Source organism: Segatella paludivivens DSM 17968 = JCM 13650, from assembly GCF_000373185.1.
Taxonomy (GTDB): Bacteria; Bacteroidota; Bacteroidia; order Bacteroidales; family Bacteroidaceae; genus Prevotella; species Prevotella paludivivens.
Map to the genome: position 1 here is coordinate 57,672 of NZ_KB890628.1, position 54,564 is coordinate 112,235.

At 37.5% G+C, this 54,564-nt stretch carries 42 protein-coding genes (1 of these 42 cut by a window edge); 15 read left to right on the forward strand and 27 right to left on the reverse strand.

Features of this window, described 5'->3' with window-relative positions:
- Window positions 1–505: the 5' portion of a diaminopimelate dehydrogenase gene (locus B045_RS0102085; protein ID WP_018462612.1), read on the reverse strand. 395 nt of this gene lie to the left of the window's left edge; the window shows 505 of its 900 coding nt (coding positions 1–505); the start codon lies at window positions 503–505; its stop codon lies off the left edge, out of view.
- Window positions 506–780: 275 nt separating this feature from the next.
- Here B045_RS0102085 and ruvA point away from each other — a divergent pair, with 275 nt between their 5' ends.
- Together ruvA and sov are read left to right on the forward strand one after the other, a co-directional pair.
- Complete coding sequence (gene ruvA, locus B045_RS0102090) at window positions 781–1,398, forward strand: Holliday junction branch migration protein RuvA (RefSeq protein WP_018462613.1); 618 nt, start codon at window positions 781–783, stop codon at window positions 1,396–1,398.
- 69 nt (window positions 1,399–1,467) lie between these two features.
- On the forward strand, window positions 1,468–8,946 hold the full coding sequence (gene sov, locus B045_RS0102095; protein ID WP_450097605.1) for a T9SS outer membrane translocon Sov/SprA: 7,479 nt from the start codon (window positions 1,468–1,470) through the stop codon (window positions 8,944–8,946).
- Window positions 8,947–8,990: 44 nt separating this feature from the next.
- Here the strand turns inward: sov and nadB are convergent, their stop codons facing one another.
- The gene (nadB, locus tag B045_RS0102100; protein WP_018462615.1) at window positions 8,991–10,589 is read right to left on the reverse strand and encodes an L-aspartate oxidase; all 1,599 of its coding nucleotides are present in this window, start codon (window positions 10,587–10,589) and stop codon (window positions 8,991–8,993) included.
- A 116-nt stretch (window positions 10,590–10,705) separates the two neighbouring features.
- Between nadB and B045_RS0102105 the strand changes: the two genes are divergently transcribed.
- Genes B045_RS0102105 through B045_RS0102115 form a run of 3 tightly spaced genes read left to right on the forward strand, consistent with a single transcriptional unit; the run spans window position 10,706 to window position 13,546 of the window.
- On the forward strand, window positions 10,706–11,095 hold the full coding sequence (locus B045_RS0102105; RefSeq protein WP_018462616.1) for a hypothetical protein: 390 nt from the start codon (window positions 10,706–10,708) through the stop codon (window positions 11,093–11,095).
- Window positions 11,092–12,357 carry a D-alanyl-D-alanine carboxypeptidase/D-alanyl-D-alanine endopeptidase gene (gene dacB, locus B045_RS0102110; protein ID WP_018462617.1) on the forward strand — a complete coding sequence of 422 codons (1,266 nt, stop codon included), beginning with the start codon at window positions 11,092–11,094 and terminating at the stop codon, window positions 12,355–12,357. Before B045_RS0102105 ends, dacB begins: the two co-directional genes overlap by 4 nt.
- A gap of 10 nt (window positions 12,358–12,367) precedes the next feature.
- The gene (locus tag B045_RS0102115; RefSeq protein WP_018462618.1) at window positions 12,368–13,546 is read left to right on the forward strand and encodes a mechanosensitive ion channel family protein; all 1,179 of its coding nucleotides are present in this window, start codon (window positions 12,368–12,370) and stop codon (window positions 13,544–13,546) included.
- On the opposite strand, the gene B045_RS0102120 is transcribed toward B045_RS0102115, so the two are convergent.
- Together B045_RS0102120 and B045_RS0102125 are read right to left on the reverse strand one after the other, a co-directional pair.
- The gene (locus tag B045_RS0102120) at window positions 13,530–13,925 is read right to left on the reverse strand and encodes a hypothetical protein (protein WP_018462619.1); all 396 of its coding nucleotides are present in this window, start codon (window positions 13,923–13,925) and stop codon (window positions 13,530–13,532) included. The genes B045_RS0102115 and B045_RS0102120 overlap by 17 nt on opposite strands.
- 71 nt (window positions 13,926–13,996) lie before the next feature.
- Complete coding sequence (locus B045_RS0102125) at window positions 13,997–16,201, reverse strand: helix-turn-helix domain-containing protein (RefSeq protein WP_018462620.1); 2,205 nt, start codon at window positions 16,199–16,201, stop codon at window positions 13,997–13,999.
- 251 nt (window positions 16,202–16,452) lie between these two features.
- Here B045_RS0102125 and trxA point away from each other — a divergent pair, with 251 nt between their 5' ends.
- Window positions 16,453–16,767, forward strand: a complete 315-nt coding sequence (gene trxA / locus B045_RS0102130) for a thioredoxin (protein ID WP_018462621.1) — start codon at window positions 16,453–16,455, stop codon at window positions 16,765–16,767.
- Window positions 16,768–16,825: 58 nt separating this feature from the next.
- Here the strand turns inward: trxA and tsaE are convergent, their stop codons facing one another.
- From tsaE to B045_RS0102170, 8 genes are all read right to left on the reverse strand, one after another.
- Window positions 16,826–17,236: a tRNA (adenosine(37)-N6)-threonylcarbamoyltransferase complex ATPase subunit type 1 TsaE gene (tsaE, locus tag B045_RS0102135; protein WP_018462622.1), complete on the reverse strand. Its 411-nt coding sequence runs from the start codon at window positions 17,234–17,236 to the stop codon at window positions 16,826–16,828.
- A 17-nt stretch (window positions 17,237–17,253) separates the two neighbouring features.
- Complete coding sequence (gene porX, locus B045_RS0102140) at window positions 17,254–18,807, reverse strand: T9SS response regulator signal transducer PorX (protein WP_018462623.1); 1,554 nt, start codon at window positions 18,805–18,807, stop codon at window positions 17,254–17,256.
- Window positions 18,808–18,810: 3 nt separating this feature from the next.
- On the reverse strand, window positions 18,811–21,714 hold the full coding sequence (porW, locus tag B045_RS0102145) for a type IX secretion system periplasmic lipoprotein PorW/SprE (RefSeq protein WP_018462624.1): 2,904 nt from the start codon (window positions 21,712–21,714) through the stop codon (window positions 18,811–18,813).
- Window positions 21,711–22,496 carry a metal ABC transporter permease gene (locus B045_RS0102150; protein WP_018462625.1) on the reverse strand — a complete coding sequence of 262 codons (786 nt, stop codon included), beginning with the start codon at window positions 22,494–22,496 and terminating at the stop codon, window positions 21,711–21,713. Before B045_RS0102150 ends, porW begins: the two co-directional genes overlap by 4 nt.
- 17 nt (window positions 22,497–22,513) lie before the next feature.
- A complete protein-coding gene (locus tag B045_RS15835) occupies window positions 22,514–22,906 on the reverse strand; it encodes a hypothetical protein (protein ID WP_018462626.1) in 393 nt (130 codons plus the stop codon).
- Window positions 22,907–22,924: 18 nt separating this feature from the next.
- Entirely contained in the window at window positions 22,925–24,166 is a 1,242-nt protein-coding gene (locus tag B045_RS0102160) for a 3-phosphoshikimate 1-carboxyvinyltransferase (protein ID WP_018462627.1), read from the reverse strand.
- 216 nt (window positions 24,167–24,382) lie between these two features.
- On the reverse strand, window positions 24,383–27,124 hold the full coding sequence (locus B045_RS0102165; protein WP_025883685.1) for a sugar-binding domain-containing protein: 2,742 nt from the start codon (window positions 27,122–27,124) through the stop codon (window positions 24,383–24,385).
- 803 nt (window positions 27,125–27,927) lie between these two features.
- Window positions 27,928–28,350, reverse strand: coding sequence for a Fur family transcriptional regulator (locus tag B045_RS0102170; RefSeq protein WP_018462629.1), 423 nt, complete (start codon window positions 28,348–28,350; stop codon window positions 27,928–27,930).
- A 95-nt stretch (window positions 28,351–28,445) separates the two neighbouring features.
- On the opposite strand from B045_RS0102170, the gene B045_RS0102175 reads away from it, so the two are divergent.
- The gene (locus tag B045_RS0102175; protein ID WP_018462630.1) at window positions 28,446–28,802 is read left to right on the forward strand and encodes a hypothetical protein; all 357 of its coding nucleotides are present in this window, start codon (window positions 28,446–28,448) and stop codon (window positions 28,800–28,802) included.
- A gap of 32 nt (window positions 28,803–28,834) precedes the next feature.
- On the forward strand, window positions 28,835–31,114 hold the full coding sequence (locus tag B045_RS0102180; protein WP_026234301.1) for a TonB-dependent receptor: 2,280 nt from the start codon (window positions 28,835–28,837) through the stop codon (window positions 31,112–31,114).
- Between the two features lie 7 nt (window positions 31,115–31,121).
- Here the strand turns inward: B045_RS0102180 and B045_RS0102185 are convergent, their stop codons facing one another.
- The 9 genes from B045_RS0102185 to B045_RS0102225 are packed head-to-tail and all read right to left on the reverse strand — an operon-like array spanning window position 31,122 to window position 38,648.
- Window positions 31,122–32,222 (reverse strand): DegT/DnrJ/EryC1/StrS family aminotransferase, encoded by a 1,101-nt coding sequence (locus B045_RS0102185; protein WP_018462632.1) that lies wholly within the window; start codon window positions 32,220–32,222, stop codon window positions 31,122–31,124.
- Window positions 32,219–33,157, reverse strand: coding sequence for a hypothetical protein (locus B045_RS0102190; RefSeq protein ID WP_018462633.1), 939 nt, complete (start codon window positions 33,155–33,157; stop codon window positions 32,219–32,221). The genes B045_RS0102185 and B045_RS0102190 overlap by 4 nt, the downstream gene beginning before the upstream one ends.
- On the reverse strand, window positions 33,157–33,558 hold the full coding sequence (locus tag B045_RS0102195; protein WP_018462634.1) for a sugar 3,4-ketoisomerase: 402 nt from the start codon (window positions 33,556–33,558) through the stop codon (window positions 33,157–33,159). The genes B045_RS0102190 and B045_RS0102195 overlap by 1 nt, the downstream gene beginning before the upstream one ends.
- A complete protein-coding gene (locus B045_RS0102200) occupies window positions 33,558–33,836 on the reverse strand; it encodes a hypothetical protein (RefSeq protein ID WP_018462635.1) in 279 nt (92 codons plus the stop codon). Before B045_RS0102200 ends, B045_RS0102195 begins: the two co-directional genes overlap by 1 nt.
- A 6-nt stretch (window positions 33,837–33,842) precedes the next feature.
- A complete protein-coding gene (purT, locus tag B045_RS0102205) occupies window positions 33,843–35,003 on the reverse strand; it encodes a formate-dependent phosphoribosylglycinamide formyltransferase (protein ID WP_025883690.1) in 1,161 nt (386 codons plus the stop codon).
- A gap of 4 nt (window positions 35,004–35,007) precedes the next feature.
- A complete protein-coding gene (gene rfbB / locus B045_RS0102210; RefSeq protein ID WP_018462637.1) occupies window positions 35,008–36,156 on the reverse strand; it encodes a dTDP-glucose 4,6-dehydratase in 1,149 nt (382 codons plus the stop codon).
- A gap of 2 nt (window positions 36,157–36,158) precedes the next feature.
- A complete protein-coding gene (locus B045_RS0102215) occupies window positions 36,159–36,668 on the reverse strand; it encodes a metallophosphoesterase family protein (protein WP_018462638.1) in 510 nt (169 codons plus the stop codon).
- Window positions 36,665–37,288, reverse strand: coding sequence for a cytidylate kinase-like family protein (locus B045_RS0102220; protein ID WP_018462639.1), 624 nt, complete (start codon window positions 37,286–37,288; stop codon window positions 36,665–36,667). The genes B045_RS0102215 and B045_RS0102220 overlap by 4 nt, the downstream gene beginning before the upstream one ends.
- Window positions 37,263–38,648 carry an MATE family efflux transporter gene (locus B045_RS0102225; RefSeq protein WP_018462640.1) on the reverse strand — a complete coding sequence of 462 codons (1,386 nt, stop codon included), beginning with the start codon at window positions 38,646–38,648 and terminating at the stop codon, window positions 37,263–37,265. Before B045_RS0102225 ends, B045_RS0102220 begins: the two co-directional genes overlap by 26 nt.
- Window positions 38,649–38,779: 131 nt before the next feature.
- On the opposite strand from B045_RS0102225, the gene B045_RS0102230 reads away from it, so the two are divergent.
- The 7 genes from B045_RS0102230 to B045_RS0102260 all read left to right on the forward strand — a co-directional run bounded on the left by B045_RS0102230 (window position 38,780) and on the right by B045_RS0102260 (window position 45,757).
- Window positions 38,780–40,183 (forward strand): S8 family peptidase, encoded by a 1,404-nt coding sequence (locus B045_RS0102230; RefSeq protein ID WP_018462641.1) that lies wholly within the window; start codon window positions 38,780–38,782, stop codon window positions 40,181–40,183.
- Window positions 40,180–41,472 carry an exodeoxyribonuclease VII large subunit gene (gene xseA / locus B045_RS0102235; RefSeq protein ID WP_018462642.1) on the forward strand — a complete coding sequence of 431 codons (1,293 nt, stop codon included), beginning with the start codon at window positions 40,180–40,182 and terminating at the stop codon, window positions 41,470–41,472. The genes B045_RS0102230 and xseA overlap by 4 nt, the downstream gene beginning before the upstream one ends.
- 4 nt (window positions 41,473–41,476) lie before the next feature.
- On the forward strand, window positions 41,477–41,677 hold the full coding sequence (xseB, locus tag B045_RS0102240; RefSeq protein WP_018462643.1) for an exodeoxyribonuclease VII small subunit: 201 nt from the start codon (window positions 41,477–41,479) through the stop codon (window positions 41,675–41,677).
- Between the two features lie 98 nt (window positions 41,678–41,775).
- On the forward strand, window positions 41,776–42,792 hold the full coding sequence (locus B045_RS0102245; RefSeq protein ID WP_025883695.1) for a branched-chain amino acid aminotransferase: 1,017 nt from the start codon (window positions 41,776–41,778) through the stop codon (window positions 42,790–42,792).
- A gap of 22 nt (window positions 42,793–42,814) precedes the next feature.
- Window positions 42,815–43,459: a DUF975 family protein gene (locus B045_RS0102250; RefSeq protein ID WP_018462645.1), complete on the forward strand. Its 645-nt coding sequence runs from the start codon at window positions 42,815–42,817 to the stop codon at window positions 43,457–43,459.
- An 86-nt stretch (window positions 43,460–43,545) separates the two neighbouring features.
- On the forward strand, window positions 43,546–44,313 hold the full coding sequence (gene trmB, locus B045_RS0102255) for a tRNA (guanosine(46)-N7)-methyltransferase TrmB (protein ID WP_018462646.1): 768 nt from the start codon (window positions 43,546–43,548) through the stop codon (window positions 44,311–44,313).
- Window positions 44,314–44,653: 340 nt separating this feature from the next.
- Entirely contained in the window at window positions 44,654–45,757 is a 1,104-nt protein-coding gene (locus B045_RS0102260) for an Mrp/NBP35 family ATP-binding protein (RefSeq protein WP_018462647.1), read from the forward strand.
- A gap of 68 nt (window positions 45,758–45,825) precedes the next feature.
- Here the strand turns inward: B045_RS0102260 and B045_RS0102265 are convergent, their stop codons facing one another.
- The 6 genes from B045_RS0102265 to ftsZ all read right to left on the reverse strand — a co-directional run bounded on the left by B045_RS0102265 (window position 45,826) and on the right by ftsZ (window position 53,303).
- Window positions 45,826–47,100: an ABC transporter permease gene (locus tag B045_RS0102265; protein ID WP_018462648.1), complete on the reverse strand. Its 1,275-nt coding sequence runs from the start codon at window positions 47,098–47,100 to the stop codon at window positions 45,826–45,828.
- On the reverse strand, window positions 47,100–48,269 hold the full coding sequence (locus B045_RS0102270) for an ABC transporter permease (protein WP_018462649.1): 1,170 nt from the start codon (window positions 48,267–48,269) through the stop codon (window positions 47,100–47,102). The genes B045_RS0102265 and B045_RS0102270 overlap by 1 nt, the downstream gene beginning before the upstream one ends.
- Window positions 48,270–49,253 (reverse strand): HlyD family secretion protein, encoded by a 984-nt coding sequence (locus B045_RS0102275; RefSeq protein WP_018462650.1) that lies wholly within the window; start codon window positions 49,251–49,253, stop codon window positions 48,270–48,272.
- A 28-nt stretch (window positions 49,254–49,281) separates the two neighbouring features.
- On the reverse strand, window positions 49,282–50,781 hold the full coding sequence (locus B045_RS0102280; protein WP_018462651.1) for a TolC family protein: 1,500 nt from the start codon (window positions 50,779–50,781) through the stop codon (window positions 49,282–49,284).
- Window positions 50,782–51,654 carry a coiled-coil domain-containing protein gene (locus tag B045_RS0102285; protein ID WP_018462652.1) on the reverse strand — a complete coding sequence of 291 codons (873 nt, stop codon included), beginning with the start codon at window positions 51,652–51,654 and terminating at the stop codon, window positions 50,782–50,784. It abuts the gene before it with no gap.
- Window positions 51,655–51,878: 224 nt separating this feature from the next.
- On the reverse strand, window positions 51,879–53,303 hold the full coding sequence (gene ftsZ, locus B045_RS0102290; protein ID WP_018462653.1) for a cell division protein FtsZ: 1,425 nt from the start codon (window positions 53,301–53,303) through the stop codon (window positions 51,879–51,881).
- Between the last annotated feature and the right edge of the window lie 1,261 nt (window positions 53,304–54,564).

Below are 54,564 nucleotides of genomic sequence, written 5' to 3' on the forward strand. Positions count from 1 at the left end.
AAAGAGCATTCTTTACTCCCTTCTTGCTACGTACACACACTGAATGTCCCATAGACATACCTGGACCGAAGTTGGTATAGCTAAGTCCCTTTGGTGCAAGACTTTCCATGAGTACACGTACGATAGAGTCTGATCCTGGATCCCAACCTGCAGAAATAACACTTACAGTGTTAGTCTTCTTGTTGTTCTCCATCTGCTTTGTGCGATAGTCAAGGATACTCGTGTGGATATCAAAACTATCTACTGTGTTGATTCCTAAAGCTGTTATTTTCTCAGCATATTCAGGACAACTGCGTGTAGGAGTTGCAAGGATAGCAACATCAACATCTTTCAACTTTGTGATATCGTCTACAATTTCGTAATCAGTAAGTTCAACAGGTTTAGCCTGATTGGCATTACGACGTACGATACCTGCGATTTCAAAATCAGGAGCTGCTTCAAGTGCCTCTACAGTGAAGTGTCCGATATTGCCGTAACCAACTACGGCTGCTCTAATCTTCTTCATATTCTTTATTGTTGTTAAGTTTTACTTTAAATGATTATCTATTCGCAAAATTACATTATTCTGCTGAAAAATAAGCTCTTTTGGTAGATTTTTTATCTTAAATTCTACAAGAAGTTACAAATTATAATGATAATAAACCTATTTTTATGTTGATATTCATTCTTCATGCGTAAATAATTTATACTTTAACATATATCAACTCTTACTTGCTGACTATACAATAATAATATGCGCGTGTGCGTTATTTATTAAGTATAAATAAATAAAACATAAAGATGATAGAATATATAAAAGGCGAGTTAACGGAACTAACTCCGGCATTGGCTGTAGTTGAGGCTGCGGGAGTAGGATATGCTCTGAATATCTCACTTACCACATATAGTGCCATTCAGGGTAAAAAAGCAATAAAACTATATGTGCATGAATCTCTTGTAACAGGAGGACGTGATGATAATTTTACGTTATTTGGCTTTGTTAACAAGCAAGAACGTTCGCTTTACAGACTTCTCATCACTGTGTCGGGAGTTGGTGCCAATACTGCAAGAATGATGTTGTCGTCAATGAGTCCAGCTGAACTTTGTAATGCTATTGCCAACGGTGATGATAAGATGATAAAGACCGTGAAGGGAATAGGACTGAAGACAGCACAGCGCATAATCATTGACTTGCGAGATAAGATTGTAGCAAGCGGTATTGCTGACGAACTGCACCTGAGTCGCAATGCTGGAGGAATGAATATGAATAATGGTATAAAGGATGAGGCTGTTGCCGCATTAACTATGCTTGGATTCTCGCCGGCACCTTCTGCTAAAGTTGTTGTAGGGATTATAACAGAACATCCTGATTGGGCTGTGGAAGATGTTGTAAAGGAAGGATTGAAGAGAATAAAATAGACTGTTTACTATTTATTTCAGTGTAGATGATATTCTTTGTTAATGAAAACAAGACATGGATTTTTTTGTATGATTGTAGTTATGCTTACGCTTTTTTGCGTAAGCTATTCAATCGCCATGCCTTATATTCAGGACGACACAAAGAAACAAAATAATTCTGCAGACACTAAAAATACCAGATTGTCAGGCGTTGATGATGACTCTGTCAAAACTGGTAGAAAAGCATTGTGGAGGGTGCAGCGCACTCTGCCAATTACATGGCATGACCTTGATAGCAGTAGTCTTGACTTGAAGACACCTTTTAACCTAAGACAAAGCATACAGTATAACGATACGCTTGACGAATATGTTTTTGGTAAAAAAATGGGGGGAACTTACCTCAATGCTCCAATAATGATGACGAGAAGCGAATACAATGACTGGAGCGAAAAACAAGAGATGCATGCTTTCTTCCGAAAGAAGAATAATGAGATATATAAGGCTAAAGGGAAGGATCAGTTTGATTTTAGTGATATGCACTTCGACTTGGGACCTGCAGAAAAGATTTTCGGAGCTGGAGGAGTGAGGATTAAAACACAAGGAACAGCTGAACTTAGATTCGGAGCAACAACGAAGAAGGTTGATAACCCTGCTCTTACTATAAACAGGAGGAACACCACAACGATGAACTTCGACGAGAAGATTAATCTGAACGTGAACGGAAAGGTTGGTGACAAGGTGAACATGAACCTGAACTATAATACTGATGCTACTTTTAATTATGATGCTCAAAATCTTAAACTTAAATACGAGGGAAAGGAAGATGAGATTGTCAAACTAGTAGAGGCAGGTAATGTGTCGTTTCCTTCTAATTCTTCGCTTGTGAGCGGGGCAACATCTTTATTCGGAGTAAGAACTGATCTACAATTTGGTAAACTGAAGATGCAGCTTGTCGCATCACAGAAGAAAAGTTCCTCAAAAAGCGTATCAAGTAAAGGTGGGGTACAACTCACGCCTTTTGATATAGATGTATCCAACTATGAGGAAAACCGTCACTTCTTTCTTTCTCAGTATTTCAGAAAGAAGTATGCTTCTGGAATGAAGACCCTACCTAATCTGACAACAGGAGTAAACATCAATCGTGTGGAGATATGGGTTACAAATAAGACAGGAGCGACAAGCAATACTAGAAATATTGTGGCATTGACCGATCTTGGTGAGAACATAAGTGTTTCAAATAAGTCGTTGTGGAATACAATAGGAAAGAATGTTCCTGCAAATGATGCTAATACAGAATACTCTACATTGGTAAGCTCTTTGGCTTCGGCAAGAGATATCAACCAGACATCAACGGTGCTTGATGCAGGAGGACTTGTAGGAGGTACGGATTATGAGAAACTGGAGAATGCACGACTGTTGAGTTCTTCAGAATATACCGTTAATTCGGCTTTGGGATATGTAAGTCTTAACACAGGAATAAACACAGATCAGGTTGTAGCTGTTGCTTATGAATATACCTATGGTGGAGTTACATATCAGGTTGGTGAGTTTGCTGGTGACCGTACTGACGTGAATGAGGCTTTGTTTGTGAAGTCGCTTAAGAATACGAGTAATAATCCTTCCCAGGGAAACTGGGCATTGATGATGAAGAACGTCTATAAGCTTGGCGATACCGTTGAGAAGACAAAGTTCAGACTTGATGTGAAATATCAGAGCGATACAACTGGAGTATATCTTAATTATATTCCAGAAAGTCAGGTGAAAAGCACTCTTATCATCAAACTTATAGGTGCTGACCGACTAGACAATAACAATAGGGCACAGAGCAATGGATACTTTGATTATGTTCAAGGCTACACGGTGAACAATGGACGTGTGTTCTTTCCGGAACCAGAACCTTTTGGAAGGGATTTATACGATATATTGGTTAGTAAAGGTGTTGCTGCGAACGTGGCTCAGAAATACGCATTCACAGAACTTTACGACAGTACCAAGACTACAGCAAAGCAGATAGCAGAGAAAGATAAGTTTAATCTTGTTGGACAGTTCAAAGGATCGTCTGCCAACGTGATATCATTGGGTGCATTCAATATTCCAAATGGGTCGGTAGTTGTAACAGCAGGTGGAGTGAAACTTACCGAAGGAACAGACTATAGTGTGGACTACAGTGCTGGAGAGGTAACGATATTAAATCAAAGTATTATTGATGCTGGTACGGCGGTAAATGTGTCGCTGGAGAGTAATAATGACTATGGTATGCAGCGCAAGACGATGCTTGGAATGAACTGGGAATATGACTTCTCTCGTGAGTTCCAATTAAGCGGTACATTGCAGCATTTGTCGGAACAGTCGCTGACAAACAAGGTTACAATGGGTTCCGAGCCACTTAATAATACTTTGTGGGGATTGAACGTTAACTGGAAAAAAGAGAGTCAATGGCTTACTGATATGCTCGACAAACTGCCGTTTCTGCATCTCACTCAGCCTTCACAGATATCGTTTACTGGTGAGTTCGCCCAGCTTATAGCTGGAAAGAATCATGGTACACAGGATAACGCTTCGTATCTTGATGATTTTGAAAATACCACCAATAAGATTGATGTTTCTACACCAACATCATGGATTATATCAAGTGTACCTTCGATGTTTCCGGAATTCAATGACAAGACAACTCTTGCAAGCGGATATAATCGTTCGCTTATGGCATGGTATAATATAGATCCACTATTTACACGCCGAACCAGTTCGCTAACTCCTGCACATATAAAGAGTGACCTGGAACAGTTGTCAAATCATTATGTGCGCGAGGTTCCTACAAGAGAGTTGTATCCAAATAAGGACATAAGTAATTATAATGGAACATTGTCTACACTAAATGTTCTAAACTTAGCATATTATCCAAATTTACGTGGACCGTATAACTTCAATACCAACATTAACTTTGACGGCACATTAAACAATCCAGAACAACATTGGGGAGGAATGATGCGCAAACTTGATACAAACGATTTTGAACAGGCTAATATAGAGTATGTGGAGTTCTGGCTTCTGGACCCTTTTATCTATACAAACAAAAAAGCAGATGCATCTGATTACGGCGGTGATTTTTATATAAATTTGGGTGAGGTTTCTGAAGATGTATTACGTGATGGGAAAAAATTCTATGAAAGCGGAATGCCTGTTGATGGTTCTGCCAGTTACACTACTACACAATGGGGAAAGATTCCAACTAGAAATGCTGTGACCTATGCTTTTGCTACTACGAGTGGTGCAAGAGCATTACAGGATGTTGGATTCAATGGACTGAATGATACTGAGGAACGAAGTTTCCAGTCATATCAGAGTTTCCTTACGGCTATACAGGGAAAAGTGAGCGCAGCCGTTTGGGACTCAATATACAACGACCCAGCAAACGATGACTATCATTATTTCAGAGGAAGTGACTATGACCGAAAGGAAACAAGTATTCTGGACAGATATAAGTATATAAACAACCCGCAAGGAAACTCACCAGACAGTAATTCAAGTTCAGAAAACTATGATACATCATACAAGACTACGCCTGATGTGGAGGACATAAATCAGGACTATACACTGAATGAATATGAAAAGTATTATCAGTATCATGTGTCGATGAGACCAGAGGATATGGTTGTGGGCAATAACTTCATAGTGGATAAGCGTGAGGCGAGTGCCAGTCTGAGAGATGGAAAAACGGAAAATGTGACATGGTATCAGTTCCGTATTCCCCTTAGCGAATATCAAAAGCGTGTTGGTTCTATTTCGGGCTTCACAAGCATAAGGTTTATGAGAATGTTTCTCACAAGTTTCAAACATCCTATTGTGCTGCGTTTCGGAAGTTTGAATCTCGTGCGTGGCGAATGGCGACAATATGAGCAGAATCTCGATAATGCAGGCAGTTCAGGAACAGCGGCTGTGAGTTCGGTAAGTATAGAAGAAAACGGAGACAAGACTCCAGTAAACTATGTGTTACCTCCTGGTATAAGCCGTGAGCAGGATCCTACTCAGCCACAGCTTGTGGAAAGTAATGAACAGGCATTGAACGTTATTGTAGACAATCTCTCAAACGGAGAATCTAAGGCTGTTTATAAGAATACTACGGTAGATTTGAGACAATACAAAAAGTTGCAGATGTTTGTGCATGCAAACGCATTGCAGCAGAATAATACGAATCTTACAGACGGACAGCTGGCTGTGTTTATTCGTTTAGGTTCTGATTACAAAAACAATTATTATGAATATCAAATACCGCTTAAATTAACCCCAGCAGGAAAATATAATAATAACTCTACTATAGATCGCGTGGCTGTATGGCCTGAAAGCAATATGCTTGATATTCCGTTATCTATTTTCACAGACATAAAGAAAAAAAGAAATATAGCAAAGGCTGAAGGAAGAGCTTATTTCAACAGAGTGTTCACTGATTATGACAAAGATAAACCTGCTAATAAGGTTACTGTTATGGGAAATCCAAGTTTGGGTGAGGTTAAGACAATGATTATTGGTGTGAGAAACCTTTCAGCAGACAACAAGAGTGGTGAAGTTTGGGTGAACGAATTGCGACTAAAGGATTATAACAATAAAGGCGGATGGGCTGCAAACGGCAACCTGAATGTGCAGTTATCAGACTTGGGTAACGTCAATGTTCAGGGAAAATATGTTAGTGACGGATTTGGTGGACTTGAAGATGGAGTGATGCAGCGCTCGCAGGAAGACTTCTCCACATACAGCGTTACTACAAATGTAGAACTAGGCAAATTCTTTCCTGATAAAGCTAAGGTAACAGCTCCCTTGTACTATTCTGTAACAAAAGAGAAAAACAAGCCAAGATATAATCCGCTTGACACCGATATGAAACTTGATGACGCATTGGGATCGGCTGCAACAAAATTAGAAAGGGACAGCATTGAGAATATAGCCGTAAAGAAGACCGTTAACACAAACTTCTCTCTTTCAAACGTGCGTGTTGGAATACAGACAAAACAACATCCTATGCCTTATGATCCTGCCAACTTCTCATTCTCTTACAGTCATTCCCATACTCATACAAGTGGAGAGACAACTGTATATGAAAATGAGGATAACTGGCGTGGAGCGATGAACTACAGCTGGACTCCTATATATAGGACTTGGGAACCATTTAGAGACTTGAAGAGTAAATCAAAATGGGCTGATATATTTAAAAAAATGGGAGTAAACTGGTTGCCGCAGAATGTAGCTTTCAACAGTGAAATGACGCGCAACTACTATGAACTGCAGGAACGTGACATGGAGAGTACAGAAAATACTTCTATTCCAGTAACGTTCAGTGAACAGTTTCTTTGGAATCGTGACTTCACTCTAAGATGGGATATGACACGAAATATACACATGACTTTCCAAAGTGCGACGAGGGCACAGATAGAAGAACCCTATACTCCTATAAACAAGGAACTATATGCTGATAATTATCAGGCGTGGAAAGACTCTGTTTGGACAAGTATAAAGCACATGGGTACTCCGCTTGACTATCAGCAGAACTTTACTTTGTCATATCAGTTGCCATTGAATCTTATCCCTATTTTCGACTGGGTAATGTCTGATGCACAATATTCTGCAAATTATACTTGGGTGAGAGGTACTAAACTGGATGATGGGACAAGTTTGGGAAATACGATAACAAATAATCGTAACCTGAATATAAATGGTACGTTTAATATGGAGAAACTGTATAATCATATTCCGTTCCTAAAAAGTGCCAATGAACGTTTCGACAGAACATCTGCGCCTTTCAGTAGAGTTAGTATGAAACCGAGAAATGTGCCTGGGATGATGAACAAGAATAATGGTGACGACAAAACAAAGAAGGCTCTTCCGAAAAACAAGAATAGTTTTGAAAGTGAAATAACTATTCTCCCTGATACTTCAACGGTAGTTACTCATGGTAAGAAGAGTAAGAGAATAATCGTTACTGCAAGAACACGTGACGGGCATAGTTATAAACTAAAATACAAAAAAATAGATAATAACAGAATACGGATAATAAATAAGGTTGATTCTGCTTTGCACCTGAAGATAACGGTTGCAACTAAGATGCCACTTGAAAACAATAAATGGTATAGAACAGCGCAGAGCATAGCTAGGGTTATGATGATGGTGCGCAACGTAAGTATCAGCTATCGCAATCAGTATTCAATGTCGTTGCCTGGATTTATGCCAAATGTAGGTGATGCCTTCGGGCAGAATCGTGGAAACGGACTGCTTTCTCCTGGGCTTGATTTTGCGTTTGGACTTACAGGAGACTCTTATGTAAATAAGTCTTTTGAACGTGGTTGGCTGTTGCAGAATGATTCTGTTGCCACGCCTGCAACAAGCAACATAACGGAAGACTTGCAGTTAAGGGCAACTTTGGAACCTTTGAAAGATTTGAAGATTGACCTTAATGCAACTCGTATATCAACAAAGGCTCGCAGTATACAGTATATGTATGCTGGAATGCCTACGACGCAAAGTGGAACTTTCGCGATGACAACAATATCAATTGGTAGTTCTTTTGAGGGTATTGGGAATGCCAATAACGGCTATCACAGCAAGACATTCGATAAATTCTGTGGACTGCTTGATGCATTCCGCAGTCGTGTGGAAGCACAATATGCAAGTGCTGTTTATCCAAAAAACACTTCATTGGCAGGGAAGGTATTCGATGTTAAGAATGGAACTGTTAATAAATACAGCGCAGATGTTATGGTACCGGCTTTTATATCAGCCTATACAAGTATGGGCGGTAACAGTCTGGAACTGTTCCCTTCTTTGGCAAGACTTTTGCCAAACTGGACATTGAGGTATGGAGGATTAGTAAGACTACCTTGGTTCAGAGATGTGTTTAAGAGTTTTAATATTAATCATTCATACAAAAGTATTTATACTGTAGGTTCATATTCTTCATACAGCACTTTTGCTGAGTATATGAATGGACTTGGATTTATTACTGATGCCGAAACAGGTAATCCTACTCCAAGCAGTATGTTTAATGTGTCTACGGTAAGTATCAACGAGGCTTTTTCTCCATTGTTAGGAATAGATATGACATTCAATAATAATATTACTGCAAAGCTGGAATATCGTACCGTGAGGAGTGTGAGCCTTAGCATGACAAGTGTTCAGATAAACGAGGCTTTGAGCAAGGACTGGGTAATTGGATTTGGATATAAAATAAGTGATTTCAGTCTCTTTGGAACGAACTCACATAGGGTTAACATAAAAGATAAGAGTGGCAATACAACAAATAACAGGCGTGGTGGATTAAATCATGACCTTAACTTGCGTCTTGACATAAGTTATCGTAATCAGGCTGCGATAACGAGAGATATTGCAAGCGTGATGAGTGATGCCAGCAGTGGCAACACCGCATTCAAACTTAGTTTTGCGGCAGACTATACATTGTCAAGGATGCTCACTATGAGTTTCTATTACGATCATCAAAGTAACACTCCATTGTTGAGTAGTAGCAGTTATCCTACAATAACACGTGATTTTGGATTGAGTATAAAATTCAGTTTGACAAGATAAAAATAAAGCCTGCCAAATCATTGGCAGGCTTTGTTTATATATAATTATTTGTCTTTTTTCTTGTCGTATGCGTGTACAGGATAGTCAACTGTATAATGAAGTCCTCGACTTTCCTTGCGTTCAATAGCCATTCGGGTTATAAGATAACCTGTATTAATCATATTGCGCAGTTCGCATAAGTCCTTGCTAATCTTTACACGCTTGAATAGAGCTTCTGTCTCTTCGTATATCAGATCGAGACGATCCCATGCACGTTTCAGTCGCAAGTCGCTTCTTACAATTCCAACGTAGTTACTCATGATTTGTCCAACCTCTTTCACACTCTGCGTGATAAGTACATGTTCTTCGTTGGTAAGAGTTCCATCGTCATTCCATTCTGGGACCTTGTCATTGAATACGAAGTCATCAACATGATCAATGCTGTGCTTTGCTGCTGAGTCTGCATAAACAACTGCTTCAATAAGCGAGTTGCTGGCAAGACGATTGCCACCGTGAAGACCAGTACATGAACACTCGCCAAGAGCATATAGTCCTTCGATACTGCTGCATCCGTTAAGGTCAACCTTAATACCTCCACACATATAATGTGCTGCTGGGCGTACAGGAATCATCTCCTTCGTAATGTCAATTCCAATGCTAAGGCATTTAGCATATATGTTTGGAAAATGATGTCTTGTTTCTTCTGGATTCTTATGTGTTACGTCAAGGCAAACATGATCAAAGCCATGTATTTTCATTTCCTTGTCAATTGCTCGTGCAACAATGTCGCGTGGTGCAAGACTCAGTCGCTTGTCGTATTTTTCCATGAAAGTTTCTCCAGTAGGCAATTTCAGTATGCCTCCATATCCACGCATCGCCTCAGTGATGAGAAATGCAGGATGAGTCTCTCCTGGATGATACAGTGATGTTGGATGGAATTGTACAAACTCCATGTCGGCAACTGTTCCCTTAGCACGATAAACCATAGCCTCTCCGTCGCCGGTAGCAATGACTGGGTTAGTGGTTGTTTGGTAGACAGCTCCGCAGCCACCGGTACACATTACTGTAACTTTGCTGAGATAAGTATCAACTTTCTGTGTTTCAGGGTTTAAAACGTATGCACCATAGCAGTTTATGTATGGTGTGCGTCTTGTTACTCTTGCTCCAAGATGATGCTGCGTTATTATTTCTACGGCAAAGTGATTTTCTTTGATAATAATGTTCGGATTGCTTCTTACTGCATCCATTAATGCACGTTGTATTTCAGCGCCTGTATCGTCTGCGTGGTGAAGAATTCTGAATTCAGAATGCCCACCTTCGCGGTGAAGGTCAAAGCGACCGTCTTGCATCTTGTCAAAGTTAGTACCCCATTCAACAAGTTCCTTGATTTGTTCCGGAGCCTTAGTAACTACTTGCTTTACAGCATTGTAGTCGCTGATGTAGTCTCCTGCAATCATTGTATCCTGAATGTGTTTGTCAAAGTTGTCTATTTCTAGGTTGGTTACCGAAGCAACACCTCCTTGTGCAAATGATGTGTTCGCCTCGTCAAGGGAAGTTTTGCAGATCATGCACACTTTACCTTTATGCGCCCTGGCAACTTTAAGGGCGTAGCTCATACCGGCAATACCACTACCGATAATAAGAAAATCGTATTTATAAACCATTTTTGCTTATAAGCTTTTTAGCTATTTGGTTGCAAAAATACTAAAAATATGTGTATTTTTCTTCATCTATGCTATCTTTTTATTAATTTTGCAAACAATATATTATTAATAATGTAATGAATCGTATCTTTCACCATCGTTTCACGTTTACTTCCAAGTGTGCAATAGCTCTGTTTACACTGTTAGCATTTTATTTTTTATGGAATAAGATAGCTATACCTGCACTATTGGTTGTGATAGTGATTGTTATGATGATTGAGCGTGTTTTACATACTACCTACACCTTCTTTCTAGATGAAAATGGGGTGCAGCAACTAGTGATTTATCGTGGTAGATTTTCCAAGCCCAAATCTATAAGGGTAGGGGATATAGTGAAGGTTACACGAATAAAAGCCGTTTTCGGACTTAGTTGTTATCTGCTTATGCAATATGGTGCATGTCATCTTATTAGTTTGCAGCCCGACGACGAAGAACTGTTTATGGCTGAGTTAAACAAAAGACAATGAAACATTTAAGATATTTATTTCTTCTTTTAGTAGTTTTTACCTTGCCAACCTATGCGCAGGTTGAATTGGAGAATATAGAGGATGACGATGACAGTAACGTTGCTGACTCTGCAATGGTTGACACGCTGCAAAATGACAGCGTCGCCTTGCCTTGGCCTCAGGGCATACAGCATAAACTGAGTAGACTTACAAACAGTGTTATGTTCAAGACTTCGCAATTGGGAATGATGGTGTATGATCTTGATGCAGACAGTACGATATTCTGTTTCAACGAAAAGCAGCTTATGCGTCCTGCAAGCACAATGAAACTCATCACTGCAATCACAGCAATAGATAAGCTTGGTGGAGATTATCAGTTTAAGACAGAACTTTGCTATACAGGAAAGGTAGAAAATCATACTCTTAAAGGAAATATATATTGTGTTGGAGGTTTTGATCCCCGTTTCAATAGTGATGACCTTAATGCTTTTGTTGAGGCTATTCAGAAGATGGGAGTTGACACAATTATCGGAACGTTGTATGCCGATAAGAGCATGAAAGATGACAAGCAGTTTGGGGAAGGCTGGTGTTGGGACGATGACAATAATGTGCTGAGTCCGCTTATCATCAGTCGCAAGGATATATTTATGGGGCGCTTGCTGGAAGAACTCCGAAAACACAAAATAGTGGTTAATGATGCTACTATTGACGATGGCAGAAGACCTGCTGATGCGTTTTGCATAGTAAATCGCTTCCACACGATTGATCAGATTCTGATGAGAATGTTGAAGGAAAGCGATAATTTGTATGCAGAGGCTATGTATTATCAGATAGCAGCAAGCACTGGAAATCATCCAGCTTCAGCAAAGAGTGCACGTGCAGTAGAGAGAAGACTTGTTGAGAAAATAGGTTTGATCCCTTCGCAATATAAGTTTGCTGATGGTTCAGGACTTTCATTATACAATTATGTGAGTCCGGAATTGGAAGTAAAGATGCTGCGCTATGCATATGAAAATGATAATATATATAATCATCTTAATCAGGCATTACCAATAGCTGGTGTTGACGGTACTCTTAAAAAACGTATGAAAGGTGGTTTCGCCAGTGGAAATGTAAGAGCTAAGACAGGAACAGTAACGGGAATAAGTAGTTTGGCTGGATATTGTAAGTCTGCAAACGGTCATACGCTTTGTTTCTCAATAATAAATCAGGGACTCATTCATGGCAGAAACGGGAGAGCCTTTCAAGATCGTGTCTGCACGGTGTTGTGTTCACCTAATTAATTGAAATGATATGGAGGAAATAAGAGTTTTTGTTGAAAATGTTATTGAACTGATGGGAGTCACAGGACCGTCTGTTCATGTTCTGAGACACATACTTCTTGTGCTTTTTGCTGTATTATTTGCGTGGCTTATAGGTGTTATATGTCATAAGATAATGGTTCCTCTGTTGCTTAAATTCACTAGACATACTGATGTTAAGTGGGATGACGTGATTTTTAATGAGCAAGTATTGCGAAGTGCTTGCAATATTATACCAGCTATAATTATATGGATTTTACTCCCATTAATATTCTATCAATTCCATTTTGTTAGAGAGTTTTTAGAGCGTATAACTGCCATATATATCACTGTGATGTCTGCACGTACGGCATTTGTTTTTGTAGACAGTTTTAATAATCTTGACACAGGAGCCCAACGTTCAAGCACGCAACAGTATTTGAAGTCTTTTTGCGGAGTGCTTAAAATTCTATTGTTGTTTATTGCTACAGTGGTCGTAGTTGCAATAGCTATTAATCGAAGTCCTTTTACTTTATTTGCGGGTCTTGGAGCAACTAGTGCTATACTTATGTTAGTATTTAAGGATACAATAGCTGGACTTGTTGCCGGAGTACGCCTTACAAGTAATGATATGCTTCATTGCGGAGACTGGATAACAGTTCCTTCTGCAGGGGCTGACGGAATAGTTGAGGAGATGACTCTTACAACAGTTAAGATACGTAATTTTGATAATTCCATAGTCACAGTAAGTCCTATTGCTTTGGTTGACGGTTCGTTCACTAATTGGATCGGAATGCAGAATTCTGATGGCAGACGTGTAACCAAAAAGGCTTATTTTGATTTTAACAGTATAGGTCTGCTTACTCCTGATGTGAAGAAAAATATCATTGACCGAGGATATTTCAAAGCTGAAGAATTGAAGGATGATGATATAAACATCAGCCTTTACAGAAAATACATGGAAAATTTTATAGCTTCCAGAAACGAAGTGAATAAGAATATGAGCTATGTTGTGCGCCAATTGGACTCATCGCAAGGCGGATTACCTTTGGAGTTTTATTTCTTCTTGATCAATAAAGACAGCAAACTATATGAGCATGATTGTGCTAAAATAATGGATTGCGCCTATGCCATTGCTCGCGAATTTGGTCTTGTAATATTCCAGTCGCAGAATGTTATTTCACTTCGGTAACTGAAGTAACGATAGAATCACCAGTAGGTAGGTGATAGAAACCTATTCTGACAACGTGTCCGAAATCTGCGTTTCCTGTTACTTTTAGATGCTTGCCTTTATAATATGTTGCAGTATCTCTTTTGCTTGGATATGAAACAAGTTGCAGATTGTGCTTTGTACTGCCATCTCCAACGAAGAAAATGTCTATACTGTCCTTGATATTTTTGATGTTTGTAGTATCATTCTTTGATTTGGCGGCGTGCACACTTGTGTCGACAGGTTCAAATACACTGGCGGCAACAGTATCACCAGGATTGTCGCTTGGAGCCATCTTGCATGATGTAGAAACAGTCATTGCGGCGATGCATGATATAACAAAAATAAATATCTTCTTCATAATAGAGTGCAAATATAACCAAAAAATATGAATGTATCAAAATCATTATGGATAATTAATCACATAATTTATTAACTTGAAGTTTTGGCTATCATAGCCTTTTCTGCGAAAATCATTCTTATTTCTCCATAGTCTATGTCTTCAGGACAGATGTCTTTGATGACCTTAAGACCTTGGGATGTCCCAATCTTGTTTACAGCTTTGTTTATTATATCGTATTTTTCTTTACCAATAATGTCTGGAACTTTTAAATTGCCAGTCTCAACGTAATATGCCAGGTGACCGAATATAGTGCCAAGTGTGATATCTCTTTCCTTAGCAATCTCTTTTGGTGATAATCCAGAGTTATACATTGTCAGTGTTTGTTCCTTCGTATTTTCTTTCTTAACTTTCGGCTTTGGAGTTTCTTCTTTATCGCTGTAGTCTTTCTTCCTTCTACGTGTAGTTACTGCGAGTGGGTTTATCTCTTCTATAGCGTTAAGAAAAGCTGTTTGTCTGTTTTTTAAATAACTTTCACTGCTAAATCCGTTGTCTATTGTCATCTCAAGAATATTCTTCTTAGAAAGATATGCCAGCTTAAGTTCTGGATACGTAGTATCAAGTCTTTTTGCTCCTTGCTTGTTATCTGTTTTAGCAGCAGCTGTTTGGTCGAGTAACGGCTGTATATAAGTCTTTAAAGTCTTGTTGAAGTAACTAGCACTTTTTACTACACGTTCAAGAAATGCCTCTTCTGTGAGTTCTTCGAATGGCATACGAATTATCGTATTTATCCATTTACGTGATACAGCGTCTATTTTTTCCTGTAAAGATTTAAATGTAGCTTTGTGAAGTATTGTAAGTTTTGGATAAGAGTGCAGAAATTCAATAACGGTACGGCAGAGATTATCTTCAGCCATAATGATATCATTGAATGTAAATAGTTCTGCTAGTTGCTGCTTGTAATAGTTTTGTTTCTGAAGTTCAAGACTGTCTATATTTTGCTTTGCAGCCTCTTCTTGTATGCTAATGTAAGAATCAACTCGTTCATCGCTTATTATAGCGTGATTGTCAATCTTTGATGCTAGTACCATTCCTTCAAGGGTCTTGCAGCGACTGAGAGCTACATAAACTTGTCCTGAAGCGAAAGATGCTCCGGCATCAATAATAGCATGCTCGAATGTTAGTCCTTGACTCTTATGTATCGTTATAGCCCATGCAAGTCTCAGAGGATATTGCTTGAATACTCCCTGAACATCTGGTTCTATTTCCTTAGTTTCCTTGTTTATTACGTATTTGGTGTTTTCCCATTCTTGTGGTTGCACTTCAATATCATTTTCTTCTCCGCTGCATCTTACCTTTATACAGTCATCGGATATACTCGTGATACGTCCTATCTTACCATTGTAATAGAGATGGTCAATGGACGTGTCGTTTTTTACAAACATCACCTGTGCATCTTCTTTTAGCAAAAGGGTCTCATTTGTAGGGTAGCTGTATTCTGGAAAGTTACCTTTAATATCGGCTTTGAATGTATATTCTTGTGTTTTTAGTTTGGCTAATTCTGAATCGTTATATCTATCGGCTATAGCATTGTGTGTTGTTAGCCTTATGTATCCATCTTTATTGTCTGTATGAAATTCGGGATTGAACCTTGAGTTAAGAATATTTATATCCTCTTCAGAAGGTTTTCCGCTTCTAATGCTATTTAGTAAGTCCAGAAATCTTGCGTCTTGCTGTCGGTAAACTTTCTGCAGTTCAATTGTTACATAGTTAATTTGTTGCAGAGCGTGACTTCCGAAGAAATACGGAGTATTATAATGTGGGCGCAATATCTTTGCATCATCGTCTGTTACGACAGGAGTCAATTGTTGAAGATCTCCCATCATAAGCAGTTGAACTCCTCCAAACGGTTTACTTGCGTCCTTATATCTTCGCAATACAGAGTCAATGGCATCAAGTAAATCACTTCTAACCATACTTATTTCATCAATGATAAGCAAATCCAAAGTCTTAACAATGTTTCTCTTTTCCTTAGAGAAATCAAACTTTTCCTTGAATGTTGTGTTTGGTACGTATGGTGAAAATGGGAGTTGGAAAAAAGAGTGTATTGTAACTCCGTGTGCATTTATTGCTGCCACACCTGTAGGAGCGACAACAACAATACGTTTGCAGCTCTTGTCAGTAATACTTCTCAAAAATGTAGTTTTTCCTGTTCCTGCTTTACCCGTAAGGAATATACTGGTATTAGTATGTTCAATGAATTCCCATGCTAGCTCCAGTTCGTTGTTAGTTTCCATTTTGCCTAAATATAAATCTACCTACAAAGATACACCAAACGAGTGGAAAGGCAAAATAAAACTTGTTTTAATTTTGCTTTCCCGAGTGCAGACAATCTTCAATGCATATAATTTAGGTAGTGTATATGAAAGATGAAACAGATAATAAAATAATAATATTTGCAGATATTCTTGTTATAACGTTTGCTTGTGTAAAATCAAATGGCTATATTTGCAGTGTAATTATGATATAATAAATAACTAGTATAAAAATGGAAGTAACAATTACAAACGAAAATTTTGAGAGTTATAAGAATGGTGAATTGCCATTAGTAATTGATTTTTGGGCTACTTGGTGCGCTCCTTGTAGAATGATTGCTCCAATCATCGCTGAACTTGCTGAAGAGTATGATGGAAAGGTCGTTGTTGGTAAATGTGATGTAGAGGAAGCTGATGAAATTGCAAGTGAATTTGGCATCCGCAACATTCCTACAATATTGTTCTTAAAGAATGGTGAAGTTGTAGACAAGTTTGTAGGCGCAGCTAGTAAAGCAAAAATAGAAGAGAAGTTTAAAGCTCTTTTATAAAATATAAAAGGCAGAAATGCTAGTGATTGTTATCGCTGCATTTCTGCCTTTAACGTTTCTAGAACTCTACTAGTCTAGTTCCGTCTTCCTGTTCTGTAATAGTTACCTTTGTAACATCTTCAGGAAGAATGTCCTCAATGAGTTCTGGCCATTCCAACAGACATAGATTTCCACCGTAGAAATAATCTTCGTATCCCATATCATACACTTCTTCGAGCTTCTTTATTCTATAGAAGTCAAAATGGTATATTGGGGTATCATTGTCAGCGGTATATTCGTTGACGATAGCGAATGTTGGAGATGTTATTACATCGTTAACTCCTAACTCTTCACAGATAGCTTTGATAAAAGTTGTCTTTCCAGCTCCCATCTTTCCGTAGAAAGCGAAAACCTTTCCCGTTCCCATGTTTGCAATAAATTCCTTTGCAGCAACATGGATGTTGTCTAATGAATCGATTTTTATTTTCATAATCTATATAATTATAATTATTCTTTTTTTCTTCTTGTCATTGATATTAATGGAATAAGCATTTCTTCCATTGATATCCCGCCATGCTGAAACGTATTTTTATAATATGTCGCGTAGTAATTGTAGTTGTTCGGATACGCAAAGAATGAGTCTCCAGTAGCGAATACATACGACGTGCTTATGTTTGGTGAAGGCAGATTTGCTTTATGAGGGTCTTTTATCTCAAATACTTGACGTGAATCATAGTTGAGATTCTTGCCAAGTTTATATCTAAGATTTGTATTTGTATTTTTGTCACCTATAATCTTTATCGGTTTGTTTGCTCTTATGCTGCCGTGATCAGTGGTGATAACAACTTTATAGTCTTTATGAGAAAGCAAACTGAATAGTTCGGCAATGCCAGAATGTCTTAGCCAACTTTGTGTTATACTGCGGTATGCACTCTCGTTGTTGGCAAGTTCTCTAACCATCTTTGATTCTGTTCTTGCGTGTGACAGCATGTCGATGAAATTTATCACAACAACATTTAGATCATATTTCTCAAGTTCACCAAATCGTTCAATCAGTTTGTCTATGGTTTGTGAGTCGTTAATTTTGTGATAACTGAAAGTTTCGTGACGTCTGTATCTATCAAACTGAGTCTGAATCAATGCCTCCTCGTTCACGTTCTTTCCTTCGTCTTCATCTTCATCTACCCACAGATCTGGATACATTTTCTGTATGTCGTATGGCATTAACCCACTGAAAATAGCATTCCTACCATATTGCGTAGCTGTTGGAAGAATACTCATATACATATTCTCTTTTATTTCAAATAAGCTACTAATCTCGTTGGCAAGTATTTTCCAATGATCATAGCGTAAGTTATCTATTACAATACAGAATACTTTTTCTTTATTGTCAAGTGTCGGAAATATATTAGTTTTGAATATATCATTGCTCATCAAAGGACGACCTTTTGCGTTTTCCATCCATTGCATATAGTTCTTTTGGATGTATTTAGCAAAAGCATTATTAGCTTCTTCCTTTTGCATTTGTAGCATTTCAAGCATATTGCTGTCGGCATTGCTAAGTTCTAGTTCCCATTTCGTGAGCAGACGGTATATTTCAGTCCAATCATCAAAAGAGTTGCAATCGCCAATCAACATAGAAATCTTGTTAAATTCCTCACGATAGCCACTCTGTGTTACTTCTGTTACTAGTTCACGCTTGTGTATATTCTTCTTCAGTGCGATTAGTATTTGACTTGGATTTACAGGTTTAATAAGATAGTCGGCAATTTTTCTGCCTATAGCTTGATTCATAATATCCTCTTCCTCGCTTTTCGTAACCATAACGATAGGAGTGGTCGGCTGTATATCCTTAATGCGTTGTAAGGTTTCAAGTCCGGTAAGTCCAGGCATCATCTCATCAAGAAGAATAAGGTCAAAGGTGGTGTTTCTACAAAGTTCAATGGCATCTTCGCCATTGCTTATTGTAGTAACATCATAATCCCTTTTTTCAAGAAAGATTATGTGGGCACGAAGAAGATCAATTTCATCGTCAACCCAAAGTAGTTTACCGTTACTCATATCTTAAAATCCTTCTAAATCGTAATATTCATCTTCTAAGTCGAATGTCTTATCTTCTGTTTTCTTCTCGGTTGTTTTCTTGTCTACATTCTTTTCTGCTTTTGGTAAAGGTGTTGTTTCTTCTTCATTCCCTGTTGTTACAATCTTTGCAGGTTCTATAAGCAGGTTAGATGTCGTAGTCTTTATCGGAGCAAAATGCTTATTATAGAATTTTTCGTAATCTTCGTAACTGAATTGATTGCCAAGCAGAGGTAGATTCTGCTTACTTATGATAATAGGTCTAGCTTTTTTTGCCAGATTTATTACAGCTGTTTGCCTGTGCAGTTCTCTTGCATATTGCAATGCTTCGTCATAATTTAGAAATCCTTTGATAACCATTCTGTGAATGTCGTCAATATTTTCTATCTGTATATCGAAATTCCTCACCATGTAACTGGTGAAATTGTATTTCGCTATCTCGAACAGTAACTGATTCTCATTAACAGAATCAGGGTTATATACCAACATATATACAAAGTCGATATTGCTTTCTGAATTCAACTTTTGTGTCTTTATAGAATCACTGTCGTTGAGAATTTCTGTACGTCTGCTCCAAATATCACCAATATCAAACTTTCCGCCGTGTAGTTTTCTTCCTGCTTTAACACCGTTGATAATCATACCAGCCATTTGGCTCAGTGCGCTTTCTGGGAAATTCTTCACAAGCGTATTCATATCGTTAAGGCATCCTTTCTGATTACCATTGTTCAACTTGTTCAGTCCACCAATAAACAGAAACTTGTCCCGGTTTGCACCAGACGGGAATCTGTGTTCTGAAATATATGTATTACCGTCAACTTCTGTATATTTTCCTGCTTTAAATGCATCGTATGTGGCAGCATAAATAGAGTCTTCGATATGCTCTCCCCATTTTGCATTTTCCTTGTATAGGGGATCACTCAGCAATGTTGTCCATTTGCTTTGTGGATATCCTTTTTTGAGCTTCCCGATATAACTGTCGGCAATGTCCATCTTATTTTCACGTGCGTATAGCAAATATAGATGATAGTAAACATTGTCCATCTCCTTATATTTTGGATAATAGTCTTCTATTCTTTTTAAAGCCTTTTCGCCAAGAACAAGATTATCGAGTTTATCCTTAAAAATTACTCCACTATTGTATAGTGCATTCATTAGGATATTGTCGCTTTCGTCAAGTTTCTCTTTATTAAGTGGTATCTGCTTGATGTAGTATTCACGCTTATGTGGATTTGCCTCAGAACTGTCATTAATTATATTGTTAGCGCTATCATTAATTTCGCTTTGTGTTGTAGAATCTTGCGATATATCATTTATTCCTGCGACAACAGTCTTGTTTATTCGTTGCCAGTTATCCACATTGTCACGTTTACCCCATGTACGAGTAAATGTTTCCTTGCCTCTGCTAACAGTCATTGGATTATAGAAATACCAAGTAGTTGTGTTTTTTCCGTCAACGGAGTTGTTTTGCATAGCAAACTCTGTCTTCATAGATATATTATCAACACCTGCATTTCCTGTATTAGTCTGTAGCTGTGAATTGAGATCCTTCTTTTCTTTTTTCTTTAGTGCAATGATTATTTTATCAATAATCACGTTACGACTGCTTTCGTTCATCCTCGCAAGTCGTTGTAAAGAGTCCTGAAGTTCTACTGCGGCAGTATAAGGAACCAGTTCTTCAAGCACTTTCTGCCTGTCGGTTAACTGTTGGTAGTCTTTTCTTTCTTTATCTAGCAATCCTATTGCCACGTCGTAGCATCCTTTGGCTTTTCCGAATTGTTCTTTAATCCAATACAGATTACCAAGTTTCAACAACAAAACACCTTTTTCTATTCCGTTTCTTGTAGCCTTTTCTTTTCCCTGCTCATAAGCGGCAATAGCATTCGTGGTATCTTTTTTTGCCAGATATATATTGCCAATGGCATAGTATATCTGGTCTTGATAATCCTTATTGCTATCAGATGCAGCCATTCTTTTCAGTTTGGCAATCATCTGTTTCTGCTTTCCCCCAGCCATAACTTCTGTCATGCCAACTCTTGCGTTGAATGTAAGTTGATATGGAGGGTTTAGTCTTATTACGTGTTTATATGCATTGTAAGCATTCTCCTTGTTTCCCAATTCCTCGAATAACTGTCCCATCAGAAACCATTCACGGGCTCTCTGCTTACGTCTCATTTCGTGACTTATAACCTTTCTTAGATATGGGATTGCCTTTCCGTAATTACCAATATGTATGTAATAGTCGGCATATGTGTAGTCCCATTCCTTTTGTGCTCGCCAATGTATGGAGTCACGTTGAATATTACGTATCACGTCTTCGGCATCATATAGCCAATCTTCTTCTATATAGCATTTTGCCAGCCATGCTCTTGCCTTTCCGTATATAGCAGGTTGGTTTGAATATAGTCTACTCATGTAGGCGAAAGTGGATGCAGCTTCGCTGAAGTCGCCCTTGTAGAATTGAGCACGTCCCATGAGTAACCATGCTTTCCATAAGAAAGGATTGTATTCCCTTCTGCTCAACCACTCTATATTTTGTTGAGTCTTTTTCTTGTTAGGGTTCCATTCTGGTCGTCGCTTTATACTATGCAGTCTTATCGCCTTTTGACATTTCTCAATAGCTTTGTCAAAGTTTGAAATTCCTAGTTGCCTGCTTGCTTTATTTCCTACAGTGTAAAGAGGAATCTTCTCTGTAAAATTATCCTTATTTCCGTTTTCTTTTTCAAGAGAGCCGTCAATATATGCCACAGAACCATTGTAATAAGTGTTGTATCTTGCATGAAAGGCATGCCACCATCTAGACTTAGCTGTATTTTGCTGAGTCGAACATCCGTAGATTGACGTAATGCTAATCAGTGCGGCCAGGATGTATATGGCGTTATGCTTCATTTAAGTTTGGCTATGGCATATATTATGATACTGATAAATATGATGGAGGCTCCAGACGGCACGTTCAGCCAATAGCTTATTCCTAGCCCCAACAGACAGTCTATCCAGCCGATACCAATACTAAGAAGAGCCATTTTCTTAAAATTATAAGTAAATACATTGGCTGTCATCTGTGGAATTGTAAGCAAACTTATTGCAAGTACTATTCCTACCATTCTCAGTGTAGACACTATTGCCATAGCTATAAGTGCCATCATCATATATTCTATGAACCTAACATGCAGTCCCTGTGACATTGCAAATGTGGAATCAAAAGCTACGCTTTGTATTTCTCTATACATAAACGTAAATATAGCTATTACAACTACAGACAGTATAGCCAGAAGCCATAAGTCGGCATATCCAATAGTTAGAATACTTCCGAATAGAAAAGATGGAAGGTCTGGCATGAATCCAGGAGTGAGGAAGCAACATATGATGCCAATGCTCATTCCAAAGGTCCAGAACACAGCTATTGCTGAATCTTCTCTTACATTGCCTCTTCGTGACATCCATTCTACGCCGAATGCACTTAGTGTTGCGAAAACCATTGCTGATAGTATTGGATTTATACCAAGTAGCACACCAAGTCCTATACCGCCAAAAGAAGCGTGGGTGATACCTCCGCTGATAAATACCAGCCGGCGTGTAACAATGTATGTACCGATAATTCCGCAAACAATGCTTGCCAATATTGAACCAAGCAATGCATTCTGGAAAAAAGTATAATGTAGTATATCCAATTTCTCTTTATATTTTATTATTGTTGTTGTTCAGCCAGAGCAATATATTCATCCTTTATCTGATCTGGCATGTTTATGCCCCGAAGTATGAGACTGCGGTTCCAGCTCTTAACTTCATCCTGTTTCATAGTCAGCATAACTTCAGAGAACTCATCGGCTTCTTCATTGGTATATTCGTTAGATAGACGTCCTTTGAATCTGTCGAGTTCCTCGTCGTCATAATATTCCACCTCTTTGGTGGCAGCTTCCATCATGCATTCCTGCTCACACATGTCATTATCACCGTTGCAGGTATAACAAGTCTGTTTTGTTATAATAGGCTTATCCCGTCCTTTTTCGTCTTTGGAGAGGATCGTTATAAGGGCAGTTATAATGCCAAGCGCCAGTATCGGGATAATCAGGTATATCATGTCGCTATGAATTTATTTTTATTTTATGTTGAATCCTGCTGCATCCATGTCTTTCCAGAAATTAGGATATGACTTGCTTACAACTTCGGGATTGTTTATCTTTAGTCCAGGAATCTTTAATGCTACTGGGGCGAAAGACATTGCCATACGATGGTCTTCATAAGTGTCTATTGCCTCATCTGTTGGCTCGCATCTTTCGCCATTCCATATAAGTTCACTGTCTTTTTGGTCTTTTATGACATATCCTAGTTTCTTGAGCTCTTTTTTCAAAGCTTCTATACGGTCTGTTTCCTTAATTTTTAGGCTTGCTAGTCCGGTAAAATGAAACTTTATACCCATAAGAGCACAACATACAACAAATGTCTGTGCAAGGTCTGGTGAACCAGTGAAGTCATATTCTAATCGAGGAAGCATACATTTGTGTCTTTTCAGCGTCACAGTAGTTGGAACACCAAGTTCGGTAGATTTAAAATATGTTTTAACTCCAAGCAGAGAGAATATGTATCTCACAACAGAGTCGCCTTGTTTAGAACCGTCCATAAGTCCGTTAAGTCTTATTTCTGCCTCTGGATCATCGCTAAGAGCCATTACCTCATACCAATAACTGCTAGCGCTCCAATCACTTTCAATGAAATAAGGACGTTCTGTATATGGCTTTGCCGAAACTGTAATCGTGTCAACGTCGGACCAATCTGCGTCTGCGCCAAACTCTCTCATTGTCCATAGTGTCAGGTCGATGTATGGGCGTGATACAATTTCGTCAAGCAGTTTAAGTTCCAATCCGTTTTTTAGCATTGGCCCAATCATGAGCAATGCTGAAATATATTGTGAACTTACGTTTCCTGGAATCTCAAGATGACCACCTTCAAGTGTGTGTCCCTTTATGTGGAGTGGGGGAAATCCTTCTTCGCCAGCATAAGTGATGTCTGCACCAAGATATCTCAAAGCGTCAACAAGTACACTTATAGGGCGGTGCTTCATTCTGTCAGTACCTGTTATTGTATGTTCACCTTCTGTTATGCTTAGATATGCAGTGACAAATCTCATTGCAGTTCCGGCAGCCTTTATGTCTATAACATCAGGCATGTCTTTCAATGCAGCAATTATAACTTCTGTGTCATCGCAGTCGCTCATATTTTCAAGGGTAATCCTGCCACCAGCCATAGCGTTGATTATCAGTGTGCGGTTGCTAATGCTTTTACTAGCCGACAGATTAATCTCAGTATTTATCTTTGCAGGTCCTGTTATTTCGTAAGTCATTGTTATAATCTTCCTTTGTTAATTAAAAACTTATGCAAAGATAGTGCAAACGAGTGGAAAAGCAAAGAAAAACGATGTTTTTTCTTTGTTTTCCAGAGAGCAAAGTTATCAATCAACTATAGTTAAAGATGCTAGTCGAATACACTACAAAATAAAATAAGCAGTATCCCTTTTTATTTTTAGGATACTGCTTATATTATATTGACGTAGAGTCGCTTATCTTATAATTTTAGGCTTCAATTCATCAGGTGAGTCTTTGGTAAACATGTTTACTTTTGTTGCTTCTTTCTCAAACAAATCACGTATAACTTTTATATCTAATGTTATTTCTGGCTTGAAACTGTCGCCAGACATGTATTCTAGTATTGATTTTCTAAGTTGACGTGCAACAATTCTCTTGTTAAGATTGCTGTTTATGTCAAAAGTCGTCATTAACAGTTTACCTTTTAAAACATTTGCCTCTATAATCATTCCCAACTTGCGACTTACGTGCCATGTATCAATTGGTTGATATATTGGTTGATACTCTTCTGGAAATTCCTGAAGATTCATAACTTGTGCTTTGTTTACAAGTTCCCACCAGTTAATGTTTTGCCATGAGTCTGTAGCGAAGTCTTTGAAAATCGGGTGGTTGCTCGTTATATAGGCTCCTGTAGTATGTGGAGGACGCATTTTGAACCAACTTGTATTCCAGAATACTGGTAGATAAGTTTGCTTTACATCGTTGCCGTAATGTATTTTTCCACCGGCAGTAATAAGAACTTTTCCTCCGTTATTTAATATCTTAATAGCTTTAGAATCTAATGTATCTGTTATGTATATGTCTTTTGTCTTTGGCATTTCTACTTTTGAAGGATATACCCAGAAGTCCCATTCATTGGTATTGCCATTTACAGACACATTGAGTGTGAGTTTACTTGGTGACTTTATTCCGTTAAGCGGCAATGTCACAGACCTTATTTCATTGCTTTTACCATATTTTATGGTAGTGTTATATTTGGCAATTATGTCACTGTGCATATCTTTGTCAACTATGCTATATTCAATATCAGCATCTTTAATTTCCCCTTCTGAAGCATTATATACTTCTATTGGTATGTTCAATGTATCTGTATTCTGGAAAACAAACTTAGGAAATTTTGCAAGTGGAACTATCTTACCGCAAAATTCTTTCCATTGTTTGCTGTCTACGTATCCCTTTTCTTTCCAAAAAACATTTAGAGGACCTACCAGAGCAGTTCCCTGACCACTATAATCATTTAGTCCTAACAAAAGAAAACCAGAATAGTCCTTTGTACGCAGGTTACGTTCTATTTCGTATTTATATGCCGTAACTTGCAGTTTGCCGCTGGCATAAAGGAACTTCTCTGCCTGTGATGCCATACCATTCTTCTTTAGCAAGTCTTCAAATATGTCAAAATTCTTAGCTTTGTAAGGTCCTGTATAAAGACTGCGCTCCTTGAAGTCGGGGAATGCACACCATTGTCCTTGCTCGTGAGCAATGATAGGAGAATTGTTTGGTTCTTTGTCTCTGTAATTGCGAGGAAATTCTATCTGCGACAGATAATCATCATTACATTCTGGAGCATTATGATCCCAGTCAAGTCCTCTCGCTCCACCTTTAACATGAAATTCGCTCAGGTTGTCCCAAGCCCAACCTCCACCTACACTTGCTCCGCAGTATATGTGTCGATTATCGTATTCTTTCATTGTATTAACCCATTTATTACACCATGTGACCCAGTCTCCTGCAGGTTCATTGCCAGCAGCCATCATAACGAAAGAAGGATGATTACCATAGTAATCACATATTTTCTTAGTCTCTTCTGCCAAATATTGATCTATATGCTGTCCGTAGTTTAACTTTACACCATGATTTGGCCATGATGGTCCTTCTGGTTCAAGATAGAACCCTAGGCTATCGGCAGCAATAAATGCAGCTTCTGGTGGACAGTAGCTATGAAAGCGCATGGTGTTTATACCATAATCTTTGCATTTCTGAATTATTTTCTTCCATGACTCTACATCAGTAGGAGGATATCCTGTAAGTGGAAAATTGCAGTTTTCTACTGTTCCACGTACGTAAATAGGCCTTCCATTGAGTATGATGTCTCGTCCTTTTACTTCTATTTTTCTAAATCCGAAAGTAACAGGTATTGTGTCTCCACGATATATAATGCTACGAGTGTATAAATTTGGAGTAAACTCACTCCAAGGTTGTGGATTGTCTATCTTTATATTATATTCTTTATCATTCACCAATACCTTCACATTTCCTGTAGTCAAGTCTGGGAATGTTTTCACAGTGAAAATACTTTGTTGTGAACGTAGTTGTATTTTTCCAACAATACCGTTCCAATTACCTTGTGTCTGGTCGGTTACAGAATGTGAGTCTTGTCCTACACCAACATTCTCAATGCCATTGTATATCTTTATGGCTATGCTGTTGTTTTTTCCAAACTTTACATAATCCGTTATGTCGTATTCGTGTGGAACGGATAGTGACATTTGGTGTCCAACTTCTTTTCCGTTTACAAACACTGTTGTTTCTATATGTGGGCGTTCTAAGAATAAAACGACTCTATTTCTTTTCCAGACTCTTGGTATTTCTGCATTTTGTCTATACCATGCATAGCCTACATAATAATGTTCCGGAGTTAAGAAAAATGGGAATTTGATACTGCCAGTGTGGCGGTATTTTTCCATATATGGATTGTAGTAGTATGAAGAGTCATATAATGAGCCTGTCCATTTTGTATGAATACTAGGTAGGTCACCTTTGCCATTTGTTAGCATAGACCCAGGTAGTTTTATTGTATCATCATATTTTTGTGATGCATTATAACTTCCGTTACGGTCTATTTGAAAGTCCCAAGTTCCGGATAAATTAATCGTCTTTTGGGCGAATGATGTTAGAATCATCAATGTCAAAAGACTCAATATTGTTATTCGTTTCATAAATTAGTTATTTTTGTAATTATACTCTAAGTAGGGTTTGTTTAAATGATATGCTAGTGCAATCTTATTTTCCGGCAAAGATACTACAAAATTTTTGTCTATGCAATGAAATTAAGTTTAGGCTGTTAGCCAATGTTTCAATTACTAGTGCTACGCTCTATAAATACGCGCACGCACGCACACTCTGATTTTTTCAGAAAAATAAGTGTCGAAGTGTCTATCCATTGAGCATCAACTTATTAGACTTCTTTTTCTGCAGAACAATGTGACGGTTATTTGTCGGTAAAATATGGGCGAAAATTTTTATCGTATTGAATTGCCTTTTACGAAGTTTTTCGATGTTTTACATTGCGTTTTACGTTATATTGCACTGCGTTTTACGAAGCATTAGAAGGTAAAATATCGTAGAAACGTTTGCATTTCTATATGGAATTAGTTGCGTTTCTATATAGAAACGCATGCAAAACTTGATATTTGACAGTCACATTACCGTCACTATATATCAGTCAAATTTGTCGATAAAATATTGATATTCATTATGTTGACACTTCGACACTTGTATTTTTAAAACTCCTAAGTGTGCGCGTGCATGCACATACATTATATAAGCAGAAATAGATGCCGTAGCTAGAATGTAGCATATCGTAGCTAAAAGTTCTATTTATTTTTCAGCAATCCTTTTCTACAAGGGGGATACAGACGAAGACGTAGCTCCGTAGCTAAAAAAAAAATGAAAAGTGCATGGGAGTTAACCTATATTAATGCTTAGAAAATATAGATATTAATCCAGAAATGAAAGGCTACTACTTCTTCTTGGAGCATTTTGGGCATAAACCCTTTATCATGAAGTTTACACTATGCATCTGATAACCTAGAGGAATACAAAGGTCTGGGATAGGCATATCGTATAAGCAGAATGTCTTTTGACAGCGTTCACAAAAGAAATGCATGTGCTCGTCTTCATCAGTTTCAATGCTTTTGCTTAAACATAATTCGTATTTCGTTCCACCAGCACCGTCTTCGACAGTGTGAACTAAATGGTTGTCACGAAATAAAGTGAGTGTACGGAATATGTTTGACTTGTCTATTGTGAGAATCTTATCTTCCAGTTCTTTCATAGATACTGGATTTTCACATGCAGCAAGAGACTTGGCAATAACTATTCTGTTGGAAGTTGGTTTGATGCCATGCTTTTCTAGAAGAAAAATGCATTTGTTTTCATCCATTGTATTTGTTATATATATACAAAAGTAGTTAATCCTATTGTAAAAACCAAATATATTTTCATATTATTTCTACTTTTGCATTCGTGAATAGAACAATGCATAGACAAAGGCTTTGGTCATGGATGCTATTGGCAGTGTTTGTGCCAATGCTTATTATGTCAACATTCCACCGACATGAGGAGGTGAGAGGTGCTGTCATAACTTGTTATGATTGTCAGCATCACATACATCATGCTGGACATATTGCCAATGGATGGACTTCTATAGACAAATGTGTGCTATGTCATTTTCACAGTCTTCCTTATATCCTTGGAACAGAAGTCTGCATAGCATTATTCACAATTTTGATATATCAGTCATTGGTGTTTTTAAAGCCAATGCATGCTACCACATTCCGTGGTATAACGACAACACGTGGTCCTCCTTCTTTTTATTCTTTGGAAAGTAAATAGTATTTTTTAAGGTAAAAAATTAATTCAATAGAATGAAAAGATTATATATCATGCTGTTGCTCATATGTGTTTATATGTGTGCTACAGCCGAGCCTATGGCTCCAAAGGCGTCATTGTCAGGACATGTGACTGATGCTTCAGATAAAAGCCCACTTGTTGGTGTAACAATATATATACCTGAGTTATCAGTAGGAACGACAACTGATGAGAACGGTAATTACGCGATAACAGATCTTCCTTTGAAGACCATAACTTTACAGGTTAGTTATCTTGGTCACCAGACCATAATAAAAAAAGTGGCATTGCAAAAAAATATGACTTCTGATTTCGTAATGAAAGAATCAAATGCGATGATAAATGAAGTTGTTGTTACGGGATTGGCAGGAAATTCACTGATGAAGGATTCGCCTACGCCTGTATCTGTTCTTACTGCTGCCGACATAAAGTCTGTATCTTCAACAAATATCATTGATGCAATAGCGCATCAGCCAGGTATATCGCAGATTACTACAGGTAGCGGTATCTCAAAGCCTGTGATACGTGGATTGGGATATAACCGCATTGTTACTGTTAATGATGGGGTGAGACAGGAAGGACAGCAATGGGGAGATGAACATGGTATTGAAATAGATCCCCAAACAGTGAATAACATTGAGATTCTTAAAGGTCCAGCTTCATTGATGTATGGATCTGACGCTATGGCTGGCGTTGTTATATTCCACGATGCACCAACATTGGCAAAGAATACTGTAGCCGGTGATGTTTCATCGGAATATCAGACAAATAATGGACTGTTTGACTATTCTCTTCACATGGCAGGAAACAACAACGGATATGTGTGGGGAGTGCGCTATTCTGATAAGATGGCACATGCATACAAAAATAAATATGACGGATATGTAGATAATTCGCAGTTCAGAGAACGTGCGATGTCTGGTTTATTGGGAGTAAACAAAAGTTGGGGATACAGTCATCTTAAATTAAGTTACTATCATTTGACTCCAAGTATGATAGAAGATCCCGGCGCTGTAGGTAATAAAGATTATAGTCATGGATTGCCATATCAGCAGATACATCATTATAAGGCAGTGCTAGATAATTCATTTTATGTTGGTAATGGAAATATAAAGGCACTTTTTGCGTATCAGCAAAACCGTAGACAGGAGTTTGAGGATGAGGAAAATCCAAATAAACCTGGGCTAGACTTTATGCTACATACAATAAACTATGATGTTCATTATGCTATTCAGCCAGCTGAGGGTTTGAGTTTTGCCACTGGAGTTAACGGTATGTACCAGCGTTCATTAAATAAAGGTGATGAGTTTCTTATTCCTTCATATGCTCTTTTTGATTTTGGTGCATTCGCAACATCTAGTTATAAAACAGGAGACTTGAATATTAGCGGAGGATTGAGATTTGATACCAGACACGTTCGCAGTTTTGCTTTAGAAGACAGATTTGGTAGTATCTCACGTACATTTAATGGAGTTACAGGTAGTTTAGGCGCAACATATGCTATTAATGAAAAAATGAATGTCAGGTTGAATCTTGCAAGAGGTTTCCGTGTGCCAAATCTTAGTGAGTTAGCTTCAAACGGTGAACATGAGGGTACTTTCAGATATGAAGTAGGTAACACAGAACTGAAACCTGAATACAGTTGGCAGTTAGATGCTGGATGGGATTATACATCTACATATGTTTCAGCACAATTGTCTTTGTTTGCCAACTATATAGACAACTATATCTTTGCACATAAAATAGCAGGAAAAGTAGTTGATAATGTTCCAGTATATCAATTTGTGCAGGGTAATGCACGTCTATTAGGAGGTGAAGCCAGCGTTGATATTCATCCTATAGAAAGACTTCATTTCCAAAATGCCTTTTCGTATGTTGATGCCGTACAGCTGAATCAAACTGCGGAGGCAAAATATTTGCCAATGACTCCAGCACCACGTTGGACATCAGAATTGAAATATGATATAATTCGTGATGGCGAGACCTTTAACAATACTTATGTAAAGATTGGTATGGAATGCGATCTTCGTCAAAATCATTTCTATGCACTTGACAATACAGAAACAGCCACACCTTCATATACACTCTTGAATGCGTCAATGGGAACAGATATAAAATGCAGAGGAAAGAAAATACTTTCTGTATATCTGACTGGTGACAATCTTACAAACAGAGCATACCAGAATAATCTGAGCAGATTGAAATATGCTGGATTAAATCCCGTTACTGGACGAGAGGGCGTATTTAATATGGGACGTAATTTCGGAATAAAGGTTGTAGCGCCTATAAATCTTTAGACGAGGATTATTGCTGACAGCTGTTTAGTGTTGATACTATGTATTCAACTTCACTGTCGGTAAGGACTTGATTGCAAGGCAAACTCAATTCATTGTCTGCAATATATTCTGTTATGGGGAATGAGAAATTATTCCATTCCCTGTAACATTTTTGTTTATGTGGAGGAATAGGGTAGTGAATCATAGTTTCAATACCCTTATCTTTAAGTCGTAGCCTTATTAAATCACGATTGGAACATATTATAGGATATATGTGATACACAGAATTAGAAGTGTTCACAGTTTTGATATTCCTATTTATAATACTTTCATTATAGTATTTCGCAATAGCAATTCTTCTAGCATTATCTTGATCAAGATATTTCAGTTTTACACTTAATATAGCAGCCTGAATCTCATCAATTCTACTGTTCATTCCTTTATATGGAAATACGTATTTACGTGAACTACCGTAGTTGCCTATAGCTCTTGCTGTATCATTAAGTCTTTCATCGTCTGTTGTGATAGCTCCCGCATCGCCAAATGCACCAAGATTTTTTCCTGGATAAAAACTATGTGCGGCTGCATTTCCGATACTGCCTGTTTTAATGTTTTTAGAATAGTTACATCCATGAGCTTGTGCATTGTCTTCTATCAACAGTAGATTATGCTTCTTGCATATCCTACCTATTTCTTCAGTATATGCACAGATTCCATAAAGATGAACAATGAGTATAGCACGGGTGTTCTTTGTAATGGCATTCTCTATTTTTGTATCGTCAATCTGTAGAGTGTTGATATTTGGTTCAACAAGTACAGGTGTGAGATTGTTTTCTGTTATTGAAAGTATAGAAGCAATATAAGTATTTGCAGGAACAATAACTTCGTCACCGTCTTTAAGTATACCAAGTTCCTTATATGATCTGAATATAATGGTAAGAGCGTCCAAGCCATTTCCGCAACCAATGCAGTGCTTTGTTCCTATATAATTTGCATATTGTCTTTCAAAAGCAGTTGTAGCCTCTCCATTTAGATACCAACCGCTATCTATTACATTGCTTACCGCAGTGTGGATTTCATCACTGTGCATGCTTGTTACTTTTTTGAGTGACAAATAATCAATTTTCATAGTTCCCATTCATAAGTATCATATACAACACCTCTGCCTCCGTATCCCTCTTTGTGGGAGATAAGTCCCTCATTAATTATGCTACAATTATCTTCAGTAGAACTTCCAAAATCAAGATATTCATAATCAGGATAATCATGATACATAACTCTATCATAGATAGCTTCCATAGCACCTAAATCTTTTCCTATTGAGTTGGTAGAGCTATATTGTCCATGTATGACATTCCTCATAATATAAAATGTGATACCACCGATTATATTGCCGTCCTTATAGGCGTTGTATTGAATTATGTTCTTTTTAAATCTTGATTTAAGCAGTTTCATCTCTTCAAGGGTATGAACAGGTTTTGCGTTGAAACGCTGCTTTAAGTTATCATTAAGTATTTTCCAAAAGTCATCAAAACTAGCGTCAGCCACAACTTCAACGCCATTAAGGATTGCTTTTTTCAATCTTCTTATGTGGTCTTTACGCCATTTCATGTGTTCGTTCATGAAGATTGTTGTTCCGATGTTTCTTGTTAACAATCGGGCATGGCATTTCCAAAATATGGCATAAAGGTCTTCTTCAGACGCATGTTTACAATAAATCCATGGGATAGGACGATAGATTACTTTCTTAAAACTTACAGTCCTTAAATATTCATTAAGTTCGGTGAATAGTATGCATGTATCACTTATTGTGACGTGGATGCCCATTATCAGTCCTCCGTAGGTAAGTCCGAAGTGTGAATAAAGAATATTTGCTATCTTGTGTGCAGGAAGTAGAGCATACAGTCTGCCTTTCTTATAGAACATTAATGAGTTGTCATTAAATCTATCGGAATGGTAATCCATATAGTTTCTGTCAAAAAGGAATGTGGAATTCTTAGCTTTGTTTACGAATTTATTCCATTCTTCTTTTTTGTCCGCTGTATATTTCCTTATCTCAAACATTACGTTTGTTGTATGAATTCATTGTAATCGTAGATATAATCAGCTTCATCATAATCGTCTTCTGCTAGTACCAGACATACTGAACCAGAAGAAAAATCTTCGAGCGTACGCCATATACCTTTGTCGACAAGGAGTCCCTGGTAAGGATGATTTAACAGGTAGCGCTGCTTTTCATGACCATTGTTAAGTGTAACAGTAAATGAACCGCTTACGGCAACAATGAATTCACGACAATGTTTATGAGCGTGTCCACCGCGGCAGCCTCCAGACGGTACATCATAAGTCCAATATACCCTTTTGAATTCAAAAGGAATACTCTTGAATCTTTCTGCTACAGTAAGGCTTCCACGTGGATCTGAAATCTTAGGCAGTTCAATTATCGTCCCAAGTTTACAGCTCATTATTTCTTTTTAGCGTGTTTGGCATTTATATCTTTAATCCATTTCATTCTTTCGTTGAATATAGGACTATATTTATCCAATATCGCTTGTAGGTCTTTGCTGCGTGTGTCTAATTGAAGATATTCTTCAGTATTTATTTTGCCGTCTTTCTTTAGTGACAGCATTTCTGCTAAGACAACTTTCTGTTCATCTCTAGTTATTGAAAGTTGATTACCAAGTTTCCGAACATCGTCCAGAAACTTGGTAATAGTATCAATATTGTCGTTGTTATTTATCATGTAATTTTATTTAATGATAGTGGTAGCAACTCTCTTTGCCTTGTCTCTTAGTGCGTTTATGTCATCGCCAACTTCACCATAGCATAATACTACACCCATACGACGATTTACATGCTGCTCTGGTTTGCCGAAAATACGAACGCGTGTGCGGTCTTCCTTCAATGCTTCAACAAGATTGTATTCTGGAGCATGGTCTGCGTCTTCTTTAGCAAGAACAACGGCACTGCATCCGTAGTGTTCAAGATGTATGGCAGGAATAGGCCAACCCATTATGGCACGAAGATGAAGTTCAAATTCGCTCAGATTTGTTGTATGTCCGAGCGTGACCATGCCAGTATCGTGTGGTCGTGGACTTAACTCGGAGAATATTACTTCGCCTTTCTTAGTCATGAAGAATTCAACACCCCATAAACCATAGCCTGTAAGCGCTTTTGTTACTTCGTTAGCCATGTGTTCAGCTTTCTTCAATGCTTCATCAGATATATGGTAAGGCTGCCAACTTTCACGATAGTCACCGCTTTTCTGAATGTGTCCTATTGGAGGGCAAAATATTGTAGGAGCATTTTTCTGTGTTACTGTAAGAAGAGTGAACTCAGAATCAAAGTCTATAAATTCCTCGATAATAACCTCTTTAACGTCTCCACGGCTACCTTCCATTGCTTCAGTGAATGCAGCTTTTAGTTCATCGTCGTTGTGTACGTAGCTTTGACCATGACCGCTTGAGCTCATAAGAGGTTTTACGACACATGGGAAACCGATTTCGTCAGCAGCTTTCTTGAATTCGTCAAATGTCTTTGCATAGAAATACTTTGCTGTGCGAAGTCCAAGTTCTTTAGATGCAAGGTCACGAATGGCGCGGCGGTTCATTGTATAGTTTACGGCACGTGCAGAAGGTACAACCTGAATGCCTTCTTTTTCAAAATCAAAAAGTCTCTCAGTACGAATGGCTTCTATTTCAGGTACGATGATGTCTGGGTGGTGTTTGCGAACTGCAGCTTCAAGTGCATCTCCGTCAAGCATACTGAAGATTTCTCTTTCATCTGCAACTTGCATTGCCGGTGCGTTGTCATAACGGTCGCATGCAATAACATAAACTCCTGCTCTTTTAGCAGCAATAACAAACTCCTTGCCCAGTTCTCCTGAGCCCAATAACATAATTCTTTTCATAGCCTTATTTATTTCCATACATAGTTTCATAGTACTTCTGATAGTCACCACTGGTAACCTCATGTATCCATTGCTGGTTTTCAAGATTCCATTTTATAGTTTTAATGATACCATCAGCAAATTTAGTTTCTGGATACCAACCAAGTTCATTCTTAATCTTTGTTGGGTCTATGGCATAACGTTTGTCGTGACCAAGACGGTCGGCAACGTGTGTGATGAGATCATTGTTTATCCAACTTATATCAATATCACCGTTAGCATCTCTCTGCTGCTTCTTTAGTACGTTTCGCAGCTGCTTGTTGTCAGCCATCATATCGTGTATCGTCTTTATTGTTAGCTTTACGATATCAATGTTTGTCATTTCATTGTGACCACCTACATTATAAACTTCACCTTCAAGACCTTCACGTACAACCATGTCAATAGCCTTGCAATGGTCTTCAACGTATAACCAGTCACGAACATTAAGTCCTTCGCCGTAGACAGGTAATTGCTTGCCTTCAAGAATATTGTTGATGATTAATGGAATAAGTTTTTCAGGGAAATGATAAGGACCATAGTTGTTAGAGCAACGTGTAATTGTTATTGGCATGTGGTAAGTATCACGATATGCCATTACAAACATGTCTGCGCTTGTCTTGCTTGCACTGTAGGGACTGTGTGGACATAGTGGAGTAGTCTCAGTGAAAAAGCCTTCAGCCCCGAGACTTCCATACACCTCGTCTGTAGAAACCTGATGATAGCGCTTGCCAGCTTTCCATGTAGGATAGCCGTTTTCATCTTTTCCTGTAACCCATGCACGGCGGGCCGCATCAAGCAGATTCTGTGTACCGAGAATATTTACACTGAGAAAAAGCTGAGGATCTTCAATGCTGCGGTCAACATGACTTTCAGCTGCGAAGTTTACTAAATAGTCTATCTCATTTTCCGCAAATAGTTTGTCAGCTAATTCACGGTCACGGATGTCTCCCTTAACGAATACGCAACGTTTGTTGTCGATATCATCTTTTATCGTTCCCAGATTTCCTGCATATGTCAATGCATCAAGGACGATGACCTTTATATCTTCGTTTTTGTATTTTCTGTTTAGCAAATACTTAATGAAGTTTGCTCCGATAAAGCCTGCGGCTCCTGTAACAAGATAAGTTTTCATTTTTATAGTTGTGATTTATTTGTTCCTAATGTAATAACTTCGCAATCAGTGAATTTATTGCCTTCGATTGTGAGTCTTATTATTGTTCTTTCTTTCTGCCATCCCATGTGTCCGGCTGCACCTGGGTTTATATGCAGAAGATTTAATGATTTGTCGGGCATTACTTTCAGAATGTGTGAATGTCCAGAAATAAATAGGTTGGGTGGTGATGCGAATATCATATTCCTTACAGAAATGTCATATTTTCCAGGATAACCGCCAATGTGTTTCATCATTACGTCTACATCCTCGCATTTAAATCTTAGTATTTCGGGGTATCTTGCACGTATGTCATACCCGTCACAATTACCATAGACAGCTCTGAATATAGGTTTCATGTTCTCAAATTTATCAGTAACCTCAATAGAGCCAATATCTCCTGCGTGCCAAATCTCGTCGCATTCTCCTAGATAGGTTTCATATTTATCATCCCAAAAGGCGTGAGTATCGCTGATTATTCCTATTTTCTTCATAGTTGAAACCGTTTTCTTATTAATTCGGCAATAAATACCTCAGTATCTTCTATACCAAGTAGGCTGCTGTTGATGCATAAATCATAGCTTTCACTGTGTCCCCATTGCTTGCCGGTATAATAGTTATAGTATGAAGCACGTGCCTCTTCCTTGTCCGTTATATATTTTCTTGCTTCAGCGCGGTTCATATCATAGCGCTTAGATACTCGCTGTATTCGTTGATCAATATTTGCAGTCACGAATATATTGATTGTGTTCTTGAAATCACGCAGAATATAATCAGCAGTTCTTCCTACAAATATACAGTTGCCTTTTTCTGCAGCTTTTAATATGGCGTCGCTTTGAAATTTGTAAAGACTTTCCTGAGATAGATCATTCTTGTAGAAATTACTTTCACCAATCAGTGGTACATGTATATTAAGAAGAGATTTGAAAAATCCCTTGTGCTCGTCAGCCTGCTCAAAAAACGTCTCGCTGAATCCACTTTCAAGTGCAGCAAGGTTCAGAAGCTCACGGTCGTAGAAACTACAGTTCAACTCTTCGGAAAGTTTCTTAGCAATAAGTCTTCCTCCGCTGCCGATCTGTCTACCGATATTAATTATGATTTTCTTGTCTTCCATGTATCATATTTTTATGTTGGTTCTTAAATTTTTTCATATATGCCATCATCATAAATGCCGCTATTATAGAAGCACATACGTCTGATGTAGGCATTGCATACCAAACTCCGTTGACACCGTAGATTAACGGTAATATGGCTAGCAATGGTAGAAGTAATAGTAATTGTCTTGAAAGTGAAAGAAAGATACTGATCTTCACTTTACCTATGCTTTGAAAAAAGTTTGTTATCACCATCTGACATCCGATAACAGGGAAAGCCAGAAGGTTTATTCTTATCGCCCTTATTCCAAGTCCTATGAGTGTTGCATCTTTAGTGAACAGCCGTGAACAATAGTAAGGCATGAACATAGCAATCAGCCAACCAGTAGTCATAATTATTGTTGCTACTATAATAGCAAGTTTCACTACTTGCATCATTCTGTCAAGTTGCTGCGCTCCGTAGTTATACCCCGCAATAGGTTGCATTCCTTGGTTTACACCCATTACAAACATAACGAAAACAAACCCAATCTTATTTGATATTCCGTATGCTCCTACGTCAAGATCGTTTCCATAGTGTACAAGTTGCTGGTTAATGAATATTACGACAACACATGCGCATACATTCATTGCAAAAGGAGATATACCAACTCCTATGATATTCTTAACAATATCTTTTTTTAATCCGTATATTCCACGCTTGAAATGGAGTAATTCCTTTTTGTTGCTGAACACCCATAACTGCCATACAAGTGCTATAACCTGTGAAATAACAGTTGCATAAGCAGCACCCTTTATTCCCCAATGGAATACCATAATAAAGAAATAATCTAATATGATATTCATTACCACTGTGAAAATGGTTGCTAACATGGCTTGTTTCGGTTTGCTTCCCGCACGAAGTACTGCATTCATTCCGAAATACATATGTGAGAATACGTTTCCCAAAAGAATGACACTCATAAAATCTCGTGCATACGGAATTGTAGTATTGCTAGCTCCGAAAAACCGAAGTATAGGATCAAGAAAAGTAAGACATACGATTGAGAACGTTATTCCTATTATTAAGTTTAGAACAACTGTATTTCCTAGAATATTTTCTGCGGTCTTGTAATCTTTCTGACCTAGTTTGACAGAGATGAAAGTTGATGCTCCGACACCAACAGCTGCTCCAAATGCGCTTGAGAGATTCATGAATGGGAAGGTTATTGCCAGACCGGAGATGGCAAATGGACCTACTCCCTGGCCGATAAAAATGCTGTCTACAATATTGTAGAGTGAAGCTGCGGTCATGGCTACTATAGCTGGAAGAGCATACTGGATAAGTAGTTTACCTACTGGTTTGGTTCCTAACTCTAATGTTGCCTGTTTATTATCCATGATGCAAAAGTACAAAAATTATTTTATTTTTTATTTATAAAATAAAGGTAAATAACTATTTTTGTTGAAATGATTTTCTGTTCTCAATTTAATATATTACTTTTGTGTCTTGAAACCTAAATGAAATATTGATGAACAAATATATTTTCCTTATAATTCTAATGGCTTTGCCATCTGTTGTTTGGGGTTCTTTGGGAGCAAATGAAGCTGAAATGGTTTCATATCCCGGAGGGAAATGTTATATTTTCAGGCTTAAACTTACAGACAAGAAAAATACGTCATATAGGCTTGATAAGCCTTTGGATTTTCTATCCCAACGTGCTGTTGATAGGCGTAAAAAGCAACATCTGGCGATTGATTCTACGGATTTGCCAATATCTCCTGCTTATTTGTCTGCTATAGCAAAGTGTGAAAAAATTCAGATTGTTGGTAAAAGTAAATGGAACAATTCTGTTTTGATAAAATGTAATCATCAAAACAATGCATATAAATTATTAAAATTGCCTTTTGTAAGAAATCTAGTACAAGTATTTTCTTCTCCTGATTCAATATCTAGTTCTATACGCTCCAGTTTTAAAAAGGAATTTAATCGTTGGGACACAATACCTGATAGTAAATATGGAGTAGCTGTAAATCAGATAACTTCTTTGTCTGGTGATAGACTTCATTCTATGGGATATCGTGGAAAAGGAAAGGTTATAGCCGTACTTGATGCTGGATTTATGAATGTAGATAGAATACCAGCCTTGCATCAAATTAAGATAGCTGGTGTTGACGATTTCGTAGTACCTAAATCAAAAAATATATTTGCAGAGTCTGATCATGGAACAATGGTCTTGTCTCTTATGGCAACAGATATGCCGGGAACTTTTATCGGTACTGCTCCTGATGCTAGTTATATGCTTCTTAGATGTGAGGACACACGGACAGAGAGCTTGGCAGAAGAGGATTATTGGGCTGAGGCTGTGGAATATGCCGATTCTGCTGGTGTAGATATTATAAATTCATCTTTGGGTTACCACGATTTTGACGATTCTTCAACTAATCATAAATATTACGAAATGGATGGTTTGACGACATTTATTTCACATACTGCATCTATGCTTGCTGATAAAGGAATTGTATTAGTTAATAGTGCAGGAAATGATGGTATGGGGACATGGAAGAAATTAAACTTTCCTGCTGATGCAAAAAATATAATTACTGTTGGATCTATAACTCCAACTGGTGATAATGCTGCTTTCAGTGCAGTTGGACCTACTGCTGATGGAAGAATAAAACCTGATGTAATGGCTTATGGAAGTCCGGCTGTTGTTATTTCTGGACGTGGAACAATAGTTGATGATATGGGGACATCTTTCTCTGCACCGTTAATATCTGGTATGGTTGCTTGTCTATGGCAGGCTTTATCAGATAAAACGGCAAAAGAAATTATAAATATAGTCATTCATAGCGGTAATAATATTCACCCTGACAATGTTTATGGATATGGTGTTCCTGATTTTCAAAAAGCTTATAGCAGCGGAAAACGATGAAAGCACTGTCATTATACGAACTAAACAATTTGGTGAGGGAAACGATTGCTGTTTCTTTGACTGATGAATATTGGGTAGAGGCAGAATTGTCTGAACTGAGAGAGGTCAGAGGACATTGCTATATGGAACTTATTCAAAAAGATTTGTTTAGTAACACCCCTGTAGCTAAGGCTCAGGCAAAATGCTGGAAAAGTAAATGGATAGGTGTTCGTGATAAGTTTGAACGTATAGCAGGGCAATATCTTCATGCAGGTTTGAAGGTGATGTTGAAAGTTTATCCTGATTTCCACGAGGCTTACGGCTTTTCTTGGATCGTTACTGATGTCAACCCTGAATTTACAATGGGTGACATGGCTCGTAAGAGATTAGAGATTATAAATAAATTGAAAACAGACGGTGTCTTTGACTTGCAAAAAGATTTGCAGATTCCAATGTTTGCACAACGTATAGCTGTTATTTCAAGTGCTAATGCTGCCGGATATGGTGATTTCTGCAATCAATTGGAGAATAATGATTATGGTTTGAAGTTCTATCCTCGTTTGTTTCCAGCTATCATGCAAGGTGAAGGTATAGAAAAGAGTGTTATTTCAGCTCTTGATGATATCTATAAATCTTTGGATGACTTTGATGTTGTTGTAATTATACGTGGTGGTGGAGCTACCAGCGACATGAGTGGTTTTGATACGTTGGCACTTGCAGAGAATGTAGCAAATTTCCCATTGCCAATAATTACAGGAATAGGACATGAACGTGATGAGTCTGTTCTTGATATGGTTTCAAATACGAGAGTAAAGACTCCTACCGCTGCAGCTGCCTTGTTGATAGAACATCTTTCTAATGTCTATAATCGTGTGATGGATGCCCAAGAGGAGATTATATCAAGTATAGTACATAGAATGGAGGTTGAAAATATACGATTGAAAAGACTTGCTGAAAAGATTCCGATGTTGTTTTCTATATTTAAGAATCAGCAGATTTCCATGCTTGATAAATTGTTTGTGGAAATTGTAAATACCATTACTCAGAAGGTTTCAATGTGTACTTATGATATTAGCATCCTTTCAAAAAGTCTAGCACCTGTTGCGCAAAAGCGGTTGACAAAAGAAAGTTATAGACTGCAACTTATTCAACAGAAACTGGAAGCTCTTGATCCTGTTTTGTTGCTTAAAAGAGGATATAGTATCACTACATTTAAAGGAAAAGTAATAAAGAATGCTTCTGCTTTAAAAAGTGGTGATGAAGTAGAAACACGACTTGACAAAGGAACTGTAAAATCTATAATAAAATAAATATATGGCTAAAGAAGAATTTAAATATGAAGAGGCTGTGAGACAGCTTGAGAGTATCGTCGACAAATTGGAAAACGATGAACTCGATATTGATTCGATGAGCGAAAATTTAAAGAAGGCTCAGAAACTCATTAAGCTTTGTAAGGACAAACTTACTAAAACAGATGATGAAATCAATAAGATACTTGAGAAGGATAAGAAATGAAGCTATTCATAAATATTGTGCTTAATAGTTGCAAATATTCATTTTTATTCGTACTTTTGCGCTAAGTTATTACGTTGAACATTTAAAATATAGATGTTATGAAGGATCTGGATTGGTCTAATTTGTCTTTTGGCTACATGCCAACAGACTACAATGTTCGCTGCTATTATCGCAACGGAAAATGGGGCGAGATAGAGGTTTGCTCCGATGAGTATATTAAATTGCATATGGCTTCAACCTGCCTGCATTATGGTCAGGAAGCTTTTGAAGGCTTGAAAGCTTATCGTGGAAAAGATGGTAAAGTGAGAGTCTTCCGTATGGATGAAAATGCAGCTCGTTTACAGAGTACTTGCCGTGGCATTCTTATGCCAGAAGTTCCTACAGAATTATTTGAGGAAATGGTGAAAAAGGTCGTAAGACTTAATCAGGAATTTATTCCTACTTATGAGAGTGGTGCTACTCTTTATGTTCGCCCATTACTTATTGGTACTAGTGCACAAGTTGGTGTACATCCTTCAACAGAATATTTGTTCACAATATTTGTAACTCCTGTTGGACCTTATTTCAAGGGTGGCTTCTCAACTAATCCTTATGTTATCATTCGTGACTATGATCGCTCTGCTCCTCTTGGTACAGGTATATATAAAGTTGGTGGTAACTACGCAGCTAGTCTTAAGGCAAATGCACTTGCCCATGAAAAGGGATATGCTTGTGAGTTCTATCTTGATGCCAAGGAAAAGAAGTATATGGATGAATGTGGCGCAGCAAATTTCTTCGGTATTAAGAATAATACTTATGTTACTCCAAAGAGTACTTCTATTCTTCCTAGTATCACAAATAAGAGTCTTATGCAACTTGCAGAAGACTTAGGAATGAAGGTTGAGCGTCGTCAGATTCCAGAGGATGAACTTGAAACATTTGAAGAGGCTGGAGCTTGTGGTACAGCTGCTGTAATAAGTCCAATTAGCTATATTGATGATCTTGATACTGGTAAGCGCTATGACTTTGGTGCAGAGCCTGGCAAGATATCAAAGAAACTCTATGATACTCTTCGTGCTATCCAATATGGTGATGAAGAAGACAAACATGGTTGGGTCTCAATAGTAATTGATTAATTAACTAAATAACAAAAATACTATGGACAAAATTTCTGGTTACAAAGACAGAGCGATAGAATCACTAACAGGTAAATGGGGAAACTCTGCAATTGCTGCCCTTATATATTTTATAATATTTGGGGGAATACCAATAACATTTTCTCATAGTGCAGCCATAATACTATCATATTCGACAATATCAGATACACTTGGCAATATCATACAGATTGTATTATTACCTATCTTCTGGGGATTTGAAATAGTGTTTTTAGAAAACATACGCAAAGGAGATCAAAAAATAGACCTTGACAAAATGTTTGAAGGATTCAAGGACTATTTTCGAATAATGCTAACCAACCTACTCGTAGGAATATATACACTGCTTTGGACGCTATTACTTATCATCCCTGGATTTATAAAGATGTACTCATACAGTATGACCAATTATATCTTATTGGATGACCCTGATTTGAAATACAATTCAGCTATTGAAAAGAGTATGGCAATGATGAAAGGTCATAAAATGGATTTATTCTTACTCGATTTGAGCATGATAGGCTGGTTTATCCTTAGTATAATAACATGTGGAATAGGATTATTATTCCTTACACCATACAATTTAACAGCTCATGCCCACTTCTATGAAGATCTGAAAACTGAAGAGCAGCAGAACATTGCCGAATAGAACAAATACAACTACATAATAAGATCGTATCCGAAGTACGCAAAACTACACGGGTACGACCTTTTTAATTTTATGAATATACATTTATGAGCAAAGGAAAATTACAGAAATTCGCCGATATGGAAAGCTATTCAAATGTTTTCCAATATCCTTTTTCGGTGATAGAACAAGTTCCATTCGAAATGAAAGGACATTGGAGAGAACTATATTTTCATAATGACAACCCTATCGTATTAGAACTTGGATGTGGAAAAGGTGAATATACAGTGGAACTGGCTAAACTCTACCCTGAAACCAATTTCATTGGAGTTGACATAAAAGGTTCACGAATGTGGACTGGAGCAACTCAAGCTATAAACGAAGGATTGACAAACGTAGCATTCTTAAGAACTAACATCGAAATTATAGAACGGTTTTTCGAAAAAGACGAAGTACAGGAAATATGGCTCACTTTTAGTGATCCTCAGATGAAAAACGCACATAAGCGACTCACTAGTACTTTCTTCATGGCCAGATATCGCCATTTCCTTGTTGATAAAGGTATTATTCATTTAAAAACAGACTCTAATTTCTTGTTTACTTATACAAAGTATATGGTTGATGCAAATAAGCTACCTGTGCTATTATGTACTGAGGATTTGTATCATGATGAGCAGGATTCAGAAACCAGTAAGATACTTTCTATACAGACTTATTATGAAAGCATGTGGATAGAAAGAGGTCTGAATATTAAGTATATGAAGTTTAATTTACCTCATGAGAACAAACTTGTTGAGCCTGATGTAGAGATACCTTTGGATGATTATAGAAGCTATCATAGGCCAAAGAGAAGTGGCTCAGAAACAGGTAAGTGAAAAAATGCAAAAAGTTTGTTGATTTAAAAATTTAAACGTACATTTGCAAATATGTATAGCAACTGTATTTTTTAATAGTATATTCAGTACATTTATACATATTTAATTAATATGATGTTATGGATTTATTTCCATTTAGATATATGCTCATCATTTATTGATGAGATAATTTTAATTAGTCGTGTGTGCTTATGCTCGTGAGGGTGTCAGTATACAAAATTTTAAAGTTGAGTTAACTTAATAGTGCATAGTCGTGAGACAATGCACTATTTTTTTTGGCTCTCATTGTGTTTAATCAAAAAATATAATTACTTTTGCATTATTAATAAATTATTAGATTATGACATTATACCCAAAATTAATTACAGATGCCTTAGCGACTGTTGTCTATCCAGGTACGAAGAAAAACCTTGTGGAGAGTGATATGGTTGCTATGGATAATGTGCATATTGATGGAATGAAGGTTACCGTCACACTAATTTTCCCTCGTGACACAGACCCATTTCTCAAATCAACTTTAAAGGCTGCTGAGGCTGCTATTCATTATCATGTGGATAAGAATGTTGAAGTTACTATCGAAACGGAATTTAAATCAGCTCCACGTCCTGAGGTTGGTAAACTTCTGCCGCAGGTAAAGAATGTTATTGCTGTAAGTTCTGGTAAAGGTGGAGTAGGTAAGAGTACAGTCTCTGCTAATCTTGCCATAGCATTAGCTCGCTTAGGATATAAGGTTGGACTTCTTGATACTGATATATTCGGTCCTTCAATGCCAAAAATGTTCGGAGTTGAGGATGCTCGCCCTTCTGGTGTAAATAAGGATGGTAGACAACTAATAGAGCCAATAGAAAAATATGGTGTAAAACTATTAAGTATTGGCTTTTTCGTAAATCCTGATACTGCGACTTTATGGCGTGGAGGTATGGCAACATCTGCTCTTAAGCAACTTATTGCCGATGCTGATTGGGGCGATTTAGATTATTTCATACTTGACACACCTCCTGGTACAAGTGATATACATCTTACATTGCTACAAACTCTTTCTATTACTGGTGCTGTTATCGTTAGTACTCCTCAGAAAGTGGCTCTTGCTGATGCACGTAAAGGTATTGATATGTATCGCAATGATAAGGTTAATGTTCCAATCCTTGGACTTGTTGAGAATATGGCTTATTTCACTCCTGCTGAGTTGCCAGACAATAAGTATTATATCTTTGGAAAAGACGGAGCGAAGAACTTAGCTAATGAATTAGGTGTAGCTTTGTTGGCTCAGATTCCTATTGTTCAGAGTATTTGTGAGAGTGGTGATGCCGGTGAACCTGCAGCAACTAAAGTTGATACAATTACAGGTCAGGCTTTCTTGAGTTTGGCACAATCTGTTATTACAGTTGTCAATCGTAGAAACAAGGAACAGGCTCCTACTGAAATAGTAAAGATGAAAGACTGATTCGTTATTTATTAAATAAATAAATAGGTGGAGAATTAATAAATTCTCCACCTATTTTTATAATATGTTTATTCTTCTGTCTTTTTGTTTTTATTCTTTGCTTCAATCGCTTTTTTCTTTAGATTCTCAATCTTATCATAAGCATGTTTTCGCGTATTATTAATCTGGAATCTATATACAGCGCATGTAAGGAATAAGTATACTACTGTTTGTATCCACAAAGCAGTTACTTCTGGCTGTATATCGGATAAAGTTCCACCCATACTGCTTATTCTTAGGAATCCTCTAATTCCGAATGTTGATGGGAAAATATAGGCTATTGCTTGCCATACCCCCGGCATATCAGCTAGTGGCCATGAAATACCTGATATGAATAATAGTGGTACTGATGTGAATATGACCAGTAGCATTACGTTCTCTCTATATCTTACAAGACATGACAATGCCATTCCAAAAAATATAACAGATGATATGAATGGGACCATAAGCCCTAATAGATCTATTCCAGATGCAAGCATTGTATAATTGAAAAATCGTGGAACGCACATTGTTATATATGCCGCCATTACACTATAAATCATAAAATAGCACATAGATTTACCAAGTACTATTCTGAATATTCCGATATAGTGTCGGCTTATAGGTACAAGATCTTTATATCTGTTACTTTCGCGTGCTGTTCCTGCACCAAGACCAATTCCCAACATTAATGTTTGTTGTAGAATAAGTATGAGTACTCCCGGTATTATAGCATTTCCATATCCTCCAGTAGAATTAAATATAGGAACTTCAGCAAAGTCAAGTGGCTTTGTGGTTATTTCATCGTCTCTATTGGTGTAGTCTTTGGATTGAGCTATTTGAATATTACTGTTGATTTTGCCCGCAACAGCCTGTATCGTTTGATAGATAGCTTTATATGTAAGCATGAGACTCATGTCGCAATATAAACTCAGATGAGCTTGTTCTGAACGAAACAGTTTCGTAGAAAAATCTTTAGGGAAATACAATATTCCATGTACTTTCTGCTTACCTATTAGATCTTTTGCCTCATCTATACTGTTACAGTAATATGCAACCTTTGTGTCAGGACTAGCGTCTACTTCGCGTGTAAATTCACGACTTGTCTGGCTGTGTGATTGGTCTACTATGGCTACAGGTACCTCTCTTACTACTTCATTATTGTATATCCATGAGTAGAGTAGAGGGTATCCTAGTGGTACAAGTATAAAGAAAATGAGCACACCTTCATCAGTAACGGTAGAGCGCATTTCTTTAGCCCAGATATAACACATATCTCTGAGACCATTTAGTATCTTATTTAATAATCCTTCGTTCTTCTCCATTATGGTATATATACATAAAGTAGCATAGCCCTCTTAATGTTTCCCATCACGAATATCGGCAGTAATGCGAATAGTATAAGGGCTGATATACTGAACCATGCGTCCATCAGTGGGTAACCGTTAAAAATATTGATTTGATATATCATGTAATAGTGGCGCAGCGGAAACAGATTTGTCAGTTCCTGTATGATAGGATTCATTGAAAAAGCCGGATATGTTGCTCCACTTGTAGAAAAACTTACCACAGCCCATAGTGAGCAGATACTCATTGACATTCTTAGTGATGGCATAAGCCCAAATGCAAAAACTCCGAATCCTTGTGCTGATACAACTGCAAGAAAACCAAGTAGTAGCATTGTAAATACACCGCCTGGGTGTGGAAATCCTAATATGTAATAAATATAAATTTCAAAAAGATAGAATATTGTAAGAAATATCATGAATTGTGGGAGTAGCTTGCCGGTAATAGCTATCCATGGATTGTTACCCGCCATTGCAAACCATTCCTTTGAATGTTTGAATTTTAGTTCTGTACCTATAGAATAAGGTGTAAGCAGAAATATAAACAGCATTAATATTCCTGGAACCATTACAGTACTAAGATAAACATTGTAATTTGACCAAGGATTCCCAATCATGTGCAAATCTATTGCTATAGGTTGCAGATACGTCTTAATTTCATCATCGGTCTTTCCCAATGCGCTCAGTTTTGTTTTGCCAACAGACGCTGAACCTAGCGATGATATAGTCTTCAAATCACGAAATAACATAGATCCCGCAACCAATGTCACATTGCTATAATAGAAAGATATCTTAGGTCGACTTGATGTCATCAGTCCATCAGTAGTTCCTCTTGGTATATATAGAAAAGCATATATTTTGTTTTCCTGTATTGCTTGCCTTGCCTCATTTACATTATCATATTTGGCAACTACTTTAGTTGTCTGAAAGGCATCTAAGTGTCTTATCATTGAACGTGTAGTGGCTGTGTTATCAAGGTCAACAACTCCTACTGGCATATCTGTAGGTAGACCTTTGTTCATGAGTGACGTAAAAAAGAAAACAACAAATAACGGGAAGATAACCATGCAAAATCCATATATAGGATTCTTCATGAGTATTCCGCATTCGCGAATAGCGATACTATATATTTGCTTTAAAACGCGCATTTATTTTTTTATCAAACTCATTCCTGGGCGTAGTCCGTCTAATTTATCAATTGGGCGTGCCTTAACTTCGAAAGTCTTCAGGTCGTATTGACCAGTTGTCTTGGTAGCCTTCCAAACGGCATAGCTGCCTTGATCCTTAATATAATATACTTTCATTCTGATGTCCTTGTTAAAGGCAGGTACGAATGCTGTAAATGTATCACCTATCTTCATGCCTTTCAATTGGTCCTCGCGTATGTTGAAGGTTCCCCATTTATCGCTCATAATAGAAATACTCATGATAGGAGAACCCATACCTACAAGTTCTCCAACTTTTGGATATACATCGCTAACTTCACCTTCAACCTGTGCAATTTGTACAGTTTCTTTCAATAGTGAACTTACTACGTCTACAGTACTCTGTGCAGCTTTGGCATTATTTGCTACGATACGTTTTTCTTGTTCACGTGCGCCATTGCGAGACAGATCATATTGACTTTGGGCAGCCTTAACCTGAGCTTCTGTTGCTTTATAGGCAGCAAAAGCCTCGTCACGTTTCTGACCACTCATAACTCCCTCATCATATAGATGTTGCATACGGGTATATGATTTCTTTGCAATGTCCTCTGCAGCTTTTGCCTGCTGTACCATTTCGTAGGCTCCTTGTATCTGTTCCTTGCGTGCGCCTGCATCAGTAAGGTCTTGCAATGCTTTAGCTGCATTTCCTGTGGCCTGTGCAACCTTCTTTTGGGCATCAATTTCTGGAATTTCAAGTATAGCAAGTGTGTCGCCTACATGTACATAGTCTCCCTCTTTTACTCTTAATTCCACAATTCGCCCAGGAAGTTTGCATGAAACTCTGTATTCAGAAACTTCAACTTCTCCCTGAATGGTTTCATCTTGCTTCCCAAGAGTAAAGAAACCGATTAATCCTACAACCACGACTACAAGAGTAAATCCCAATACTGCAAGTAGAATGTTGTTATGCTGTGATTTTGCTGACATGATTATTATATTTCTATTTTCAACAATTTTAATATCTTAATACTCCAAGAGCCTTTTGGAGGTTTACAAGGGATAATTTCACTTCAACTTCAGCGTCTATTTTCTGACTTTGAGCCTGTTGCCATGCAGTCTGTGCTGTCATTACGTCTGTAGTTTCCATTATACCTTCTTTGAATCCAAGGTTTGCACAACGTAGGTTTTCCTCGGCACTTTTTATGTTTTTGCGTGCCATGGTAAGTTTTTTGTGTGCTTCCTTTACTTTAAATTGGCTCTGTGTTATCTGTAAGTCTATTTTTTCTTTAGTATCGCATAATTCCATTTGAGCCATGCATGTAGCTACTTTTGCGGCTCTTATTTTATATGAACTTTCAAACCAATTCCATACTGGGACTTGTAAAATTACGCCAACATTCCATGTCCCTGCGAACTTTCTTTCAAAACTATTGTATATGTTCGGATTACTAACAAGATATCCACCTGTTAGTAGAATATGTGGTAAATATTCAGCTCTTACAAGTTTTGTTGCTTGTTGGCTTATTTCTATACTATTTTGCAACATGCGCAACTCTGGACGGTTGCTGCTAGCTGCATCTTTGTCAGCTACGTTGTCTGTTTGTTGTGACATGTCTATGTTCAGACTGTCACTGCTTTCGTCGGCAAGAGTTATATTATAACTCATTGGTATGCCACAAAGTTGGCAAAGCATCATCTTTGATAATGTGAGTCCATCTTCAACTTGTGTAACTTGCATTTCTGCTTCGTTTACTTTCACGTTAACCCTCAATCCATCAGCGCGTGTAGCAACACCTTCCTTTATCATCTTTTGAACATCACTATTCAGCTTTTTCACCAAATTGAGGTAACTGTTTGCAAGCAACTGTTTTTGTTTTAGTGAAATCACTAGCCAATAGGCTTGGTCAATATCATATAATGTAGACTGAGTTTTATAGTCTGCATCATTTTCAGCAAGACTTTCGTTAATCTTCGCTATATTATTGATTGCAGTTATGGCACCACCCATATAAATTGGTTGGCGTACCATTATTGCTCCTCCCCAAATATTATGAGTGTCTGTCTCTAATGATTTTACTATTGAATTACCTATCTGGTTGCCGGCTGTAGCCATTGGAGCTCCTAACTGTCCCATCGCACCGCTTATCTGCTGCGCAACACTTGCTGGAATAACACCTTGTTGTACTAGTCCTGTAACCATGCTCGACAAACTACCGCCTGCTAGTGTGGCTGCATTTGTGCCTAAATTATTAAGCTGGTTCTTTTCGTCATTGTTAAGCAGAGATATGGATTCGCTAAAATATTGATAGCCACCAGCAGCATCAACCTTTGGCAGATACTTTGTTTTAGCAGCTTTTCTTATATTCATTGCCATATCCTGTTTTAGCTTAGAAATATTTATCTGTTTGTTGTTGTGCAATGCTAATGCACGACAACTGTCAAGGCTCAATGTTCTTTGAGCCTCGGCAGACATAAATGCGCCAAAAAATATGAATAATGATATTATCTTCTTCATTTATTTAAATGTAAAGCTTCTTGAACCAATCATATTACCGTCAGCAAAGATGCTCACGTTATATGTTCCTTCTACTAAAGCTTGTGATACATTCCAATACATTGCTACTGGAGTTTCCTGACCACCGTATTCTATAGTTTTCTGCATGGAACTTTCCAAGCTTCTGTTTTCATATTTAAAAGAACCTGAACCACCTAGCAGAGTTCCTGTAGGCGATGTTATTCTTACATAAATAGTCTTATTTCCATTGGCTGCTGTCACATTCTTTGCTATGCTGAAACTAAGTTGGAATGCTGTTGCCTTCTTCAGTTTATTGGTGTTTTTTCCGTTCTTGTTTCTTGCAGACATATTAATACCAATAGCATCCAACTGTGATGCCATTGCTACTTTCTCAGACAAAGAGGCTCTTTCTGTATTAAGTCCGGCAATTTGTTTAGTTGCTTCTTGGTATTGTCCTTTTATGTGATAGTTCTCGTCTGATAAGTTTTTGTTCAAACGATTTAGTGAATCTATTTCCAATACGTAGCTACGCAATACTTTCCTTACAGTTCCCAATTCTTTTTTGAGGCGTGTAATCTCTACTGCGTCGGTACTTTTTACATTCCTTAGTTCTTGAAGCAGTCTTTGTGTACGTTCTTGCTCCGTTGTAAGTTGTGCAACGATAGAATCATTGTTTATCTGAGTTTTCATTTCGCTATACTGATTAGCGAATTGTTGATACTCGTTTTCCATCTCTTTCTTGTCAAGCTCTGCCAATTCCTGCATAGCTTTGTTCTCTTGTTTTTGTGATTTTAGATTCACAGACAGGTAAATAACACCGCTGATGAGTAGAACACCTACAATAATAAGGGGAATTAAAATTTTCTTATTCATAATTATATTTATTTTCCTTATATTTAAAACAACGCAAATTTACCGTTTTTATCTTAAATGGCAAAGACTTTTTAAACATCAAACACCTATAAACTTAATTTTTAGCATTTTTACGGAAAAAATGAACAATATTAAAATTATTTTCACAGTTATGTGTTATAGCAATATAATCAGATTATCCGGTGTTTGTTTTATACAGTATTATTAAGTTGGTTAAACTTTGTTTATTCCGGATCTTGTGTCAGTTCTGTTATTTTGCCCATGAGAAACTTAGCTTTGTCAAGCAAAGAAGCTTTGTGATGATTGAAATTCGGTTCCTCAGAGACATTCATATTATTATCCAACACTTTTTTTCTAGGTTCATCGGCAATTTTGCTTGTTGTATTATCTTCAGCAGAAATTTTGAATGTTATAGAATTATTTTCTTCTGGTTCTTCTTCTTCAACTTTATCTTCAGTTAGTTCGTTTTCATCATAATTTTCTTGTACATCATGATCGTCTTCTGGTTCATCTTCAACAGTTGGTGCTGGCGTGAATTCATTTTCATTTTTAAAACCAAAATCAAATATCTTTCTCTTGTAAGGCTTGTATAGTTTTTCTATCAATGATTCAAAATAATTATCATCTGTAGAATCAATAAGTCCGTCCTCTTCTTCGTCTTCAAAGCCAGTCGCGAGGATAGTTACTTTGGCATTTTTGCCAAGAGTATTGTCGTTGCTAACACCCCATATAACGTCAATATTTGGATCTAGTGCATCCATAAATTGGTCTATTTCGTTCATTTCGCTAACTAGAAGTGGATAGTCCTTACTAGTATATATGTTAAGCAATATTCGTTTTGCTTTGTCAATTTCGTTTCCATATATAAGTGGTGAATCCAATGCGTCAACAACAGATTTCTCTACACGGTGTTCACCTTCTCCTTGTCCCATAGCCATTATCGCACCTCCACCTCCTCGAAGAGTTGATTCAACATCGCAGAAGTCTAGGTTTATGTCGCCTTGAACGGTTATGAGTTCAGATATAGATTTTGTGGCATCGCTAAGTATCTGGTCGGCTCGTTTGAAAGCATCTTTCACGGCAACTTCTTCATTAGAGAATATGTCGCATATTCTTTCATTATTTATAATTAGCAGGGCATCAACATTTTTGCGCATTTCTTCAACGCCGTGTAGTGCCTTTATTATTTTTTTTCTTTTTTCAAAATAAAACGGGATCGTAACGATACCGATAGTGAGTATTCCCATTTTCTTTGCTTCACTAGCTATAATTGGGGCAGCACCAGTTCCTGTGCCTCCACCCATTCCTGCTGTTATGAATACCATTTTTGTGCCGTCATCAAGTAGTTTATGTATTTGTTCTATACTCGACACTGCTGCGTCTTTGCCTATTTCTGGGTTAGCTCCTGCACCAAGTCCTGTGTCGCCGAGTGGAAGTTTCACTGTGACAGGTGATTTTTGCAAAGATTGACTATCAGTATTAAGTACAGCGAAAGTAACATTTACAATACCTTCACGATACATATTGTTGACAGCGTTGCATCCTCCTCCGCCAACTCCAATAACTTTTATGATTCCTTTCGACTTGTCTTCTATTGGTCCAAAGTCAACTAAAGGTTGTTTATCGTTTTTCTCTTCAAAATCCTCCATATCTCATTTCTAAGTGTAAAGTTAATGTAAACGTGGGCATAAATATCAAGCATGTTTGAATATTATCCTGATTTGAGCCCATTTAATGCAAAGATACTGTAAGCCGAACACAATACAAAATAAAAAGGACTTTTTTTTAGTTAATCATATTTTTCCTTTGTTTACTTGTCTGATGGTTAATATCGTCATTTCAATAATTAAGATAATATAACCAACTGGATATTTATACTCTGTCCTTTTATTATAAAAATAACAACTTCTTAAACAAAAGGTTAGAACGTATGTAGACCTGAAATAATCTTAAGGTGTTCGACCAATTTTAAATACAAGTACTATATTAAGATTTCAAGAATCATGCTAATACTCATATAATTGGAGAAATTGTACATAGGTTTTGCAAATAAACAAGCGTCGAAACGTCTATCGGCTGTCTATGAGTACGTTATATGCTATTTTTGTAATACAATAGTGTCGGGCAAACGTCAAATAGCATTTCCGTTTCTATATAGAAACGCAAACTTTACATCATAGAAACGGAAACTTTGTGTCGTAGCAACAGAAACGTTTCCACGTAAAAATGCAAACGTTACGTCGTAGAAACGTTTTTTCGATGAAATAAAACGATATGTTTATTCGTCTGTTATGAGATAGCTACAAATTACACTGCCGTGACGCTTGATTAATGTTAATTTGAAAAGTAGCGTGCTGATAATCAATGCCTTGACACTTCGACGCTAGTATTTCTTAAAAGTACTATGTGCGCGCGTGCGCGTGTAATAGAGAAGTATTCAGTATTTATTTTGATGTATAAATTATAGGTACACAAAATATTTATATATAATAATGTGTAAATAAGATACTGTAACTGAATTACCTATGTTTTTGATTTTATTATCTGCCTGTTTTGATTATCAAGAGTGCCTCTCTTTGGCTAGACGTTTGTTGTAGCGAAGTCGCTTTTATTGCTCAAATTAGTAATTTTAAGACGGAATATATCAATAAAAATGCTTTGAATGTAAACTAAATGGAAAAAAATGAGTAAAAAACAAACTTTTTCATTAAAACATTTGCGAGTCTAGAAAAATTGCTATACTTTTGCAATCGCTTTCGCCTCAAAACGAATAGCGATTAAACTTTTAGAAATAGAAGTTAAAAGAAAGAGTTCTTTGAAAAGATTTACATAGACAGAAAAGTAGTACAAGAAGCGAGTGCTGAGATTTATTTCGGTACTCGGGTAAAAAGAAACAAACCGTCATCGGAT

Coding starts and splice junctions, on each gene's coding strand:
- ruvA (WP_018462613.1), top strand. CDS start 781: ATGATAGAATATATAAAAGGCGAGTTAACGGAACTAACTCCGGCATTG.
- sov (WP_450097605.1), top strand. CDS start 1,468: ATGATTGTAGTTATGCTTACGCTTTTTTGCGTAAGCTATTCAATCGCC.
- nadB (WP_018462615.1), bottom strand. CDS start 10,589: ATGGTTTATAAATACGATTTTCTTATTATCGGTAGTGGTATTGCCGGT.
- B045_RS0102105 (WP_018462616.1), top strand. CDS start 10,706: ATGAATCGTATCTTTCACCATCGTTTCACGTTTACTTCCAAGTGTGCA.
- dacB (WP_018462617.1), top strand. CDS start 11,092: ATGAAACATTTAAGATATTTATTTCTTCTTTTAGTAGTTTTTACCTTG.
- B045_RS0102115 (WP_018462618.1), top strand. CDS start 12,368: ATGGAGGAAATAAGAGTTTTTGTTGAAAATGTTATTGAACTGATGGGA.
- B045_RS0102120 (WP_018462619.1), bottom strand. CDS start 13,925: ATGAAGAAGATATTTATTTTTGTTATATCATGCATCGCCGCAATGACT.
- B045_RS0102125 (WP_018462620.1), bottom strand. CDS start 16,201: ATGGAAACTAACAACGAACTGGAGCTAGCATGGGAATTCATTGAACAT.
- trxA (WP_018462621.1), top strand. CDS start 16,453: ATGGAAGTAACAATTACAAACGAAAATTTTGAGAGTTATAAGAATGGT.
- tsaE (WP_018462622.1), bottom strand. CDS start 17,236: ATGAAAATAAAAATCGATTCATTAGACAACATCCATGTTGCTGCAAAG.
- porX (WP_018462623.1), bottom strand. CDS start 18,807: ATGAGTAACGGTAAACTACTTTGGGTTGACGATGAAATTGATCTTCTT.
- porW (WP_018462624.1), bottom strand. CDS start 21,714: ATGAAGCATAACGCCATATACATCCTGGCCGCACTGATTAGCATTACG.
- B045_RS15835 (WP_018462626.1), bottom strand. CDS start 22,906: ATGATATACCTGATTATCCCGATACTGGCGCTTGGCATTATAACTGCC.
- B045_RS0102160 (WP_018462627.1), bottom strand. CDS start 24,166: ATGACTTACGAAATAACAGGACCTGCAAAGATAAATACTGAGATTAAT.
- B045_RS0102165 (WP_025883685.1), bottom strand. CDS start 27,124: ATGAAACGAATAACAATATTGAGTCTTTTGACATTGATGATTCTAACA.
- B045_RS0102170 (WP_018462629.1), bottom strand. CDS start 28,350: ATGGATGAAAACAAATGCATTTTTCTTCTAGAAAAGCATGGCATCAAA.
- B045_RS0102175 (WP_018462630.1), top strand. CDS start 28,446: ATGCATAGACAAAGGCTTTGGTCATGGATGCTATTGGCAGTGTTTGTG.
- B045_RS0102180 (WP_026234301.1), top strand. CDS start 28,835: ATGAAAAGATTATATATCATGCTGTTGCTCATATGTGTTTATATGTGT.
- B045_RS0102185 (WP_018462632.1), bottom strand. CDS start 32,222: ATGAAAATTGATTATTTGTCACTCAAAAAAGTAACAAGCATGCACAGT.
- B045_RS0102190 (WP_018462633.1), bottom strand. CDS start 33,157: ATGTTTGAGATAAGGAAATATACAGCGGACAAAAAAGAAGAATGGAAT.
- B045_RS0102195 (WP_018462634.1), bottom strand. CDS start 33,558: ATGAGCTGTAAACTTGGGACGATAATTGAACTGCCTAAGATTTCAGAT.
- B045_RS0102200 (WP_018462635.1), bottom strand. CDS start 33,836: ATGATAAATAACAACGACAATATTGATACTATTACCAAGTTTCTGGAC.
- purT (WP_025883690.1), bottom strand. CDS start 35,003: ATGAAAAGAATTATGTTATTGGGCTCAGGAGAACTGGGCAAGGAGTTT.
- rfbB (WP_018462637.1), bottom strand. CDS start 36,156: ATGAAAACTTATCTTGTTACAGGAGCCGCAGGCTTTATCGGAGCAAAC.
- B045_RS0102215 (WP_018462638.1), bottom strand. CDS start 36,668: ATGAAGAAAATAGGAATAATCAGCGATACTCACGCCTTTTGGGATGAT.
- B045_RS0102220 (WP_018462639.1), bottom strand. CDS start 37,288: ATGGAAGACAAGAAAATCATAATTAATATCGGTAGACAGATCGGCAGC.
- B045_RS0102225 (WP_018462640.1), bottom strand. CDS start 38,648: ATGGATAATAAACAGGCAACATTAGAGTTAGGAACCAAACCAGTAGGT.
- B045_RS0102230 (WP_018462641.1), top strand. CDS start 38,780: ATGAACAAATATATTTTCCTTATAATTCTAATGGCTTTGCCATCTGTT.
- xseA (WP_018462642.1), top strand. CDS start 40,180: ATGAAAGCACTGTCATTATACGAACTAAACAATTTGGTGAGGGAAACG.
- xseB (WP_018462643.1), top strand. CDS start 41,477: ATGGCTAAAGAAGAATTTAAATATGAAGAGGCTGTGAGACAGCTTGAG.
- B045_RS0102245 (WP_025883695.1), top strand. CDS start 41,776: ATGAAGGATCTGGATTGGTCTAATTTGTCTTTTGGCTACATGCCAACA.
- B045_RS0102250 (WP_018462645.1), top strand. CDS start 42,815: ATGGACAAAATTTCTGGTTACAAAGACAGAGCGATAGAATCACTAACA.
- trmB (WP_018462646.1), top strand. CDS start 43,546: ATGAGCAAAGGAAAATTACAGAAATTCGCCGATATGGAAAGCTATTCA.
- B045_RS0102260 (WP_018462647.1), top strand. CDS start 44,654: ATGACATTATACCCAAAATTAATTACAGATGCCTTAGCGACTGTTGTC.
- B045_RS0102265 (WP_018462648.1), bottom strand. CDS start 47,100: ATGGAGAAGAACGAAGGATTATTAAATAAGATACTAAATGGTCTCAGA.
- B045_RS0102270 (WP_018462649.1), bottom strand. CDS start 48,269: ATGCGCGTTTTAAAGCAAATATATAGTATCGCTATTCGCGAATGCGGA.
- B045_RS0102275 (WP_018462650.1), bottom strand. CDS start 49,253: ATGTCAGCAAAATCACAGCATAACAACATTCTACTTGCAGTATTGGGA.
- B045_RS0102280 (WP_018462651.1), bottom strand. CDS start 50,781: ATGAAGAAGATAATATCATTATTCATATTTTTTGGCGCATTTATGTCT.
- B045_RS0102285 (WP_018462652.1), bottom strand. CDS start 51,654: ATGAATAAGAAAATTTTAATTCCCCTTATTATTGTAGGTGTTCTACTC.
- ftsZ (WP_018462653.1), bottom strand. CDS start 53,303: ATGGAGGATTTTGAAGAGAAAAACGATAAACAACCTTTAGTTGACTTT.